This window comes from Caballeronia sp. AZ10_KS36 (assembly GCF_023631105.1).
Lineage (GTDB): Bacteria > Pseudomonadota > Gammaproteobacteria > Burkholderiales > Burkholderiaceae > Caballeronia.
Genome location: NZ_JALQDQ010000045.1, coordinates 1 through 55630 on the forward strand (window position 1 = coordinate 1; position 55630 = coordinate 55630).

General features: G+C 60.9%; 59 protein-coding genes and 1 pseudogene (1 of these 60 cut by a window edge). 23 read left to right on the forward strand and 37 right to left on the reverse strand.

Annotated elements, in window-relative coordinates; translation table 11 throughout:
- Window positions 1–283: 283 nt before the first annotated feature.
- The 4 genes from NCR35_RS27265 to NCR35_RS27280 all read left to right on the forward strand — a co-directional run bounded on the left by NCR35_RS27265 (window position 284) and on the right by NCR35_RS27280 (window position 4056).
- Window positions 284–1198, forward strand: a complete 915-nt coding sequence (locus NCR35_RS27265) for a tyrosine-type recombinase/integrase (protein WP_250537037.1) — start codon at window positions 284–286, stop codon at window positions 1196–1198.
- Between the two features lie 257 nt (window positions 1199–1455).
- Window positions 1456–2715: an HNH endonuclease gene (locus tag NCR35_RS27270; protein WP_250537038.1), complete on the forward strand. Its 1260-nt coding sequence runs from the start codon at window positions 1456–1458 to the stop codon at window positions 2713–2715.
- A 402-nt stretch (window positions 2716–3117) separates the two neighbouring features.
- Window positions 3118–3564: a hypothetical protein gene (locus NCR35_RS27275; RefSeq protein ID WP_250537039.1), complete on the forward strand. Its 447-nt coding sequence runs from the start codon at window positions 3118–3120 to the stop codon at window positions 3562–3564.
- Window positions 3565–3651: 87 nt separating this feature from the next.
- Window positions 3652–4056 carry a hypothetical protein gene (locus NCR35_RS27280; RefSeq protein WP_250537040.1) on the forward strand — a complete coding sequence of 135 codons (405 nt, stop codon included), beginning with the start codon at window positions 3652–3654 and terminating at the stop codon, window positions 4054–4056.
- Window positions 4057–4594: 538 nt separating this feature from the next.
- Here the strand turns inward: NCR35_RS27280 and NCR35_RS27285 are convergent.
- From NCR35_RS27285 to NCR35_RS27295, 3 genes are all read right to left on the reverse strand, one after another.
- Window positions 4595–5482: a hypothetical protein gene (locus NCR35_RS27285; RefSeq protein ID WP_250537041.1), complete on the reverse strand. Its 888-nt coding sequence runs from the start codon at window positions 5480–5482 to the stop codon at window positions 4595–4597.
- Window positions 5483–5714: 232 nt separating this feature from the next.
- Window positions 5715–6299, reverse strand: a complete 585-nt coding sequence (flhC, locus tag NCR35_RS27290) for a flagellar transcriptional regulator FlhC (protein ID WP_250537042.1) — start codon at window positions 6297–6299, stop codon at window positions 5715–5717.
- Window positions 6300–6301: 2 nt separating this feature from the next.
- Complete coding sequence (locus tag NCR35_RS27295) at window positions 6302–6601, reverse strand: flagellar transcriptional regulator FlhD (protein WP_250537043.1); 300 nt, start codon at window positions 6599–6601, stop codon at window positions 6302–6304.
- Window positions 6602–7036: 435 nt separating this feature from the next.
- Here NCR35_RS27295 and imuA point away from each other — a divergent pair, with 435 nt between their 5' ends.
- The 3 genes from imuA to NCR35_RS27310 are packed head-to-tail and all read left to right on the forward strand — an operon-like array spanning window position 7037 to window position 12294.
- On the forward strand, window positions 7037–7744 hold the full coding sequence (gene imuA, locus NCR35_RS27300; RefSeq protein ID WP_250537110.1) for a translesion DNA synthesis-associated protein ImuA: 708 nt from the start codon (window positions 7037–7039) through the stop codon (window positions 7742–7744).
- Window positions 7668–9146 carry a Y-family DNA polymerase gene (locus tag NCR35_RS27305; RefSeq protein ID WP_250537044.1) on the forward strand — a complete coding sequence of 493 codons (1479 nt, stop codon included), beginning with the start codon at window positions 7668–7670 and terminating at the stop codon, window positions 9144–9146. The genes imuA and NCR35_RS27305 overlap by 77 nt, the downstream gene beginning before the upstream one ends.
- A 4-nt stretch (window positions 9147–9150) precedes the next feature.
- Window positions 9151–12294: an error-prone DNA polymerase gene (locus NCR35_RS27310; protein WP_250537045.1), complete on the forward strand. Its 3144-nt coding sequence runs from the start codon at window positions 9151–9153 to the stop codon at window positions 12292–12294.
- A gap of 117 nt (window positions 12295–12411) precedes the next feature.
- On the opposite strand, the gene NCR35_RS27315 is transcribed toward NCR35_RS27310, so the two are convergent.
- The 7 genes from NCR35_RS27315 to NCR35_RS27345 form a co-directional block, all read right to left on the reverse strand.
- Window positions 12412–14148, reverse strand: a complete 1737-nt coding sequence (locus NCR35_RS27315; protein ID WP_250537046.1) for a hypothetical protein — start codon at window positions 14146–14148, stop codon at window positions 12412–12414.
- 244 nt (window positions 14149–14392) lie between these two features.
- Window positions 14393–14743: a hypothetical protein gene (locus NCR35_RS27320; RefSeq protein WP_250537047.1), complete on the reverse strand. Its 351-nt coding sequence runs from the start codon at window positions 14741–14743 to the stop codon at window positions 14393–14395.
- Between the two features lie 19 nt (window positions 14744–14762).
- A complete protein-coding gene (locus tag NCR35_RS27325) occupies window positions 14763–15011 on the reverse strand; it encodes a hypothetical protein (protein WP_250537048.1) in 249 nt (82 codons plus the stop codon).
- 54 nt (window positions 15012–15065) lie between these two features.
- Complete coding sequence (locus tag NCR35_RS27330; protein WP_250537049.1) at window positions 15066–15284, reverse strand: hypothetical protein; 219 nt, start codon at window positions 15282–15284, stop codon at window positions 15066–15068.
- Between the two features lie 33 nt (window positions 15285–15317).
- Window positions 15318–15494: a hypothetical protein gene (locus NCR35_RS27335; protein WP_250537050.1), complete on the reverse strand. Its 177-nt coding sequence runs from the start codon at window positions 15492–15494 to the stop codon at window positions 15318–15320.
- A 34-nt stretch (window positions 15495–15528) separates the two neighbouring features.
- The gene (locus tag NCR35_RS27340) at window positions 15529–15906 is read right to left on the reverse strand and encodes a type II toxin-antitoxin system VapC family toxin (RefSeq protein WP_250537051.1); all 378 of its coding nucleotides are present in this window, start codon (window positions 15904–15906) and stop codon (window positions 15529–15531) included.
- A complete protein-coding gene (locus tag NCR35_RS27345) occupies window positions 15906–16139 on the reverse strand; it encodes a type II toxin-antitoxin system Phd/YefM family antitoxin (RefSeq protein ID WP_250537052.1) in 234 nt (77 codons plus the stop codon). Before NCR35_RS27345 ends, NCR35_RS27340 begins: the two co-directional genes overlap by 1 nt.
- A gap of 327 nt (window positions 16140–16466) precedes the next feature.
- Between NCR35_RS27345 and NCR35_RS27350 the strand changes: the two genes are divergently transcribed.
- From NCR35_RS27350 to NCR35_RS27370, 5 genes and pseudogenes are all read left to right on the forward strand, one after another.
- On the forward strand, window positions 16467–17558 hold the full coding sequence (locus NCR35_RS27350; protein WP_250537053.1) for a CAP domain-containing protein: 1092 nt from the start codon (window positions 16467–16469) through the stop codon (window positions 17556–17558).
- 382 nt (window positions 17559–17940) lie between these two features.
- On the forward strand, window positions 17941–18867 hold the full coding sequence (locus tag NCR35_RS27355) for a hypothetical protein (RefSeq protein WP_250537054.1): 927 nt from the start codon (window positions 17941–17943) through the stop codon (window positions 18865–18867).
- Window positions 18868–19227: 360 nt separating this feature from the next.
- On the forward strand, window positions 19228–20049 hold the full coding sequence (locus tag NCR35_RS27360) for a CsgG/HfaB family protein (protein ID WP_250537055.1): 822 nt from the start codon (window positions 19228–19230) through the stop codon (window positions 20047–20049).
- A gap of 99 nt (window positions 20050–20148) precedes the next feature.
- Window positions 20149–20341, forward strand: a pseudogene (locus NCR35_RS27365) (YqaE/Pmp3 family membrane protein).
- A gap of 129 nt (window positions 20342–20470) precedes the next feature.
- Complete coding sequence (locus tag NCR35_RS27370) at window positions 20471–20893, forward strand: hypothetical protein (RefSeq protein ID WP_250537056.1); 423 nt, start codon at window positions 20471–20473, stop codon at window positions 20891–20893.
- Window positions 20894–20989: 96 nt separating this feature from the next.
- Here NCR35_RS27370 and NCR35_RS27375 read toward each other — a convergent pair whose 3' ends face one another.
- Window positions 20990–21169, reverse strand: a complete 180-nt coding sequence (locus NCR35_RS27375; RefSeq protein WP_250537057.1) for a hypothetical protein — start codon at window positions 21167–21169, stop codon at window positions 20990–20992.
- 42 nt (window positions 21170–21211) lie between these two features.
- Entirely contained in the window at window positions 21212–21922 is a 711-nt protein-coding gene (locus tag NCR35_RS27380; protein WP_250537058.1) for an SOS response-associated peptidase, read from the reverse strand.
- A gap of 183 nt (window positions 21923–22105) precedes the next feature.
- On the opposite strand from NCR35_RS27380, the gene ku reads away from it, so the two are divergent.
- From ku to NCR35_RS27405, 5 genes are all read left to right on the forward strand, one after another.
- Window positions 22106–23059 carry a non-homologous end joining protein Ku gene (gene ku / locus NCR35_RS27385; RefSeq protein ID WP_250537059.1) on the forward strand — a complete coding sequence of 318 codons (954 nt, stop codon included), beginning with the start codon at window positions 22106–22108 and terminating at the stop codon, window positions 23057–23059.
- Window position 23060: 1 nt separating this feature from the next.
- Window positions 23061–23888, forward strand: a complete 828-nt coding sequence (locus tag NCR35_RS27390; protein WP_250537060.1) for a tetratricopeptide repeat protein — start codon at window positions 23061–23063, stop codon at window positions 23886–23888.
- A 56-nt stretch (window positions 23889–23944) separates the two neighbouring features.
- Window positions 23945–24154: a hypothetical protein gene (locus tag NCR35_RS27395; protein WP_250537061.1), complete on the forward strand. Its 210-nt coding sequence runs from the start codon at window positions 23945–23947 to the stop codon at window positions 24152–24154.
- A 131-nt stretch (window positions 24155–24285) separates the two neighbouring features.
- Window positions 24286–24795 (forward strand): hypothetical protein, encoded by a 510-nt coding sequence (locus NCR35_RS27400; protein ID WP_250537062.1) that lies wholly within the window; start codon window positions 24286–24288, stop codon window positions 24793–24795.
- Between the two features lie 55 nt (window positions 24796–24850).
- The gene (locus NCR35_RS27405; RefSeq protein ID WP_250537063.1) at window positions 24851–25081 is read left to right on the forward strand and encodes a hypothetical protein; all 231 of its coding nucleotides are present in this window, start codon (window positions 24851–24853) and stop codon (window positions 25079–25081) included.
- A 479-nt stretch (window positions 25082–25560) separates the two neighbouring features.
- Here the strand turns inward: NCR35_RS27405 and ligD (NCR35_RS30055) are convergent, their stop codons facing one another.
- The 3 genes from ligD (NCR35_RS30055) to NCR35_RS27415 form a co-directional block, all read right to left on the reverse strand.
- Window positions 25561–25740 (reverse strand): non-homologous end-joining DNA ligase LigD, encoded by a 180-nt coding sequence (ligD, locus tag NCR35_RS30055; RefSeq protein WP_350029235.1) that lies wholly within the window; start codon window positions 25738–25740, stop codon window positions 25561–25563.
- A complete protein-coding gene (gene ligD / locus NCR35_RS27410; protein WP_350029236.1) occupies window positions 25704–27509 on the reverse strand; it encodes a DNA ligase D in 1806 nt (601 codons plus the stop codon). Before ligD (NCR35_RS27410) ends, ligD (NCR35_RS30055) begins: the two co-directional genes overlap by 37 nt.
- 274 nt (window positions 27510–27783) lie before the next feature.
- The gene (locus NCR35_RS27415; RefSeq protein ID WP_250537064.1) at window positions 27784–28173 is read right to left on the reverse strand and encodes a hypothetical protein; all 390 of its coding nucleotides are present in this window, start codon (window positions 28171–28173) and stop codon (window positions 27784–27786) included.
- A gap of 223 nt (window positions 28174–28396) precedes the next feature.
- Between NCR35_RS27415 and NCR35_RS27420 the strand changes: the two genes are divergently transcribed.
- Entirely contained in the window at window positions 28397–29812 is a 1416-nt protein-coding gene (locus NCR35_RS27420) for a sensor domain-containing diguanylate cyclase (protein WP_250537065.1), read from the forward strand.
- Window positions 29813–30182: 370 nt separating this feature from the next.
- Here NCR35_RS27420 and NCR35_RS27425 read toward each other — a convergent pair whose 3' ends face one another.
- The gene (locus tag NCR35_RS27425; protein WP_250537066.1) at window positions 30183–30461 is read right to left on the reverse strand and encodes a hypothetical protein; all 279 of its coding nucleotides are present in this window, start codon (window positions 30459–30461) and stop codon (window positions 30183–30185) included.
- Window positions 30462–30586: 125 nt separating this feature from the next.
- Here NCR35_RS27425 and NCR35_RS27430 point away from each other — a divergent pair, with 125 nt between their 5' ends.
- Entirely contained in the window at window positions 30587–30802 is a 216-nt protein-coding gene (locus tag NCR35_RS27430) for a hypothetical protein (protein ID WP_250537067.1), read from the forward strand.
- Window positions 30803–30821: 19 nt separating this feature from the next.
- On the opposite strand, the gene NCR35_RS27435 is transcribed toward NCR35_RS27430, so the two are convergent.
- The 11 genes from NCR35_RS27435 to NCR35_RS27485 form a co-directional block, all read right to left on the reverse strand.
- Window positions 30822–31874 (reverse strand): SDR family oxidoreductase, encoded by a 1053-nt coding sequence (locus NCR35_RS27435; protein ID WP_250537068.1) that lies wholly within the window; start codon window positions 31872–31874, stop codon window positions 30822–30824.
- Window positions 31875–32027: 153 nt separating this feature from the next.
- Window positions 32028–33833, reverse strand: a complete 1806-nt coding sequence (locus tag NCR35_RS27440; RefSeq protein ID WP_250537069.1) for a phosphoadenosine phosphosulfate reductase domain-containing protein — start codon at window positions 33831–33833, stop codon at window positions 32028–32030.
- 74 nt (window positions 33834–33907) lie between these two features.
- Entirely contained in the window at window positions 33908–34720 is an 813-nt protein-coding gene (locus tag NCR35_RS27445; RefSeq protein ID WP_250537070.1) for a hypothetical protein, read from the reverse strand.
- The gene (locus tag NCR35_RS27450; RefSeq protein ID WP_250537071.1) at window positions 34717–34902 is read right to left on the reverse strand and encodes a hypothetical protein; all 186 of its coding nucleotides are present in this window, start codon (window positions 34900–34902) and stop codon (window positions 34717–34719) included. The genes NCR35_RS27445 and NCR35_RS27450 overlap by 4 nt, the downstream gene beginning before the upstream one ends.
- A gap of 89 nt (window positions 34903–34991) precedes the next feature.
- Window positions 34992–35390 (reverse strand): hypothetical protein, encoded by a 399-nt coding sequence (locus tag NCR35_RS27455; RefSeq protein ID WP_250537072.1) that lies wholly within the window; start codon window positions 35388–35390, stop codon window positions 34992–34994.
- Between the two features lie 318 nt (window positions 35391–35708).
- The gene (locus NCR35_RS27460) at window positions 35709–38030 is read right to left on the reverse strand and encodes an AAA family ATPase (protein ID WP_250537073.1); all 2322 of its coding nucleotides are present in this window, start codon (window positions 38028–38030) and stop codon (window positions 35709–35711) included.
- Complete coding sequence (locus NCR35_RS27465) at window positions 38018–38566, reverse strand: hypothetical protein (protein WP_250537074.1); 549 nt, start codon at window positions 38564–38566, stop codon at window positions 38018–38020. The genes NCR35_RS27460 and NCR35_RS27465 overlap by 13 nt, the downstream gene beginning before the upstream one ends.
- 240 nt (window positions 38567–38806) lie before the next feature.
- Window positions 38807–40201, reverse strand: a complete 1395-nt coding sequence (locus tag NCR35_RS27470) for a metallophosphoesterase family protein (RefSeq protein ID WP_250537075.1) — start codon at window positions 40199–40201, stop codon at window positions 38807–38809.
- 81 nt (window positions 40202–40282) lie between these two features.
- Window positions 40283–40906: a riboflavin biosynthesis intermediates N-glycosidase gene (gene ybiA / locus NCR35_RS27475; RefSeq protein WP_250537076.1), complete on the reverse strand. Its 624-nt coding sequence runs from the start codon at window positions 40904–40906 to the stop codon at window positions 40283–40285.
- 39 nt (window positions 40907–40945) lie between these two features.
- On the reverse strand, window positions 40946–42274 hold the full coding sequence (locus NCR35_RS27480) for a recombination directionality factor (protein WP_250537077.1): 1329 nt from the start codon (window positions 42272–42274) through the stop codon (window positions 40946–40948).
- A complete protein-coding gene (locus NCR35_RS27485) occupies window positions 42271–42537 on the reverse strand; it encodes a DUF7696 family protein (RefSeq protein ID WP_250537111.1) in 267 nt (88 codons plus the stop codon). The genes NCR35_RS27480 and NCR35_RS27485 overlap by 4 nt, the downstream gene beginning before the upstream one ends.
- A 676-nt stretch (window positions 42538–43213) precedes the next feature.
- On the opposite strand from NCR35_RS27485, the gene NCR35_RS27490 reads away from it, so the two are divergent.
- The 4 genes from NCR35_RS27490 to NCR35_RS27505 all read left to right on the forward strand — a co-directional run bounded on the left by NCR35_RS27490 (window position 43214) and on the right by NCR35_RS27505 (window position 45440).
- Window positions 43214–43813: a DUF1845 domain-containing protein gene (locus tag NCR35_RS27490; RefSeq protein ID WP_250537078.1), complete on the forward strand. Its 600-nt coding sequence runs from the start codon at window positions 43214–43216 to the stop codon at window positions 43811–43813.
- A gap of 85 nt (window positions 43814–43898) precedes the next feature.
- The gene (locus NCR35_RS27495) at window positions 43899–44708 is read left to right on the forward strand and encodes a hypothetical protein (protein ID WP_250537079.1); all 810 of its coding nucleotides are present in this window, start codon (window positions 43899–43901) and stop codon (window positions 44706–44708) included.
- 12 nt (window positions 44709–44720) lie between these two features.
- On the forward strand, window positions 44721–45173 hold the full coding sequence (locus NCR35_RS27500) for a bactofilin family protein (protein WP_035967790.1): 453 nt from the start codon (window positions 44721–44723) through the stop codon (window positions 45171–45173).
- A 57-nt stretch (window positions 45174–45230) separates the two neighbouring features.
- Window positions 45231–45440 (forward strand): hypothetical protein, encoded by a 210-nt coding sequence (locus NCR35_RS27505; RefSeq protein WP_250537080.1) that lies wholly within the window; start codon window positions 45231–45233, stop codon window positions 45438–45440.
- Window positions 45441–46044: 604 nt separating this feature from the next.
- Here NCR35_RS27505 and NCR35_RS27510 read toward each other — a convergent pair.
- The 10 genes from NCR35_RS27510 to NCR35_RS27555 all read right to left on the reverse strand — a co-directional run.
- Window positions 46045–47769 carry an ATP-dependent helicase gene (locus NCR35_RS27510; protein WP_250537081.1) on the reverse strand — a complete coding sequence of 575 codons (1725 nt, stop codon included), beginning with the start codon at window positions 47767–47769 and terminating at the stop codon, window positions 46045–46047.
- Between the two features lie 10 nt (window positions 47770–47779).
- A complete protein-coding gene (locus tag NCR35_RS27515) occupies window positions 47780–48616 on the reverse strand; it encodes an ATPase (RefSeq protein WP_250441929.1) in 837 nt (278 codons plus the stop codon).
- 283 nt (window positions 48617–48899) lie between these two features.
- Entirely contained in the window at window positions 48900–49514 is a 615-nt protein-coding gene (locus NCR35_RS27520; protein ID WP_250537082.1) for an IncC plasmid conjugative DNA transfer DtrJ family protein, read from the reverse strand.
- A complete protein-coding gene (locus NCR35_RS27525) occupies window positions 49507–49761 on the reverse strand; it encodes a hypothetical protein (RefSeq protein ID WP_236572880.1) in 255 nt (84 codons plus the stop codon). Before NCR35_RS27525 ends, NCR35_RS27520 begins: the two co-directional genes overlap by 8 nt.
- Complete coding sequence (locus tag NCR35_RS27530; protein ID WP_053572914.1) at window positions 49718–50236, reverse strand: hypothetical protein; 519 nt, start codon at window positions 50234–50236, stop codon at window positions 49718–49720. Before NCR35_RS27530 ends, NCR35_RS27525 begins: the two co-directional genes overlap by 44 nt.
- A gap of 10 nt (window positions 50237–50246) precedes the next feature.
- A complete protein-coding gene (traD, locus tag NCR35_RS27535) occupies window positions 50247–52118 on the reverse strand; it encodes a conjugative transfer system coupling protein TraD (RefSeq protein WP_159838916.1) in 1872 nt (623 codons plus the stop codon).
- A complete protein-coding gene (locus NCR35_RS27540; protein WP_250537083.1) occupies window positions 52115–53497 on the reverse strand; it encodes a TraI domain-containing protein in 1383 nt (460 codons plus the stop codon). The genes traD and NCR35_RS27540 overlap by 4 nt, the downstream gene beginning before the upstream one ends.
- Window positions 53494–54513 (reverse strand): type IV secretion system protein, encoded by a 1020-nt coding sequence (locus NCR35_RS27545; RefSeq protein ID WP_250537084.1) that lies wholly within the window; start codon window positions 54511–54513, stop codon window positions 53494–53496. Before NCR35_RS27545 ends, NCR35_RS27540 begins: the two co-directional genes overlap by 4 nt.
- Window positions 54510–55277, reverse strand: a complete 768-nt coding sequence (locus NCR35_RS27550) for a TrbJ/VirB5 family protein (RefSeq protein WP_250537085.1) — start codon at window positions 55275–55277, stop codon at window positions 54510–54512. Before NCR35_RS27550 ends, NCR35_RS27545 begins: the two co-directional genes overlap by 4 nt.
- Window positions 55278–55300: 23 nt before the next feature.
- A protein-coding gene (locus tag NCR35_RS27555; RefSeq protein WP_250537086.1) for a VirB4 family type IV secretion system protein crosses the window boundary here: on the reverse strand, window positions 55301–55630 show its final stretch. Its footprint extends 2133 nt past the window's final position; the window shows 330 of its 2463 coding nt (coding positions 2134–2463); the start codon falls outside the window, past its right edge; its stop codon occupies window positions 55301–55303.

Sequence of the window (55630 nt, forward strand, 5' to 3'; positions counted from 1 at the left end):
AAAGCCGATCAAGTGGAAGTATGACGATCCTTCACGTCGAATCCGCCAGGTGCCAAATCAATGACGCAGTCGACTAGCGGCTACCTCATTGAGGACTTCGGTCTGAGCGTCAACCAGATGCTGGCGTGTTCCGCGCAGCTCGTTTTCGGCGGACCGGCTGCTTCCCTCGACGCCATGCGGAGTCTTGTCGACGAAGGCGGCCCGTCTTTGGGGGCTCGGGGTTGGCGAAGCGCTAGCTTCGCTGTAGGGTTCGGGTTGAGCGAATTTCAGTATATCGACTCTCATGACTGATAATAACTGGCTTGTTGCACCCGAAGACGCCTACGCCCAATGGCAGCGCGAAGAAGCGACGGGCGCGGATCGCCGCGCATTTGCCGACCAGTCGATCGTGCAGCACCGTTCAATGTTCTCGCGCTTCAACGACTATCTGATTGCGCACGGCGCGACAGTGGCGAGCTTCGGGGCGGACCACATCGATGGATTCTTCGCGGAACTCGCGCAGGACTGCGCGCCCGGCACGACGACTCGCCTGCGTTACCTGAAGCTGATCGAGCGGGTCACGCGTCACCTCGTGAACATCGAACTGCGCACCGATAATCCGCCCGCGCTGATGTTAGTCAACGAGAACTGGCCACAAGACGAGCCAACGCCGATCTATCTTTCAACGGAAGACGATGCACGGCTACAAGCGGTGTGCGTTGCAACCGAAGGCGCACCATTCAAGGACCTTCGGAACACGGCGATCGCGGCGCTCTTCCTTGCGTCAGGGGTCACGGCCGCCGAACTTAGGCAGTTGCGCGTCGACGATCTCGATACGCATGGCGAGCGCCCTACTGTCTTCGTCGACAAGCACGGACCGCGGATTGCACGACGGGTTCCGATTGATGCCTTCGGGGTCGACGTACTGCGCAGTTATCACGAGGCGCGCAGCCGGATTCAGCCTCCAACGCAATGGCTCTTCGTCGCCACTGCGGGCGGCAAGCCGATGCAGCCAGACACGATGCTGAAGTGCGTTAGCCGAGCTCTTCACCGCGCGGGATTGACGGCGGCCGACGAGAGCCCGCGCTTACTCAGAAACACCTTTGGTCGTCGGCAAATCATCGCCGGCAAAACCAACGAACAAGTGAGCAATCTCATGGGCTTGTCCAGCCACCGGACCGCTACGCGCCTTCGTCAAACGATAGAGGCGAAAGACTAACGGCCGAATGGCTAGCCCGCTTTCCAACCGGCTCTGCACGCTCACCAGCGCGCGCTAGGCTTCGGATGATCGCGTCGGTTAGCCAATGAGCCGCGAGGAGAATTGGCCACCAATCCGACTTTGTCTGCGGCTTCGCCGACGACTTCCAATGATCCGTGAATTCCGGATAATCCGCCGCACAATGAACTTTCGAACCGGCACTCGCCCACCGAAGATCAGCAGTTTTTAGGATTTCGCCAGTTCAATAAGGTATGAATATGTCCAAATATAGCGCGCTAAGCGAACATCTAGCTCGGTTAGAAGGCAGTTACGTTAGTCTTACTTTCGAGGAAATAGAACGCGTCATTGATGCTCCGCTTCCCGCGTCAGCAAGGAAGTTCGATGCGTGGTGGGAAAACGAGAAGAGCGGCACCCATAAATGGGCGCATCTCTGGCGGGCTGCTGGTTGGCGTCGGGACACCGTGAACCTCAAAGCCCAAGTGGTGACGTTTCGGCGCTCGGATGAAGCCGTAGATGACTTGCTCGGCGCGCTTCGTCCGCGCACCAAGGAGGCTATCTACGACCTCCTCCAACTTGTCGACATATCGACGGATGACTGGCACACGACGGATACCGGCCACGAGATCGACCGTGTGAAAGCAAATCCGAGCTACTGCTATGACTGGTCATTCGGGTCGCCACGAGAGGGCTATGCCTTATGCATATGGCACGAGACACTTGACGTTAGCGGTGGCCGGATAGTCTTCACAGAAAATCTCCGAATACACGCAGAGAAATTGCGAAGAGAGGCGAATGACTCGGCGGGGAACAGCGAGCGTCGAAACAGGACGCGTACTCAGGCGGCCAGAGCGCAGGCATTTGACGATGCCCTAAGCATCTCATATGAGCGCATGTTGCCGGTGTCTGTAATTCTCACTGAAGGCGACCGACTGGTGCGCGAGGCAATGGGCGACGGTTCTTCGCATGTCCAGTATCGAGCGCTTGACGCCGCTAAATGGTTTGTGCACGACTACAATTCCGCCACGGGCGCGGCGATTCTTGTTCGAGGACAAAAACCCTTGACATCTAGTGCCCCAGCGAACGGTCCTGACGAGGACCAGACTGGCGAGCCGGACAAGATTCAACTACGGGCGATAGCGATCCGACAGGGGCAGAGTGGGTTTCGGGAAAAGCTGTTATCCGCCTATGGCCGCACTTGCGCGGTGACAGGGTGCAGGGTGGTGGATCTGCTTGAGGCCGCACATATAAGGCCTCACGCAGAGGAGCCGAACTACAATGTCACCAACGGACTGTTGCTCCGTGCGGACATTCACACCCTGTTCGACTTGGGACTGCTCGCAATCGACACCAGGTTACGGGTCAGGATTGTCCCGGCGTTGCTTCGGTCGGAATACAAAGCCTACGAAGGAAGGGAAATCAGGCATCCTGCTTATCCTTCGGAGATGCCTAACTCCGATGCACTACAGCGGAGGTACAAGCAATTCGAGGTGAAGGGCCGCGAGTCGGGTTCGCTTTAAGGTGCTAACTCGACGATGCGTCCGTTGCTATGCTCGTGATCGCGATCCTTCACGGGGTAAGTATCGAAGAATACGGACCTGTGACGGCTCGTGGCCAACACGGCGCCCCCGACGCTCTCCAGGAACAAAGCGCAAAACGCTATCGCCGCGAAACACTACGTGGCATCTATCCCCCGCCCACGATGATTCAAGTGCCAGCCGCAATCCTGCTCGTGCCCTTGGACTGAGAGGGTTTCGACGACGTCGAGCTAAGATCCCTACCATGCGTTAGTTTGGAAGGTAGATGTCTGATATCCGCTTACACTTGAGGTGGTCACGAACGCGGGTCGCTTGACTTTGGCAGTTAATGAGTAGGCTCCATTTGAGCCATGACGCGGTGTCGTGGCTATAGACGGAGCCGGCATGACCTACAAGGGCAACTTCAAGGATGTTGTTTTTCCCAATGCAGATGGCGAGGGGCGCGTTACCCGTTATCGGCTTGTTCTCACTGATACGAACGAACGTGTGTCTGCCGTCATCCATCTTCGTCGGGCGGAGCAGCCGCGCATCTACGAACTTAGCAGCAAGCGTGAGTTAGACGTTGCGATCAATAGAATCGTCGACACGGAACTTCGCGGCGTACGCGTCGATTCAATGCGTCTTGTGGTCGAGTTCGGTCAGTCGTCTATCGAGTACCCGCTGGACTTCAACGCGGCAGACATCCCGGCCCGGCGAACACGTATCAAGCCGTGGCTGGATGCTGCAGATCTGCGGTCGCGGGACATTGTGGGCGGCCGCGTTGCGCTTTTCCTGGACGTCGATGCCGGTCGCCCTGCCGATGCGTGGCTCACGGAACTATTGCGCGACTGATTAGAGGCGTACGCGTGTTAGGCGAACTCTTAAGAATAGTCGTTCGCAGCCGCTAATAGGGTCTACCGTAAGACGACGCTCATCGCCATGTACCAAGAAGAACCAGTGCTTTCCGAATTCATCGCTGCCGGTGACGAGATCAACCTCGCGCTGCTGGAGATCGATTCCAGAGAATTCGCTACTGCTGAGGACCGCAGTCTCGCGCAACGGGCAGTGTTTACCGACGTGATGGCCAAACGCGGCCTGCCGGATCGTCGGCAAGCGGTGCTATGCCACGAGATTAGCGCCCTAGTTGCGAATCGGCCAATCATGACTAGCCTCTTCGACTTTGTTGAGTTGAAGGCGTTGTGCATGCTCCGAGTTGCGCCGTCGCTTGTCGACCGGTTCATCGCGGTAAAACGTGACAATCCAGCTTTCGGCCTAGGCGAGATCATGGCGGTAGCCATCGAGGCGCGCGAGCACCACCAATGGGGACACTATTGGCAGAAGTAAAGCAACGATATGCGGTCGGCGAGTGGGACTCGTGATGGGCCAGCGACCCGTACATGAAGCACCGGTTCGTGCTTGACCTTGAATCGCGCACCGTGATCGCCGGCGAAGACCGCGTTCGCCGTCACTGGTGGTCGATGCGTCTTGTGCACGTCGCCTATATGCAGCAAATCCTCAACGGAATGTTCGCTTCCATATAGGACGAGCCGGAGGAATTCGGCTTCGTTCGTCAGACGGACATTCCATCATGGGCGACTAAAGCGTGGCCGTGGCCGCGGTTGCCTGACGTCGAAGAGGCCGAGCAGATGCTCGACAATCCCGACGTCCCGCTTGAACGCGACGAGTCTGGCTGCATCATCTTTCCGCCCCACTTCGTTGCCGCCGGGCAAAAATAGTTACAGAGAGCGCGGCGGCCGCAGCGACGCGCGGCAGTCGAACTTGCGGGCACTGCTTGTTTTCCTTTGACAGGCGATCGGTGGCCGAGGCATATAAACCGACGGCTGAACAGAAAGCCGTCGTAAGTGCTGGCGGCGGCCCTTGTTCAGTCTTGAACTTCCAGCGGCGGGATGTTGGGGGCCCGCCAGCCATAGGTTTCACGCATGCCGACGATGAAACGACGCACCGTCTCCTGCGCCAGCCCCCAATCACACAGTAGCTGAGGGTGCAGATAAACCGGCGGCGTCGCGTCTTCCCCCGTCAACGAAAGACACATAAAGAGGCTGTTGCGCCCCAGCTCTGCCTTCTCGCGTTCAATCTGGTCGATCCGTTCGAACTGCGCCTTGAAGTCAATGCCCCGATCCGTGCCCCGATCAATCCTGTCCGGCGGCATCATGACGCGGATTGATTCATCTTGAAGTTCCTGCCAGCGCTTGCCTTCGTCGGGCGTATATGTGCGCGAAGGGAGAGAAGGCGCGATGCGGTGCGCCGTCGAGTCGCGATAGAGCGTCCCATATTCATGAAACCAACGGGTCGTTTCGGGTTCGTCGAGATATGCCACAAGGTTCGGCGGAATGAAGGGGCGGCACGCTTTCTTGAACAGTCCGATACTTTTGGGCGCAAGGGACTGCTTGGCTTCGAGCAGGCACACCCAGGTCACGTTATCGAACAGCGCATAGACGTTCATGGCGAATGCCTGAAACTGGATGCCCACATCGCAGCATTCGTCGTGGCTCAGGAAATTACGGCGACCCGGCGGATAGAGCGCGAAGATATTGGCGACGGATCGCTCGATCGATTGCAGGCGGCGGCCGAGCCCCTGGTTCGCGAACGTCTGGGCCCGCGACACGGTGAGCTGCCCGGCAAGATGACCGAGGTCGAATTTAACGCGCGCGTTTCCGTTGCGCAGCTCGCGGATTTGGTCTTCGAAATCGCGGACCTGCTCCGCCGAGTACCCGTGTTGTTCGTTGTTCTGCCCTACAACTTCCGTCACGCCCATCTCCTCTCGCCCACTGTTCGCCCTGACGACTCCCAAGCCGAGGCCGCGCCTATGTCGATTAACAAAAGAGGATGCTATCAGCTCCTCTCAGATGAAAGGCCGCGCAGCCTGGGTGGAAGGCGAAAAACGACTTCCGCTCCAAGATGTTGTACGGTCGGCTGACGTTGGACGAAGACGACATGCGGCTGCTGTATGTACGTGCCGAAGGCCGCTCCCGGATAAACGGTCAGGCCGCTTTTGCCTGCAACGCCGCGTCGCGCTCGAGCGCTGCTTTCGCGGCTGCCTTCGTCTTGCCGGCGCGCGACGGCGGCTGGCAAATGCCGCACACCATTGAGTGCGATGGGTCATGTGCATGCGCGACGAACTTGCCGCGACAGCGTGTGCATCCCGCGAGACGTAGGATTCCGGCGTCCCTGAAACGGATATACGTCCAGGCGCGCGTCAGGTCCATCTGCAATGCCTCCCCGTTCATCGTGAAGTGCTCGGCATACAGCGCATAGGCGCGCGTCAGCAGCTCGACAGGATCCAGCCCTTCGGCATTTGCTTCGAGGAAGGCATAGACGTTCGCGAACATCGACGTATGAATGTTCGGCGCCCACGTCAGATACCAGTCTTCTGAGAACGGCAGCATGCCCTTCGGCGGCGACGCGCCTTTCACTTCGCGATACAGGCGAATCAGCCGATCGCGTGAAAGCGTCGGGATCTCCGACTCCAGCACTTGCATGCGCGCACCGAGCTTGATCAGCGCGATCGCGCGCATGACCTGCGCGGCTTCGCTCGCGAGACTCTTGGAAGACGTGATCGTGCTCATGGTCAGGCCGCGAGCAGCGCTTCGTTGGACAGGGCCGTCGCCGGCGCATCAAGGCTGCGGCTTGCGAGGCCACCGAGCATTTCATCGGCGCTCATGCGAAAGAAGCAAAGCAGTTGCGATGACGACGCTAGCTTGTCCGCCTGTGCCGGCGTGAGCTTGAGGAGCGTGTCGGCGATTTCGGCCGACAGCCCGAGGTGCGCCTGTGCGGCCTCGCGGTCCGATGCCAACACCCGCCGCGCGAGCGTCAGATAAGACAGGTTCAACTCGCGGATGGAAGAAAGATCGTAGCTGGCGTGTGTCATGGCTGGCGTACCGGAAGTGGCTGTGACCGTATGCGTCGGGAGCGCCTTGAGCGACAGCGCAAGCGAATTGTCTGTTCAAAAACTTGGCTCTGCAACAGAAAGTTACATTCGCAAACCTTTGCATCACCAACTTACGCCGACGCAATCGTTGTCACTGGTTAGCGACTGCCTCCGCATAGGCGCGAAACGAGCCATCGGCGCGCACTGTTACCGCATTGCGCGCGGAGTTTTCGCTTGCTATCCGCAACTTTCACGTGTTTTATGCTCGTCATGCAAAGCCGGGACAGGCGAGTAACAATTGCCGCGTAACGGTTTTACCGCGGTTATTGCGCGACAGTGTTACCACCGCTTACGTTTGGCGGATAGATATGGTTGGACGAAAGCGTCGTCGCGATGGTGTAGACTACTGTACAAACATACAGTACGGGGTTGAACATGGGAGCGTTGGCCCTCGAAGACATTCACCCGAGCATTTGGCGCGGCTCGCAGCTCGCCTCCGCGCGCGCGAACGTGTTGCCGTGCGGGTCGCTGGAATTGGCCGCTGAGTTGCCGGGAGGCGGTTGGCCGAAAGGCGCATTGACCGACTTGCTAGTGCAGCAGCCGGACGTCGGCGAACTGCGATTGCTTTTGCCCGCGTTGAAGGCGGTCGCGCAGCGGCGCATCGCCCTTCTCCAACCGCCGCACCGTTTCCAGCCTGAAGCCGCAGCCTATTGGGGCCTGCCCGAGACGTCGGTCAACGTGGTGCGCGCGCAAAAGACAGCTGATGCACTGTGGGCGGCGGAGCAGATTCTCCGGTCCGGTACGTTCGGCGCTTTGCTCTTCTGGCAAACCCACGTTCGCCCCAAAGCGCTCCGGCGCCTGCACCTCGCCGCGCAGACCGGCGAGTCGCTGTTTTTCATGATCCGGCCACTTGCCGCCGCGAGCGACACGAGCCCTGCTCCGCTACGTGTGGCCGTGCGCCCGGCGCGCGACAGCGTGTCGTTGCAGTTCGTTAAGCGCCGCGGCCCCGCACGCGACGAGCCGCTCGTCGTTGGATTGCCCCATTCGCCTATCCTGTTGAATCGCCATGCAAGTGTGGATCGGCGTATATCTGCCGCACCTCAGCCGAGAAGTCTTCCAGCCGAACTGGTCGTCCACGAGTGAGGCTGGCTTCGGTCCGGGCTTGGTCGTGCTCGATCACGAGCGTGTCGTCGCGCTCGATCAGGCAGCGCACGAGGCCGGTGTCCGCATGGGCATGCGCAAGGGCGGCGTCCTGACGCTCGCGCCGGACGCGCGCATGCACGACAAGGACGAGCTCAAGGAGCAGCAGGCCGTCGCCGATGTGGCCACCGCCCTGATGCAATTCAGCCCGCAGGCATCGATCGCCGAGGAGCAGACCGTGCTCGTCGACGTGTCGGCGAGCTTGCGCCTCTTTGGTGGCGTGCGCGCGCTGCGCCGCGCGATCCGCGCCTCGCTCGCCGCGTTCGGCTTCACGGTTCGCCTGAGCGTCGCACCCACCGGCCAGAGCGCGTGGCTGATGGCGCGCTATCGCGGCGGCCACCGCCTTTCCATTCGCTCGCTCATGCGCCAGTTGCCGCGCTTGCCCGCCCTGCTGGTGCTGGAAGCACGGCGCTACGCCGACTGGTTCGACGGTCTCGGATGCGCGAGCGTCGCGGACCTGCGTCGCTTGCCGCGCGCGGGCCTCAAGAAACGCTGCGGTGTGGCGCTTATCGACACGCTCGACCGCGCTGTCGGCGAAGCCCCGGAACTCTACGAATGGGTACAGACGCCGCCGTCCTTCAATGCACGCATCGAACTGCCGGACCGTGTCGAGCACGCCGAAGCTGTCCTCTTTGTGGCGCGGCGGCTCATCGTCCAATTGACGGGTTGGCTCGCCAGTAAGCAACCGGCGCTCACGCGGTTTTCCATCGAGCTTGAGCACGAACGCGGGCGCGCGGCCTTGCCGCCAACGAAGATTGAGGTTGCGCTTGCGGAGCCGACGTGGCACGAGGAACACCTGACGCGATTGCTGAAAGAGCGGCTTGGCCGCGTCGAACTGGCGGCCGCGGTCATCGCCGTGCGCGTCGAAGTGAATGACGTTGAAGCGGCGGCACCGCCTTCCGATACCCTTTTTCCGGAGCCGGGCGGCAGCGCCGCCGACCACAACCGGCTGATGGAATTGCTCGTCGCACGCCTTGGCCACGAGAACGTCTTGCGCCCGGCCCCCGTCGCGGACCATCGGCCCGAGATCGTCGGGAACTGGGTGCCGGTCACGAGCGACGTCAAAGGCTGCCCGTTGCCCGGCGATCAGCCGCGCCCTTCGTGGTTGCTTGAGACGCCTGTCCAGTTGATGACGCGCCAGCACAGACCGTTCTACGGCAGTCCGCTGCGCACGGTCTCTCCGGGCGAGCGCGTGGAAGCCGGATGGTGGGGAGGCGAGCTCGTTACGCGCGACTATTTCGTCGCGGAAGCCGACGACCACACCTGCTACTGGATCTACCGCGAGCGCGTCGGCAGCCGCGACGAAGAGGACCCTCGATGGTTCCTGCACGGCCTCTTCGGGTGACACGATGGACGCTTTTTCGTCGATGCTGCCCGGCTATGCCGAGTTGCAGTGCTTCTCCAACTTCACTTTCCTGCGCGGCGCCTCGCACGCAGAAGAACTGATCCTGCGCGCGGAGCAGCTGGGCTACCTTGCGATTGCCATTACGGACGAATGCTCGCTCGCCGGTATCGTGCGCGCGCACGTTGCCGCGAAGGAAGCGAACATCCGCCTCATCGTCGGCGCGCACTTCCAGTTGACCAACGCCGGCGGCACGCCTGCCCTCGCCTTCACCGCGCTCGCGATGAACCGCAATGGCTATGGGAACCTGTCGGAACTCATCACGCTTGCCCGAACGCGCACATCAAAGGGCACGTACCTGCTGTCGCCCAACGACTTGGCGCGGCCGGAAGCGCCATACGACCACCTGAAGGGCTTGCCCGACTGTCTCGTCATTCTCTCGCCCGAATATCCAGCGAAGGAAGAACGGCTCGACGCGCAGGTCGAATGGCTCGCGCGCACGTTCGAGGGCCGCTGCTCTGTCGCGCTCACGCTGCACGCCGGCGCGATGGACGACATCCACCGCGGCATCGTCGAGTACGTCGCCGACCAGCACGGCGTGCCGGTAGTCGCGACGGGCGCAGTGACGATGCACGTGCGCTCTCGCAAGCCGCTGCAAGACACGCTCACCGCCGTGCGCCTGAACCGCTGCATCGCAGAGTGCGGCTTCGAACTCGCGCAGAACGCCGAGCAGCATCTACGCGCCCGGCTGCGGCTTTCCAACCTCTATCCGGCGCGGGCGCTTGCCGAGACGCTGACGATTGCGAGTCGCTGCACCTTCTCGTTGGATGAACTGCGCTATGAATATCCGGACGAACTCATCCCGGAAGGCACCACGCCCACCGCCTATCTGCGGCAGGAAACGTACATCGGTGCGCACCGGCGCTTTCCGGCAGGCATACCACATAAGGTGCAGACGCAGATCGAGCACGAGCTATCGCTCATCGCCGAGCTTCGGTACGAACCGTACTTCCTGACGGTGTACGACCTTGTGCGTTTCGCGCGCAACGAAGGCATCCTCTGTCAGGGGCGCGGGTCGGCCGCAAACTCCGCTGTTTGCTATTGCCTGGGGGTGACCGAAGTCGATCCAGCGCGCAGCTCGACGCTCTTCGAGCGGTTCATCTCCAAGGAACGCGGCGAGCCGCCCGATATCGACGTGGACTTCGAGCACCAGCGGCGCGAAGAAGTCATCCAGTACATCTATCGCAAATACACGCGCACCCGCGCGGCGCTCGCGGCCGCCGTCACGACGTACCGGCCAAAGAGCGCGCTGCGCGACTCCGGCAAGGCACTCGGCGTCGATCCGATCATCGTCGACAAGGTGGCCAAGTCGCATCACTGGTTCGACTCCAGCGCGGATCTGCTAAATCGCTTCGTCGAGTCGGGCCTCGACACCGCGACGCCAATCATCCAGCAGTGGGCAAGCCTCGCCTCGCAACTGCTGAACTTCCCGCGCCATCTATCGCAGCACACCGGTGGCTTCGTGATCGCGCGGGGCAAGCTCTCGCGGCTCGTGCCAATCGAGAATGCCGCGATGGTCGATCGCAGCGTGATCCAATGGGACAAGGACGACCTCGAAGCACTCGGGTTGCTGAAGATCGACGTGCTCGCGCTCGGGATGCTCTCGGCGATCCGGCGCACGCTGGACATCATCTCGAAACAGCGCGGCGAGCCGTTCGAGTTGCAGGACATTCCAGCGGAAGACGCGACGACATACGAGATGATTTGCCGCGCCGATACCGTCGGCGTCTTCCAAATCGAATCGCGGGCGCAGATGAGCATGTTGCCGCGCCTGCAACCGCGTAAGTTCTACGATCTCGTCATCGAAGTGGCGATCGTGCGGCCGGGGCCGGTGCAAGGCGGTATGGTCCATCCGTACCTGCGCCGGCGGCAAGGCAAGGAGCCCGTTTCGTTCCCTTCGCCTGAGATGGAGACCGCGCTCGCTCGCACGCTCGGCGTGCCGATCTTTCAGGAGCAGGTGATGCAGGTCGCGATGCTCGCGGCAGGATTCACCGCCGGCGAGGCGGACCAACTCCGTCGTGCAATGGCCGCGTGGAAACGCAAAGGCGGCTTGCAGCACTACTACGATCGCATCGTCAACGGCATGCTCGAGCGCGGCTACGACCGGGAGTTCGCCGAATCGATCTTTGCGCAGATCCAGGGCTTCGGCGAGTACGGCTTTCCGGAGAGCCATGCAGCGAGCTTCGCGCTCCTCGTCTATGCGAGCTGCTGGCTCAAGTGTCATGAGCCGGCGGCGTTCCTGTGCGCGATGCTCAACAGCCAGCCGATGGGCTTTTACTCGCCGTCGCAGCTCGTACAAGACGCGAAGCGCCATCAGGTCCGCGTTCTGCCGATCGACGTCACGGTCAGCAACTGGGATTCGTTCCTTGACGGCGACGACTCAATGGCACCGGTACGGCTCGGCATGTCGCTGATTCGCGGCATGCACGAAGAGTCGGCCGCACGCATCGAAGCAGCGCGCGCCGTGCGCCCCTTCGAGTCGGTCAATGACCTCGCCAACCGTGCGCGGCTCGATCGCCGCGACTTGCAACTGCTCGCAGATGCAAACGCGCTCGCCGCTCTATCTGGTAACCGGCGAGAGGCGCTCTGGCAGGCGGTCGCAGCCGTGCCCCATAAAGACCTGCTGCGCGCGACGGCGCGCGAAGAAGAATTGCCGATGCTCGCGGCGCCGAATGAAGCGCAAGAAATCGTCAGCGACTACCGCGCGACCGGCCTCACGCTGAATCGTCACCCGCTCTCGTTGCTGCGTGACCGGCTCAACGAAAAGAAGATATTCGCGGCGTCGAAGCTTGCTACCTACCCGAATGGTCGGCTCGCCAAGGCATGCGGGATCGTGACCGTGCGTCAGCGGCCCGGCACAGCAAATGGCGTCTTGTTCATCACGCTGGAAGACGAGACGGGCCAGATCAACGTGATCGTCTGGCCATCGCTCGTCGAGAAGTTCAGAAAGGAAGCGCTCGGTGCATCCCTGCTCGGGGTCTACGGAGTCTGGCAGAAGGAAGGCGAGGTAAAGCACCTCGTCGCGAATCGACTTGTCGACATGACGGAACTCCTTGGCAACTTGGCTACGTCGAGCCGCAATTTCCACTGAGCATTAGTACCGCGCCGGCGAATGAGCGCTTGTCGGAGTTGGCACTCCGGTCCCAGAGTGCGCTCCCTATGCACCCGGGAAGCGCCCCCGGCAATGCTCCGGCAGTGAAGCAAGTTACTACTCAGGGAGAGCCGCGTGGCCGACGGTCTGTTCTGTCGCTGTGATCTCGTCTTCTGGAAGGAAGCGCCTCACGCGCAGAGCAGAGATGGGATCGGTCTCGGCGAATTTTTTCAGCCACTCGATCGTCTGTTCGCGCACATTCTTCTCCTCCGCCGTCTGCCCTCTTTCACCAAACTTGAGGAGCGTGATCAACCGGCGCGCGAACAGCTTGTCGTCATTGGCACAGGTGAGCAGGGGCAGAATGTCCTCGAACTTCGCTTCCGCAATGGTTGTGAGGTCCTCTGGATTCCACCCACGGTTGAACTGAATTGCATCGAGCGTCTTAGCTAGGTCCACCGGGGCTTTGAGACGCGCGACCTCGGCCTCCAGCACGGCCTTGAAGGTAGCGTCGTACTTCTCGCCAAAATGCTCGCTAGGTGCCAAAGCTGCTTGGCGATTTTGATTCGCGGCGATGAACTGGTCCAGCAGTCGCGTCGCCGCGCCGTTTCCCTGCAAATTAAGCAGCACTTCATAAACAGAGTAAAGCTGGGAAGCGGCAATCTGGTCGAGAGCGGCCATGGTCGTTTCCAATAAGTGCTCTAAGGCTTTCTTACTGTCGCCGACGCCCCACCAAAACCGATGAAGCGCAGCATCGAATGACGCTTTCCGGCTGCCTGCGTCAATGCGCTGCGACAAATCCTCCGCCAGGGTTCGAACCGCCTCCTCGCGGAAAAACCCCGAGGCAATGCCGGCATAAATTTCTTTGTCGAGTGGGCTTGTTTCGCTGTAGCCATATCCTTCGATAAGCTCATCCCAGTCCGACTCCCGCTTTTCTTGTTCGGTCTGCTCTTCCCTCTTCTTCTCGTTGTGGAAATATTTCGGCCACTCGTCGCCGCCGTACGCAAGCAGGTATTCGACGGTGGGAACGTCTTTCCGAGGAATGAAGTGTGCAACCCCGAAGAGCGCCAACGTGCTGATCACGTCGGCAAGCACGTTGGGGTGAAGATCAGTCACGATCGCCGCTAAGTCATCGGCAAGCGCGCCGAGTCGGCTGATCACGCGAATGTTCGAAACTCCTAGACGAATGAATCTTTCCGCCAGCAGCTTCCCGGCCGGGTTAGGTTCCGCGCCGAGAGCGACGACACACGCCTCCTCCGGGGTCGGTGCGAAATCGACCGTCTCCTCGACTACCTTCTCGAGGTACATAGAAAACTCGTCCTTGGCGTCGTTACCCAACTTTTTTTGATTGGAAATAAGGAGAACACGGCAATTCCGCTCCTCCTTCAAAAACGAGGCAAGTCCGAAAACGTCAGCTAAGCGCAGGGAAGATGGTGCGCGTTCCAAATCATCGAAACAGATGACAGCGTTTCGCACAGTCGCAAACGAAAGCTCTTGCGCGAGGGACTCGAGCTTCCCGAGGTATGGAATCACAGGCAGTATTTTCAGGATCTGCATCGGCTTCAAGCCTATAGCTCCACCTTCAATTGCATCTCCCACTGTATCACTACGGCCCGGCAGTCTTATTGCTGACATCACCTCTTCCGTGAGGCGCTTTCGCACCTCCGCAAGCGACGTGAGGCCGAACAGAGATACGTAGGCATAGCGAGGGGGAGCGCCCTTCCTCGTCGACCTCTCGAGGGCTTGCTTCCACTGATATGTCTTACCGGAACCCCAGTCGCCAGTGAGCATTGCGACTTTTGGCGTTTTGCCAGCGAGAAGCCTGTCAAGACGCGATTGAACAATTTCTAAAGTCAAGAATCAATCTCCTAATGCGACATATCCAGGTCCTGCAACAACGAAGCGAGTAGCAGGTGCGCGTCACGAACGCAGCAACAATTCGGCGTGTTCCTTTGGGACCGGTGTTGCTGCGACGATAGTGCTCAATACGTCCGCTTGTAGCTCGTACTCTTTGCGCATGCTGGTGTCCTATAGCTTCGAGGGACGCTTACAGTCACAGCCTCATATCTTGTCGTGAGCGCTGTCTTGGGCGCATGTGAATTCATGGAAATTTGCTCGTCGGATACTTCTCGAAATCCGCAACGAACTGCCCGGTAAGCCCGGCTGCCAACATCGCTTTTCGGCCAGACGCTACCTCTCTCTGGAACGCGAATGCTCCAAGACAGAGGACGAAAAGCAGGATGATCGGCGCCACTGTCTGCGTCCATTGCAGAGCACTGGAAAGCTCCGCCCCGGCTTGCAGCAGCGAACGAGTTATGAGAACGCTGCCGCATCCAAAGATGGCTGCCGCGCAGGCCGTGACCAGGAATCGCCTTCGGCGCTTTCGCGCGTACACATAAAGCGCTATTGCCTCCCATTGCGACTTGGTGAAATTTGTACCATCGATCTGCATTAGCCAGTTACCTATGGATTCAAACGTCGCACTTCGCCTCAGCCCTGAGCGCACATACGAAGATCGCGATCGCTATGCCGAAGCCGATTGCTCCGCCTACGCCGCCGGCTTTTGAAACGTCAACCGTGGCGTAGTGCAACTCAGCAGCCCCCAGATTTATCGCCTGCCCCACTAGAATCCCACAAAGGCCCAGTCCGCCGGACAAAATTCCTACGAGGGCTGCGAGTCCGAAGATACGTAGCAGCTTATCGTTCCAAGCTATGTCCATTTCTATCTCAAATTCTCGTTGCCTGTGACCCCGCCGAGCAGCCGACGCTTCCCCCTAATTGGGCAGAGCGTGCTTGTATAGCAGTGCCCTGATGGCTTCGTCGACGGTCGACCGGAGCACATACTCAGGACCTTGCGGTAGCAGCGCGGCGAACGCTTCACTCAATGAGTAAGCGACCTCAGCCACATCGCGCTCACGAACGATAACCCTCAATCCAGGGGTGAGCTCAGCTTCAAGTTCACGATCGTTGACTCGGAGTTCGACAGTAGCCATCGTTTCATCTCCCAATGCGATGCGTCGTTTTCCTCACTTGTGGTCACGAAGGTCCGACAGAGATTCTTCGAGCACGTCCGCCGCGTCCAAATGAAGCTGCACCACGGTATCGGTTAGCGGCTCGCCGTTGGGCATCTTGCGTGACTCAGCAGAATCGCGCAAAACGTTGATCGCTGCCCGCAGAGCAAGCGCTGGAGTCAGATTGGACATGGTTCGTTTTCCGTGTTTCATGACTGGCTGACTGTCAGAGCTTTATGACGAGGTCCGTGTATTTTGCGACGTTGTCGTCTTCGCTGAGCAGGCGCAGTGGCTCCGTGATGGCTTGTGCCACGAGCATCCGATCGAAGGGATCTCGGTGAATGTCTGGCAGCTCGCGAACAGTCGCAGCGTGCGCCGCTGTTACTGGTAGTTCGCGAAACCCCGCGTCCTCCATCCGCGCGACTAGCTCCGCCACATCGGCGTCGAGCTTTCCGAGCGCCGCCTTGATAGATATCTCCCAAATGCTCGCGGCGCTGACGAACACAACGTCGGCGCTAAGCATCGTTGCTTCAGCACGCTTGGAAAGCCTTTTATCGCCGCCCATCGCCCACAAAAAAACGTGCGTGTCGATCAACAGGCGCATTACCGGCCCTCGAACGTCGCCAAGACCTCGTCCGCCAACGGCGCGTCGAAGTCGTCGGCGATCTTGATTTTTCCCTTCATCAAGCCGAGGCGAAGTTTCGGCTTCTGCTCCACGGAAACGAGCCGAACTACGGGCGTTCCGGCCTTGGCAATGACGACTTCTTCGCCGCTAACGGCTGCCTCGATGAGACGCGACAGCTGCGACTTTGCTTCATGAATATTCACGGTCTGCATGGGCTCTCCACCAATGATTAGCTTAGTTTAGCCAAGTCTTGCGCCGACGGCAATCCGTACGACGCAGCGCGTGGTTGGATGCTTGACCTGATTTGGACAGGGACGGGCAAAAGACGGATGAAAAATCGTAGCTTTCGCCTGCGCAAGATTCGGTTTTTTGTTCACGATGCAGTGCTGCTGGTCTGCCAAGGCGCGCCACTGCGCCTTGACAAGGCACCTTTTCCCCAACACTGGCTTTACATCGCCCCCTCGCAAGCAGGGGAGTCGGTGGCTTAGAAAACGATCGGAACGCCCACTACGGCGTCCACGAACTTAACGAGGTCTGGTTTGAAACAGTCGTTTGCTGCATTGCCGTCCATTCGCCTTTCCGCTTTGACGGCACTGACCGTCGCCGTGCTCGCTGCCTGCGGTGGTGGTGGTTCTTCCGATTCCACCAGCACAGGTGCCTCGAACAACACAGGGAGCAGTCAGAGTGGCTCGCCGGCCGCATCGCAGAAAGTGAGCTTCCTGCCACCGGCAGCCACAGTGCAGAGCGTTGCGGCAACCGGCGACCCCGTGGCCGACAGCATCGCTTACCTCAACGCCATGCGGCATAACGTCGGTTACACGACGGCGCTCTCAATCGATAAGGGGTTGACGACGTCGTCGCAAAACCATGCTGTTTATCTTGCCAACAACTCGATCTTGAGCCACAACGAGACGGCTGGTCAGCCCGGATTCACCGGTGCAACCCCGGGTGTGCGCATCAACGCACAAGGCAACTACACGGCTTACGGCGAGGTCACCAGCGCCGGTGATGTGCGAGCATTCACCGACTCGCTGGTGGGCGTCAGGCTCCTTTTCGACGCGCCGTATCACCGTGTCATCATGCTCGACAACCTCGCCAGTATGGGCGTGGGCAGCGCCTCCAGCTCGACGTGGGGGGCGTTTAACATCGACTTCGGCAACATGACGTCCGCCCTGAGCGGCACGCAAGTCATCGCTTATCCGTACCCGAACGAGACGGGCGTTCCGACAAATTGGTACGTCAACGAGATCCCGAGCCCGTTCGCGTCCGCGCCGCAGTACAACCAGACGTATACCGGCTATCCCATCACCATTCAGGGCAACATGTTGTCGAAGTTGAGTTCCGTGAGTTTCACGGTCACCGACAGCGGCGGGAATGCGGTGCCGTGTCAGCTTCAGTCTTCTGCCAACGACACTGAACTCACGAACGCTGCGATGTGCGTTCCCTTCAAGCCGCTCAACTCTAGCGCCACGTACACGGTGCATGTGGTTGGCGTACTGACCCCGCTTGCGGTGAATGGAACGCAAAACAATGCGCTCGATCTCACGTGGTCGTTCACTACGAAGGCTGCGAGTACGACGAAGGCCCAAGGCTTGAACAGTGGTGATATTCGTCCGCCCGCCGTTTTATAACCGCCGCCTCGGAGCAAGCACGACTTTCAGCGGCGCCTAAGAGGCATCCCCTGCTCGGCTTGCTCCACCTCGAGCCGCATTGAGAAAACCAATGCCGTATCGCGCCGTTACAGTCATCGTCTTATCGATCGATGGAAGCGGTCATTGCCACTAAGGCGAAGAAATGCCGCGATAGACGGCTGCCCTTTCTGACCGTCAACGAGAGCAATTGCTCGTTGCGACGTTTCGTCGTGCGCGCATCTGACGGCATCGTTCGAGGAGCCACTGGGGTGTCCGCTTCGCCAGATGTGACGGCAGACCTCCCTTGACTTTGAAAGTGCCTAGATAAGCTAGCTAAGGCTACTTTCGAAGTACGCCAGTCCAACTCTTCACAAGGTACCTTATGCTCAAAGACAAAGAACAAACCGATCTCACGAAATCGCGTGTCGACGTAGTCGCTGCGGTTTTCTCCCTCGGATGGAAGGCTATCGCCTTCGTCGGTGGCATGATTTTCGTCGCATATTGCTGGCTGGAAAATATCCTGCCGTTGGGCTTGTCGGCCGGAGACGTAGTCTTCCTGGCCTCCGCAGCGTTCGCTCTTGCGGTCATCACGCTTGTAGGCACTGGTTACGGAACCTTCGCGACGCTCTGGTTCCTTAAAGCTCTTGTCGCAAGCGTAAACGCTTTCAACCGGCACAAAAAGAATCCTCCTGCGCCGTCCAAGCTCCACGCATCTGTTGACTCGTGGGGAATGCTCGTTTGCTCCGTATTTCTCGCCATCGTCATTTCCGTCATCGCATACTTCGCGCCCCGGCCCGACCCGGACATGCACTTCGGAGGGACGCTACTGTTCTTCGGTGTACTGGGCTTGTTTCTTGGCTTAGTGTTTCTTATCGAATCCCCGACTACCCAACAGCGAAATGTTCGCTTTACGCTGATTGCGTGCGCCCTCGCCGTATTTGGATCACTAGTCGCCACTCGACCGTCGCTTCTCAACGTCGCCATGGAGTCTTTGGGCGTCCGTTCGGTCCCAGGCCAAACGGTGCTGGTGTCCGCCGCCGCGCACACCCAGCTAGCTGGTAACGCAGAAATCAGCGGCGTGCGAACAAGCTTTTGCAAGCTGGATGGCACCGACAGGTGGGCAACTCGGAACGCTCGCGTCGTTTGGCTCGGGATCGGCGACGTTGCGTACATCCGGCTCTTCGATGCGCGCGAGCCCGCATCGCGAAACATCTTGGTTCGCGTCAACCGAGCAGACGTCGACGTTGCCAGGGGCGAGAACTTGGAGTTTCGTTGCCCCGCTGAGTCGACCAACCAACGCAAGTCCTGATGACGCGCATCTACGCCACCCTCAAGAAACGCTACACCACTGAGGCCCTAAAGAGCATGGGCTTCGTCCGAGACGGAAGCATGATGGTCCGCAGGGGCGCCATGCGCCGCGTCCGAGCGCAAGCGTCAAGCCTCGACGGGTTGTGGTGGCGAGTGACCCCGTTTGAGCGCCACTGGCGGTAGCCACCCATGAGATTGAAAAGACGCACGAAAAGCATTGTCTTTTCAAATCCAACACGCGTCTACGGTCGGTAGCCTTGGTCTTCGCTCATAAAAGCGTCTGCGCGATCGCCGCGCAACCGCTGCTGGCCCAATCGGCCGTTGCGCCATAAACAAAAACTTACGAATACAACGAGGAAACATGAAGCTCAAAATGATCGGCTTGGCCGCCCTGTCCGTCTTCGCACTCTCCGCCTGCTCAGAAATGCAGATGGGCGCACCGTCCGCCAAGACGGCGGCGACCGGTTCCGCTGCCGGCGAAGCTTCGCAGAACGCCAACGCAGGCCTCCAGCACTGCACCGCGCCGCTCGGTACGGTCGCAATCGTCGAAGATACGGAAGCGCCGTGGTACGGCCTTCTGACTGGCCAATACCAACTCGGCTCGACGGTGCCCGTGCTGAAGCTGCTCGTCCAGCAAAGCAACTGCTTCGTGATCGTCGATCGCGGCCGCGCGCTCGGCACGGCTATGGGTGAGCGCGCCCTGAACAACTCGGGCGAACTGCGCAAGACCTCCAAGATGCACAAAGGCCAGATGGTCGCGGCGGACTACACGATCAGCCCCAGCGTAACCTTCAGCAACCGCGACGCAGGCGGCGGCGCCGCGGGGTTGCTCGCTTTCGTGCCGGTGGTGGGCGGTGTGCTCGCCGGTGCGGCCGGCACGATGAAGGCGCAGGAAGCCTCGACGATGCTGACGCTCGTCGACAACCGCTCCAGCGTCCAGTTGGCGGCCGCCGAGGGATCAGCGCGTAACGTCGACTTCGGCATGCTGTCCGGCGTGTTCGCCGGCGGCTTCGGTGGCGGGGCCGGTGTGGGCGGCGGAGCCTACGCAAGGACCGCACAGGGCAAGGTTGTCGTCGCGGCATTCACCGACTCGCTCAACAACCTCGTTGGCTCAGTTCGTCAGTACCGGGCGCAGAACGTCAAGGGCGGTCTCGGCAACGGCGGCGCACTGGTCGTCAACTGACCGCACGAAGGGCGGCAGAGCCGACGGCTCCCCGCCCTATTAAGCATTCACGGAAGTGGCCGTTATAGCGGTCTCAACGAACCCTCAAAGGAAGCACACATGCGCCTCTTTCTCGCCCATCATTCCGTGGCTCCAGTTCTTCACGATCGGCCGTCCGATCGCCGGGATCATCTGCTTTCTGTTGCAGATCACGCTGATCGGCTGGATCCCGGCCGCTATCTGGTCCGTTTTCGCACTCGGCCAGTACAAGACGGATCGCAAGATCGAGCGCGCGCTCGGCAGCCGCGCCTGAGTCAACCTCTTATGGCCGCCGCCGGGGCAGCAGCTTCGCGTCGGCCACAATGTCAGATAGGCTCGTCGGCGAATCGGGAGTTCGATTTTGCGGAAAGGCATTCTTTCGCGCGCTGTGCTGCTAGCGACAATGACCGTATTCCTGACCGCTTGCGGTGGAAGCGGAGGCGGGTCTGGCTCGACCGTCGAAGGCGTGGATTCCGAGCGCCGCGGCTATCGGGATGACGTTAAACAATTCATTCTCGATCAGTATTCGAGCAATCCGGCGGTAAGAAACGCGGCGGAGGTTGCTGCGAAAAGCTTTCAGACCAGCATCACGTCGGCTGTACTTGATCAGGCCGACACGAGCGGCGTCGTCCTCGCGGCTGTGCAGAGCTCGGCATGCGCCGCTGACGCTGCAGGTCCAGCCAACATCGATGCGGTGGTTGAAGCGGTGAACGGAGTCTACGCTCGCACGTTCAACACCCGCGAACGGCTGGCTGCGCGGAGGAAATTTACGCACGCTGCAAATAACGCCGCGGTGCTGAAGTACGACTTGTCGGCGTGCCGTTGACTCGGATTTCCACTAAGAAACGAAGCTGTCACCGTTCAGTGGAAAGTTCTTGGCACCCGCGTTTGATGCCATCGACGATGCGAAGCCTCTGTCGGATCACTCTATCCAGTCGCCGATGACGATCTCTCCCTCCACGTCATTGGCAGCCGCCAGTTGCCGGGCGACCATCATCAATTCATCGTCAGTCAAAGTGGACTGCTCTTGCGTCGTCAGCAGCACGCCGACGCCGTTCGAACCGGCTTCCGGCGGAATATATGCCGCTCGATAAGTAGGCATCGCCATTCTCCTGTTGTCCAGACCAGTGTCCTCTGCCCTCGATCAACCACCGTCATCCGCAAGAAGGGATGCTTGCGCCAGATCGACGTTAGGCGTTGCCTTCGGTTTGGCGGTTCGGGGCGGCAGAGGAAACGGCTCCGCGTGCATGGCGTCGGCCGGATAAAGCTGCAGGAACGACCGGGCTTCGTCCGTGCTTTTGCAAGACAGCCAGTCTTCGTATTCGGTCTGCGGGATGATGACCACCGACCGCTTTTCCGATCCCGGCCTGTGGAAACGCTTCATCAACGGGTGATCTTCGGCGTTGACCGTCAGCATCGTCATCGACAGGCTAGTTGAACCGTCGGCGGGGTCCTTCCATGCACGCCACAACCCAGCTATAGCAAGCGGAGCGCCATCGGCCATGCCGATGCGCCAGCGCACTGCCTTGCCCGTCTCGTAGTCTGGCTCGTAGAACCGCCGGCACGGAATCAGAGCGAGTTGAAGCTTGTTCCACGCAGTGCGAAAACTTGTCTTCTGCCCCACTGACTCGGAACGCGCGTTCATCGTGTCGAAGGCTTTCACGCCCGGCGGGATGAACTTGCGCGGGACCATTCCGAACGTCGCTGCGTCAGTCAAATACTCACCATCGACGCGGCGGAAGATCGGCGCGGCATAGTCCTTGTAGATTTCCGGCTTGTATTCGAAGTTCGGCACCGGAAACAGACTGAAGACGTCAAACGCATCTTTCGGATTAGACTCATAGCTCGTGCACACTGTTTTCGCCCTCCGTTGTCGAAAATATACACGGAGGCGGAGAGGTCCCCGGTGGCGGCTTCGGTTGGGAGGTGTGGCACCCGTTTTGCGCAAAACGCCCGTTGGCCTTGCCGCGTGACTGGGATGCGCCGCCAAGAGCGGCATCGACTGTGGCCGGCCAGATAACCTACGCGAGAGGTTCCTATGGCTGCGCGTTCTATCGCTTCAATGACGCTGAGTTTCGGTCTCGTATCCGTGCCGGTGAAGGTCTACACCGCGACGGAAAGCAAATCTGGCGTCGGCTTCAACCTGATGCACAAAGAGTGCGGCACTCGGCTCAAGCAGCAGTACGTCTGCCCGCACGACGGCAAAGTGGTCGAGCGCGCCGATATGGTCAAGGGTTACGAGTTCGAGAAAGAAAAGTACGTGATCTTCGAGAAGTCGGAATTGGAGGCGCTGGAAGCAAGCGCGAGCCACACAATCGACATTGTGTCGTTTGTTCCGACCGATGCGATCGACCCTATCTACCTCGACAAGCCCTACTACCTCGCTCCCGACAAGCGCGGCGGCAAACCGTACCGGCTGCTCCAGGAAGCCATGAAAGACAGCGGCACCTGCGCCGTCGCCCGCTGGACGTGGAAGGGCAAGCAGCACATGGTGCAGGTGCGCGCCGGCAACGACGGCCTGATCCTCCAGACGCTGCTCTACGCCGATGAGGTTCGCTCGCAGGCCGATATTGGCATTGAAGAAACCGAAATCCAGCCCACAGAATTGCAGCTCGCCGAGCAACTGATCGATCAGTACCGCGTCGACAGCTACGACGCCGCCGCGTACAAGGACGAGGAGAAAGAGCGCATCCTCGCCGAGATCGACAAGAAGATCGCCGGCAACAAGATCACCGCCGCGCCCGCCGTCGAGCAGCCCGGCGCGCAGGTTATCGACCTTGTAGAAGCACTGCGGGCGAGCTTGAAAAAGAAACCGGCGGCGGAACAGCCAGCCGCACCCCGCGCGGCACGCAAGAGTGCGCGCACCGCAGTGCCAGCGGAGGAAGCTGCCGAAACTGCGGAAGCTGCTCCAGCGCCCAAGCGGCGTGCCGTGCGCCGTGCGACTACCGCGGATCAACCGGCACCGGCCCGGAAGACCGGCACGAAACGGTGATATGCAAGACGACGGCTACAGCCTTCGCGACGTGCAGCGCATGCTCGGTGTCTCCCGCACCGTCGTTGAGCGGTTGATCGCGGCGGGGTTTGTCTCACCGGCAAGCGGCGAGAAGCGGGAGCGGCGCTTCACCTTTCAGGACATCGTCATGCTCAGGACCGCACACGCGCTCCGCGTGGCGGGTGTCTCGCCGATGAAGATCGTCCGGGCGCTCGATCACCTCCGGAAAAGCTGGGGACGCGAAGGATCGCTGACTGGGGTTCGCATCGCGGCCGTCGGCGATCGCGTCGCTGTGCGCGACGAGGCAAGCCGCCAATGGGATGCTGAAACCGGCCAACTGCTACTTGACTTCGAGGAGGCGCAGGCGTCCGGAAATGTCGCGTCCATGCGGGGGCCACGCGAGGAGCGCGCGCGAGAAGAAGCCGCCGAACTATTTCGGCAGGCGCGCAGCATGGAGGACGATGACCTCGACGCGGCCGAAGCGGCATATCGGAGAGCGCTCGAACGCGCGCCGGACTATACCGACGCCTCGCTGAATCTCGGCGGTATCCTCGTGGACAGTGAGCGATTCGACGAGGCAATCGCGGTCTATCAAGATGCGCGGCGATACCGTCCGAACGACCCGGTGCTGCTGTTCAATATCGGCGTGGCGCTTGAAGATTCGGGCCGCTTCCGCGAAGCACTGCTTTCCTACGAGCGTTGCATTGAACACGCGCCTGACTTCGCGGACGCCCACTTCAACGCCGCGCGCATCCATGAAGAACTGGGCGAGGCGACCAAAGCCATTCGCCACTTCAACGCTTACCGCCTGCTACAGCGTAATTCATAGCCGCTGCGGAATATGCTTTGCTATACGCCGACTGGAACAACAACAAGGAGGCGACAATGGCAGACCAGCACAAGCCCGGCGAGAAGGTCCAGACGTCGGGCATCTACAAGGTGGTCAAAGAAGGCGACGGCGGCACTGGCTTCGAAGTGACCTGTGTCGAAGGCGAGCACTTTCCGCCTACCCGCAGCGGCAAGGGCGCGCACTACGAGCTGGTCCACGCGGCCACGCATTCGCACAAGCATAACGAACTGGGCTCAGGCGACTAGCCGGACGTATCGGCATCGCGGCCCTTCCACCCCACCACAGCTAGTGCCTGCGGGAACTCCGAGCGCCATCGGCATTGCCGGCACTGCACGGCGCGGAGCAAGTACGGCGTAGCAGGACCCACCCTAACCCTATGGGCAACGCTGACCGTGCGCTCGCTTCAAGAATCTCGCAGGCCCCGCTTTCCATTAAAGCCGCCCGGATAAGGCCGGGCGCGCCCGCGCACGTCACTTTCGTTGTTGAGAACGCCGGCGCGGACGACGTGGAGGTCGTGAGCAGCGCCTTCGAAATCAAAAGAACGCTGGTTGGCTCGCGGCACTCGTTGCCCAAGGCCGGATGGGGTTATGCCGTCACGAACGCCATCGTTTTCGGAACCCTACTCCCGGCGCGTAGCGAGCTCTGGACGAGCTTCGAGGCGGACAGCCGCACAACCTTTCGCGGTGCGGTACCCATCGATCCACCGCCCGACACCGAGCCGCAGTACTACTTTTCGGGGCGCTTGCTCTATCGGCGCACTCGCGGGGAGCTATTTGAGACGACTGTCTATCGCCGCCTGACCTATCCCGACTTGGTCTGTTCGATTATCGAGCCGGGCGACACTCACCTGAATAAATCCGGGAGTGTGGTGTTCGCCGCAGCTTGACGCTCGAGCAACGGTCAGCGCGCCCGCGAGTCACTGCCAACCGCCGCCTAGCTCGTTGCTTCAACCGGATCAGGCGGCATGGACGCATCGGCTGTGCTGCCTGGGCTGGCGGCCAGATTGCGGACCGCTCCGGCTCGACTTCGGCGTCGCTGACCGGCCCCAGCCCTTCCCCGAACCACGGCACTTCAGCCCGCATCATCTCGACGTAGTCGTCCACACGCCCGAATTCGAATACAACAAGGTGAAGGCGCCCGCCAAGCCTAAGAAGCTGAAGCAGACGCAATAACCAACACCGGTCACGGCGACAGAAGCGATGCTCCGATGCCGTGAGACGACAGGCGAAAAAAAGCCTCGACCCGGTATCCCGGGCGAGGCTCACTTACACCTATGAACGTGACAACGAAGTTTGCTGCACTTCTCGATTGCCGCTTCAACGACTACTTCCGAACTGCGGCTACTGCTTCTCGCTAGACTACCACTGCTCCCCGGAACGACTTAATGCGAATGAGGAAGCGATGAACATGAGACGCGCTTTCGGCAACCGCTTGTCCGGATAGGTGTCGAGGTTAGGCCGGGATCTCGGTGACTGCCTTTCTGCGTCCGTGGTGTTCATCGCCACGAAAAGCAGTGTACGTGTGCAACGCCGCTAACCAAGCGCCGAAGAAGCAAGGAAACCGGGCTCTGTCCTCGCGATAGGACGCGCGTCGCATGCCGATAAAGCGGCGACCGAGGCGATGACTAAATGCCGTGGCCGTGCCCATAACTTCACCGCATACCGACAGCTCGGCGCATCGCTGCCGTGATGCCCTGCCGCGTGCGATGGAATCCCTGCCACGGATCGGCCTTAAGCGAATGCATACGCTGCGCGCCGGTTTTGACGGTCCACTGGTCTGCCCGGCCGATGTCGTTTAGCTCGTCCCACGAGATGGGCATGGACACGCCCATGCCTGATCGCGCACGCGCGGAGAAAACCGCGACGTACTCGCCCCTTTGCTGTTGCGCAGATAGTCGATGAAGATCTTCTTAACCCGGTTCTTCGGTCCCAGCACGGCCGAAAACCGCTCAGGCATGAGCCGCGCCATGTGCCGCGCGACCGCCTGCGAGAAGTTCTTGACCTCGTCCCACTGCTGCCGGCGCGTGAGCGGCACAACGATGTGAAAGCCCTTGCCGCCGCTCGTCTTGATGAAGCTCTTGAGGCCGATCTCGTCGAGCAACACCTTGGAGAGCGTCGCGGCGTCCACCATCATCTGCCATGACAGTTCGGGATCCGGGTCCAGGTCGAGAATGAACCGGTCGGGATGATCGAGATCCGGTTGTGCCGCATTCCAGCTATGCAGCTCAACCACGTTCATTTGAGCCAAGCCAATTAGCGCCTCATGGCGGTCCACGACCAGCAACGGCGGATGCCCCGGATGCAGTTCAACCGGTAGCCGCGTGATGCCAGGGATTTTCGAGCGCTCTTCATGTTTTTGGAAGAAAAGCTCGCCGTGGATTCCTTCCGGCGCTCGCACTAGCGAGACCGGCCGATCTTTCAGGTATGGCAAGGCGAACTCGGCAATCTCGTCGTAGTAGCGCACGAGGTCGACTTTGCGCAGGCCAGTGACGTCGTCAATGATCCGCTCGGCATTGGAGACTTTGACGCCCGCAATGACCAGCGTGCGCGCGCGGGCGGGTGTCGCGCGCGTTGTGCCCTTGCTCTGGGGCAGACTCTCCGGCTCCTCGATGTCAACGACGGTCTCTTCGGTCACGGCGGCCGCGGGCTTGTCCTCGCGCATGCCTTGGAAGACCGGATGACGCACTTCGCCGGCGGGGGTCCACTCCAGAAACGACGCCTCAACGATGAGTTCGGGCTCCAGCCAGACGAAGTCGCGATCCTTCTCGCGCGGCGGCGGATTATAGAAGGGCGCCTCCGCGCGAATGAGTGCCCTCGCCCTTTTCTTCAGATCGGCCAATGGCCGAGGCTTGAGTTCGGCTTTGACGGTGCCGGCAAAGCGCAGGCTGCCGTCACGCTCGTGCACGCCCAGCATCAACGACCGCATCCCCGACTTGGCGCCCGCGAGCCGCGTGTAGCCGCCTACGACGAACTCTTGGCGCATCAGACATTTCAGCTTGATCCAGTCGGTTGAGCGTCCGGAGCGATAGGGCGCGTCCGCCCGTTTGCCGATGATGCCTTCCAGCCGCATCCGGCAGGCGGAAGCGAGCAACGACTGCGGATCGTCGGTGAACGACTCGCTGAACCGGATGCGCTCGCTCGGCGTTTGGGCGATCAACTCGCCGAGCAGCTCCCGTCGGTGTGAAAGAGGCACCTCGCGCAAGTCGCGCCCATTTAGGAACAGGATGTCGAACGCGTAGAACGTGAGTTGTGCGGTGCTGCGCCGATCGAATGCGTTCTGTAGCGCGTTGAAGTCCGGGAAGCCGCTTTCGGTCAGCACCACGACTTCACCGTCGAGCCAGGCACTGTCGACAGGCAAGCTCTCGATGGCGCTCGCAAGCGCCGTCATTCTGTCCGTCCAGTCGTGTCCGCCGCGCGTGATGAGCGTGGCTCGGCCCCCGTCGATGCGGCACATCAAGCGATAGCCGTCGAACTTGATTTCATAAAGCCAGTCGCCGGTCGCCGGCGGCCGGCTCGCCAGCGTGGCCAATTGCGGCGCGATCGACTCCGGCAATGGTTCGCCACCGGATCGGCCGCGTGCGCTGGAGGCCCGATTTCTCATGTGCTAACTCGAAGGGTCATCGATCACTCGAAGCCGCGCTCGCGGATAGAGCTGCCCGGCAAGTTCCAGCGCCTCTTGCTTCTCAGCCACAATCGCCACGAAGACTCCTCCCGGGCGTTCAGCAGCGGGAGCCTCGATGCGCCATCCCGCATGTTCGTCGCGCCGGATGACAACCTCGGTCAACCGGTCGATCACTGGTCGTCATAGCGCAGCACTCCAGAAGGGCTCTGCCCAGACCCAGCGCAAAGTCCTTGCCCGTGCCGTGTGGACGTCCCTAGAAGTTCTCTTCTATCCACGCCTTCGCCCAAGCGATGGCGCGGTCATGCGCCGCTCGCTCGGTGTCAAAGTAGCCGATATCGGAAAAGTGAAAGATCTGGCCGTCAGCCTCGTCCTCAGTGGGTTTGCGCTCGACCTCGCACCATGAGTGCCAATGGTGGCCGATTCGTTGCGGTCGCGAGTCAATGGTCCATTCGCGGTGCTCGATCTTTCTTGAGAATTCGTCGTTCGGCGGTGGCATGTGGCGCGTTGTGGGCATGGTCGTCGTTTCGTACGTGGAATCGATCAAAGTATCGTAGTCGGCGCGTTTTGTGCTGACGATTGAGCGAAGCAGTTGGCAACGGCATTGTGCCGGTCCCAGGTCGGTCTCCAAAGCCCAAGCCGTCATTCGCTTCCGAAGCAACGACGAAGTTCCTCCGCCGATCCGAGCGGTGGAGGTTGGTGCGAAACAAGGTCATGCCGATCGAACGAAGCTACCGTCGCCGGATACCGATAGCAAGTGTTGAACCTTCGGTTCGTCAAGAACCGTGGGCCGAGGCCGTTATAGGGAGCTTAGTTTCCCTGGCCGAGGGGCTACAGCGGCAGCGGTCGCACTTACGCCTCCCCCTACGATGCAAACCACACTCCTTCACCTGCCATCCACGCCGCGCCATCGCGCCATGGCCGCCTCTGCGGCGGCTTTGTTAGTCCTTGCCGCTGTCCTCGTCTGGCCGCATGCCAGAAATGCCGGGCCGGTCATTCCCGCCTTCTTGCCGGTCTTCGCGACGTGGGTCACCGTCACCGAAGGACTGACTGCGCTGCTGCTCTGGACACAGTACGCAGTCTCGGGACGGCTGCTGTTCGCGGCGCTCAGCGGCGCCTATGCGTTCACCAGCGTGATCGCCGCCATCCAGTTACTCGTGTTTCCTGGAATATTCTCGCCAACCGGTCTGCTTGGTGCAGGGCCGCAAACCGCGATCTGGATTTGGGTGTTCTGGCACGGCGGCTTCCCAGCCCTCGTGACGGCCTCATTGATATCGCGCAGGGTTCCATCGGACGTCGCGCGCCGGGCACGGGGCAGAGCGATTGCCGTGAGTGCCGTTGCCGTGGCGGTCGGCCTATGCGCGCTCGCCACTGTCGGGCAAGCGCACCTTCCGCCGTTTGTCGCGCAGTCCGGCTCCTATTCGCAGCTATCGAGCAGCCCCGCCGGACTCATTGTCGAGGCGATATGTCTGGCCGCGCTCGGACTGCACGTGTCCACTACCCGCGTGCGGTCGCTGATGGACCTATGGTTAGGGGTCGCGCTTCTCGCCGCGCTGATAGACGCGACGCTGACCCTGTCGGCGACGGCCCGTTACAGCGTAGGCTGGTACGCCGCGCGCGGGGCATCGATGGTTTCATCGACCGCCGTCCTGGGAATGCTCATCTATGAGACGACGGGACTCTACCGGAGTCTGTCCGACACCCACCGACGACTGGTCGAGACGTCCGCGCGCGACGGACTCACGGGCGTCTTCAACCGCGCCTACTTCGATGAACGCTTTGCGCGCGAGTTCTCCTCAGCTTGCGCGAGCGGCGAGCGCTTGTGCGTCCTGCTGATTGATGTGGACCACTTCAAGCCATACAACGACACGTTCGGGCATCTCGCGGGCGATGAGTGCCTGAAACGAGTTGCGAGCGCCCTTACGAGCGCTTTGCGTCGGCAGAGCGATTTCGTCGCGCGTTACGGCGGTGAAGAATTCGTCGTGGTGCTGCCTGCCTGTGGACCGGCGGCGGGACTGCGCGTCGCGCAATCGCTGAGAAATGCGGTGGAGAAGCTCGCTAATCGCTCGGCCTCGCCGAGCGGCGCCCCGGTCACCGTCTCGATCGGATTAGCTTGCACGCTCCCCGACCAGCCCGAGTCGGCGACCGCCTTGCTGGGGCTCGCCGACGCCGCCTTGTACCGCGCCAAAGCGCGCGGCCGCAATCGGGTGGTCGATGCACCTGAAGTCGCTGCGCGCGCGACCGCTTTGAAGAATACCGTCGGCCGCGAACGATTCAGCCACTAATTCGGGCCCCGGCGCGGAACGGTTGGCCGTTTGATGTGGCTCGGCCAGTCCGGCACGGGCGGTTCCCTGCGATCCACGACCGCCATTCCATGGGCAATGGCAAATTGCCTGGCCGATAAGGCGGACGGGAACTGGCCGAGCGCACCGCTCGCGTACTTTTCGCCGTTGGGCTTTGTCACGACGGCCATCGCGGTATAAGACTCGCCATCGTCGACCGCGCTGGGCGACAGCGTGCACCCCTTATATTGAACCTCGTACCCAGCTTCCATTACCGCCCTGCTCTCAGTTATCTGTTCTTTTCCAGATACTAGAGCAAGTGCGGCAATTAGTACACGTCCGTCATTCGAGTGCAGCAAAAATTGCGGATTAGCTAGCGAACCGTTGTGGCATTGCGACGGACATAGTCACGCTCGTCTGCCGGCGTTTCATCCGACGCCTCCGGCATCGCGGTCGCAGGCGGAAGCTGAGCGCTTACGTAAGCCAGCTTCGCCCACGCGAACGCTTCGTCGCCAATGGTTCGCGAATCGCAGCCCGAGTAGGAACAGAAATGCTCGAAGTTGTCGAGCGCGTTATGGCCGTGCTGATCAGGCTCCAGTCGACGCACCTTCAGAATCTCCGACAGCATTTGATGCGGGTTTCCATAGCACATAGCACCCTCCTTTTCCTCATCCCATGCAGAGCAATCAGTGGTCCCCTGTCGCGCGGGTGCTGCGGTCCTTTCTCCCTCATGTGGTCCTGCGATTGCTCGACGACAGGGGTGGACGAAAGAGCGACATGATGATTCCCGACGAAATAGCGACCAGGGAGCTTGCCAAAGCCGAGGCGGAAATAGCGAAGTGGGAACACAGGGTTCTCAGGCAGCGCAACCATATCCTCACCTATCCGCTCTTTGGCGGCATCGACTTGGAACTATCCAAGCAAATCCTGGCGACTTACGAAGCGGCGTTGGCGGACGCGTACCGGCGCCGTAATCGCCTGCTCCCTGGATAGAGCCGTTTGGCGACGACGCTCAAGGGAAGCCTTTGCCGCCCGATGCGCCATAGACCTGCCCGGTCACGTAACTTGCTTGCGCCGACGCAAGGAGCACGTACAGCGGCGCGATCTCGGCGGGCTGGCCGGGGCGGCCCATCGGCGTTTCTTTGCCGAAGTTCTTCAAGTTCTCCTCTGTCTGCCCGCCGCTCACCTGTAGCGGCGTCCAGAACGGCCCCGGCGCAACGGCGTTCACGCGTATGCCGCGCTTGATCATCTGCTTGGCGAGTCCCTTGGTGAAGTTCGCGATGGCCCCCTTGGTCATGGCATAGTCGAGCAGATTCGGCGAGGGATCGTAGGAATTCACGGACGCTGTATTCACGATGGCCGAGCCCGGCGGCATATGCGGGATCGAGGCTTTGGTGATCCAGAACATGCCGTACAGGTTGGTACGAACGGTCCAGTCGAAATCCTCGGTGCTGATGTCGAGAATGGAATCGTGCGAATGCTGGCGGCCCGCGTTGTTGACGAGGATATCCAGTCCGCCGAGCTGGCTGACCGCCTGTTCGACGAGCTGCTTGCAGAAATTCTCGTCACGGATATCGCCGGGAATGGACACGCCCTTGCGGCCCGCCGCGCGAATAAGGTCGATGACTTCTCGCGCATCGTTTTCCTCGGCGGGCAGATGGACGATGGCCACATCCGCGCCTTCGCGCGCATAGGCGATGGCCGCCGCGCGCCCGATTCCTGAGTCGCCGCCCGTGATGATGGCCTTGCGGCCATTCAACAGCCCGCTTCCGCGGTACGTCGTCTCACCGTGATCGGGACGCGGGGTCATCTTGCTCGCGAGTCCCGGCCACGGTTGATGCTGGACCGGGAAGGGCGGATGCGCGTTCAACGCGCGCGGGTCCCGCGGCGCCGCTGACGGCGATGCGCCCGACGGGCCAACCATTCCGCTAGTACCGCTTCCCCCAGCGTTTCCCTCGTTGGCGCCTTGTGCAAGCGCAGCGCCGCCCGCGAGCATGGCGGCAGCGCCTGCCGTGGCGCTTTGCATCAGCTTGCGGCGAGACAGCGACATTTCTTCGTCCGACATCGACAGCTCCTCAGGACACGTCAAGTGAATGCGACCTTCGCGCAAGCCCCATTCCCAATGCACGTGACGCCGGCGTGTCGGTCGTCAATTTCCCAAGGACGAAAAAAACCCCCGAGACTAGCTCGGGGTTGTTCGAAAGTGCTGGCAGCCAACCTAAGCTGCCTCCGCAAAAAGGCTCAGTTGCGGCCGGTCTTGGCCCAACAGCGCACCGTGCTCGGCATCGCTGAGCGCATTCGACACGAGATGCAAGTCCAATTCGGCCGCCGTCAGATTAAGACGTAGAGCGAGTCGCGCGAAGTACTGCCCGCGCTTGGCCATGTCCTGATACCGCTGCGCCATGCCGGTCGGCAACTTCACGATGCCCTCATTCAGCCAGAAGTGCGCTGAGTCGATCGCGTCGCGGTGCTGCGTGTCCAGCGTGAAGACGGTGTCATAGGTACACGTCACGAACGCACAGGCGGCTTCCGCGTCCACGTCAAACTGCGTGGCTTCTTCGAAATACACCGTCTGCTCGCCACCGGTCGTCCGCGCATAACGCCCGGGCCGACCCGGATGCCGATACGGATTCCACTGCTCGGCATCGAACGAGCGCAGCCCGACCGAAGGCGCATCGCGGTCGTACTGGCCGACCGGATACCAGCCGTGCAGCACGATGTCAGTCTTCGGCAGGCCGTCGAGCTTCGGAACCGGATACCGGCGCCCAAGCACGTTCACGTCGTGCCAGACCGCCAGCGCCGGAAACGCGTGCGGCGCGTAGTGATGCATCGACAGAAAGAAGTCGATGGCCACCAACTGCTGCGGCGTCACGAACTCGAACTGCGCCTCGCACAGCATCCGGTTGTGCTCCGTATCAGGGATAGAACCGTTAGCGAGGTCGGCCGAGTGCTCTTCAGCCCGGTCCCGCTCGGCCGCGTCGATGCTGATCAGCATCTTCAGCAGATCGACCCGCGTCGTGTAGCTGTAGGTGTCCGCCTGAATGCGCGTGTAACCGGCCTCACTCAACGAACGACCCACCAACTCGCGCCGGGACATGTCCCACTGGATCGCGAGCAGATAGTTGCGGAAGTCGTTGAGCGGTCGAAGATGGCCGTATTGCTCATCCTCGATCATGGCCTCAAGCGACTTGTCGCGATCGCCGGCGACGCAACAGAAGGAGCACCCGAAACGCGAGCCGCACGCGGCGCGAGCGCCCGATTCGCCCACCACGACACCGCACGTTCCGCCGTTCCCTGCCCGGTAGATCTCGGACAGGCGGTGAATAGTGCTTGGCGCCAACGGCGAGCGAAACGTCATGCCTTCGTCCGCGGACAGCAGCGCGAGCATCGTCCACACATCATCGGACGTCCATTCGCTTAGCGGGCTGAGGGTCAACGCCCCGGTTCTGCTTCGGACCGCAACCTCGGCGCTGTCGCGTCGTTCTGCCATTGCAACGGCACGCGAAGTACTCTCGTCCTTCCGCAGTCCGAGCACGGTTATGACTTCGCGAGCACCGTCATCTGCGGCTCTGCGTTCAAGCAGCGTTCTGAGTCGGCCTCCCGGCCGTACCTTCCACTCGTCGGCGCAGGCTCTCGTCCTTCTACCGTCACGCACGCCATTCTCAGGCGTGCGCACCAACGTGCCGCGCCCTATCGTCGAGACCACGAACTGGCTGGCCAACGAAGGCGTCGTCACGTGGACTTGCACCGGCAATGCCGACGCTTCGATATACAACTGCAGCTCGTCCAGCACCGAGTGCAGGAAATTTGCGATCGTTGGGTTCTCGATGGTCGTGTCGGCCGACTGAACGTGGTGGGTGATCGTCGTGCCGCCGGCACGGCGAATCGCCTCCACCATCAACACCAAAGCACACGTGCTGTCCTTGCCGCCCGAATAGGCGCAGCTGAGGCTATGGCCCTGTTCGATGTATCGCTGCATGACGCTGATCGCAGCTTCCATCTTGATCAAAATTTCGCTTTCCATATCCGCTCCAGATGAAGACAGGAGCGACCCTTTCGGGGATGCGCTCCCGAAAAGGGTTGAAGGATGATGTTTCGTTAGATAAACAGGTCGGCTGTCGCTCGTTGCGCCTCTTCGAGGCCATCGTGCGCAGCCGCAAACATGTCGCCCTGCCGCGTCGCGCGGTCGAGGCGCGGCAGCGTCTTCGCATACCGGCTCACGCTGGTGCCGTCGAAGCTGTCCGCACCGGCCGCCGCACAGATCCGAATGCGCCGCGCGGAATTGACGCGGCCCACGTGCAGATAGCAATGACGGCGTCGCGCGAGCGAGACCCAGACGTGCGCGGTCTGCTCTTTCCATTCCGTGGAGCCGCCGACGAAGATGCCGACGGCGGGCGACAGGAATGAGGCGACGTCTTCGACCTGCATGCCGTTTTGGACGGCTATCAGCATCCGGCACGGCATGCCGCGCAGGCGTTCGAGCCACTTCAACGAGTAGTCGAGCGAGGCCATGCCACCCATGACGATGTCTGGAACGACGAGCCACTCAGCGCGCTCGCCCAACCGCTCGACGGCGACGGAGAACGCATGCTCATCGAAAGGCTCGCCTTGCTGGTAAGCCGTCCACGCGCCGTTGTCCAGCGCGTATCGGAACCCTTCAGTACGCAGTTCGCCCTTGGCCGAGACCAGCAGGCGCCAGTCCGCTCCCTGCAATGCAGCCAGGTTGCGACGCGTGCCCGTGCGACTTGCGTAGCCGACGATCGGCTGCCGGTGCATGGCAATCCGCTCTTCGACTTCCGGATCGTCATCGGCAGAACCGTCGACGCCGTAGTATTCCGCGTACGCCATGAAAGCCTGCGCGTGCCCGAGCTTCTCACCATTGGCGTACTGTTCCAGCCACGACGGAGTCATTGCGGCACTCCGTTGCGTGGCTGAACTCTGCCGCCGATGATGAGGAACGTCTTCGTGTCGACGTTCCTGACCCACGGTCTCACCTCGCCGGTCGGCGAGGGCGTACCGGCGATGTAGTCAATCGCCGCTTCGAGATTGACGAACTGCTGCGGCGATGCGCCGAGCTTGGCTGCTTCGAACATGAAAACACTCCACAGAAGATGCGGAGCGACCCCTGCGGGCCGCTTGCCCGCGAGGGATAGAAAGATTGGTGGCGCTGGTGCGCCGGCGATCAGCGTGCGTTTGGATCAGCTACCTTGACGCGTGTCCACCAGCGACCGCCCGAAGGCAAGTTTCTGACGAAAGCGAACGCCTCGGCTTCTTCGCGCGTGAGCTCGATGATGCTGCCCTTGAGAATCGCCGCCTGTAGATAGACGACGTTCGCGAGCGCGACTGTCCCGTGCTGCTCGGCAATGCCGGTCAGCGTTTCGACTGCATCCAGCAGTTCCGTATGGAATTGCTTCGCGTCGGCTGCAAGGTTCAGCGAGACGTCTGCGTTGCCGATAGCGGCTACGACCGCGTCACACTGACCCTGCGGATCGTCAGGCTCGTATTGCTCGGGCTTGATCCAGCTTCGGATCACCATGTCGTTGAGCACGTCGTCGACAAAATCGGTGCATGAATAGGCCATGAGGGGCTCCCTACAAAATGAAGTTGGGCTGGCCGTTGTCAGATGCGACGCAGGCGACCGGTATCGAAAGCAGACGAGCCGCGCAGGTACGGCGGGCGGGACTGCGACTGTGATTGCGACTGCGCATTTGCGGGTGCAACATGCTGCGCGGGCGGCTGGTGAGCGGCCGCGTGAGATGGAGACGGACTACCGGCTGCCGCGAGCAGCAGCATCAAAAGATTTGCCATAGGGAGAAGCGCCGCGAGGCGCGAGAAAGAGATCAGAAAGACGGGAAGCGCCCCTTGCGGGGGCGACTCCCCCACAAGGGTTGAAGAGATTTCAGGCGGCAAGCGCCTGAACGTCGATTACGGCATCGGCTTCTGCAACAAGCTCAGGCGTCTGGGAGATGAAGAACTCCCGCTGATACCCACCTTGGCGCAGCACCTCGCGCTTCATCCGCATGAACTGCACTTTGCGCTCGGGGTCGAGCGGCCCGTCTGACTCGTCGCTGAACAAGGTCTGATACGGCTGACCGGTGTTCTGCGCAAGATAGAGGGCGATGCCACGCGTGAGACACTCGTTGATCCAGACCTTCTGGCCACCAGACATCACCGATACCGACTTGCTGCTGTCGGAGTCAGAGTCGTGGACGACGATCTCGAATCCCTCGCGCAGTTCACCGCTTGCGAGCGCACGCTGCGTGCGGATCTCAACGGTAAAACGCATGCCGTAGCAAGCGAGCAGAAGCTCGTTGACGGTGTGCGTAAGCGCAGGTCCCGCATCGTCGATCGTCAGAGCGATAACGCCGTCGTTCCCGAGGCCCTTTGCCAGCAGCTTCCAGCGGGCGATCTCGTCGGACAGGCGATCAGCACGCGACTGCGTGGCCGAGTACTTGTCCAATTCGACCGCGAGCGCCTGAGCTTCCGCCTGAAGAACGCTCTGGGAGCGGATCAACGCTTCGATTCGACCATCGAGCGACGCAACAGCTTCACGATTCGCTGCAATGTCGCGATCGAGCCTCGCGATTACCGCCGTCACATCGACAGCGGCCAGTCGCCCGACCTCTTCGGCGATGCGTGCAAGCTCGGTTGCCATACGCGCCTTCTCAGACTCGTATTTCGCCGAGCGCGCGGCGCTCTCCTCGGCAATCGAACGTAACTCCGCCTGGCTGGTTTCTAGTCCGGCGATCGCTGCATCGAGAAGCGGCTTGCTTGCGGCAAGCTCTGTCGCCGTCTGCAACTCACGGCGTAGCTTTGCGGCCTCGTCGTTGATCGCCAGCATGTCGACCCGTGCCGCCGCCAACGAGGCCGGCACCAGCGCGAGCGCGTCTGCTTGCAGTTTCTTCTCGCGGTACGTCGCACGAAGAGTCGCAATGGAGACACGCTGCACTTCCGCTTGCGCTTTCGCCTGCAACGCCTGCGTGAGCAGCGGGCACTGACCATGCATCGAATGGCCGACGCAGGGAACCTGGTCAACCACCGCGGCCTGCTTGTTCAGCGTCTCGAAGTGCGCGGCCTTCGTCGTGCCTTCGCTCATCAAGCCGGACAGCGACGCCTCGAGCGTGCTCAGCGTCGCGCGCTTGGTCTCAAGATCGGCGATGTCACGCTGCAAGGGACCGACTTTGTCGACCGCTTGCGCGATCGCCAACTCGATCTCTTCTCGCTTGGCCGCTGCGCCCAGGATGGCGTCGCGTCGCGCAAGGGTGGCCTGATGCGTGGTCACCGTTCGAGAAAGCACCGCGACCCGCTGCTGACTCCGAGCCGCTGCTGCCTGCTCGTCATCGGCCGAGCTTTTCATGGCCCGGTTCAGCTCGTCGCGACGTACGCCAAGCTCACGAAGGCGGGCTTCGGTGGTCGCCGATTCCGCCTGCTTCGCCGCGAGCGTTGCGCGCTCTTGAGAGAGCTTGCTCGCTTGCCCAAGCGTGGTTTCACGCTGCGCGCGAGCCGCCTGCAGTGCACTGCCCTGCGCAATGATCGACTGCTCGACCTCCGCCTTGCGCTGCCGCTTGCCCGCGAGGGCACCGAGTTCCGACTGGATTGCCTCCAGCGACTTTCCAAGCACCTTCGCCACGTCGCCAGCTTTCGCTGACAACGCCTTCAGGTGATCGATGCCGAGCAACTCCGCAAGGAGCGTCTTGATCTCGCCGGCACCGTAGGACGCGAGCGGCCTCCGGTTCTGCGCGGAAAAGACGCTGGTGAAAAACGTCTCCAGGGAGCCGTTGATCGCCTCGACGCACCGGTTATACGACTCAGCCTTGCCGTCCGACACTGTTCCATCGGGCAGCGAGACAGGACGCCATGTGCCGTCGACACCGCGATAGGCGAGGTAGTACTCCGCCTTGCCTGTCTTGCCGGGCTTGCGGAACGTGAAGGAAGACCGGTAGCGGATGCCATCGTGCTCCCATTCGAGTTGCTTAAGCGCGCTCGTGCCGCAGATATGGTCCCAGTAAAAAAAGGCGTCGACCGACAGCTTCGACGCGCGCGACGGCATGATCGGATACGGGTGCAGGTTGTCCATAAGCGTGGTCTTGCCCGCCCCGTTAGGGCCGGTCAAGGCGATTAGGCCATCCGGCAACGACTCCAGATCAAGCGTGACGCTTTCGCGCTTCATGCCATCGCGCACGCCAACGAAGCCTTCCAGTGTCAGTTTCAGAGGCCGCATGACAGGTCCTCCGACACAGTCATCGAAGACGACATCGCTGCCATCTGCGAATAGAACGCGTCGTCATCCTCGTTGGGAAACGGCTCGTTCATTACGACGGTCGGCACAGACTGCGCCGCCGCTTTGGGCGCTTGAAGCGTTCCGTCTAGTGCGGCCGCCACGTTGTCGCAGACTCTGCCGAACTCGCGACGCGCGTTCGTCAAAAGTTCGGACCAACCGCTATGCCCGGTGAGGCTGCGGATCTCGGCAGGCGACCACTGGCTTGCATACCCTTCCTGATACGACCACAGAAGGTGCTGCATTTCAACGGTCGGCGTGACGGCGATCTCGCAAGCGCTGCGGATCGTGGCGACCAGCAACAGCGTCTGACCGAACTGCGCCAGCACTGCGCCGCGGTGTTGACCGAACGGTTGATGTTGAATCGCAGCGGTAAAGCCGGCCAGATCGACCAAAGACTTTTGAAGATCACGCGATGAGCAGTCGCCCAACGCAAAGGTGCGAACCCAGTTCGGGCCAGCGGGATAAAGACCAAACATGATGCACTCCGTTATGGTGGGCGGAATGCGGCCCCGGTAGGGATCGCTCCCCGCCAGGGTGAAAGAGGAAATGAGACTGCTAGAGACAGGGCCTGCCACTACTAATCGATGCGTCAAAGACGCGGTGAAACCTCTGTTTCGATAGCGACGATGACGGTCGGCTATCGGAACACGGCTTGCGTGTTCAGGCGAAGGAGCCTTGCTGGCCTCCCTTGCATGCGCGGCTACCTCACTTGCTAATTAAGCCGCGAACAAATCATCGTTGAGCCACGAAAGCTGATCTGCCGAAGCCGACTCGACGATTTCCACCGTCGCATCCGGCATGGGCAGTGCATCGTCGCCAACATCGCCATCCGGAGCTACGTGGGCCGTCACCGGCGCAGGCTCGAATATGCTCGACGATGCCTCAGCGTCGCTCAGTCGCGCCAGCACGCCAGCGGCGATTGACTCCGCGTCCCCCGTTTCCAACAACTGCAGCCGGTCAAGCAAGGGCGCCGGATCAACATCGGTGTGCTCACACCAGCGCTCGAGCTTTCGGTCAATCGACGTCTCGAGGCTGATGCCCTGCGCGCGTGACCGGACGACGGGAAGAATGCGAGCTTCGACTTTCAGCTCCGCCGCGTTGCCGAACAGCGCCGCGATCGCGTCGCGGTCCACTGACTGTTTGTGCTCTTCGTCGACCTGCCAACGAATACGAACGAACTTGTCGGTCGCATCCGCCGCCAGTTCCGCAAGGCGCTGCATGTCGGGCGGTCCGTCAAAGTCGATGCAGACCGTCTGCCGCGATGGCGTAACGATCAGATCGGCTCGCGCGTTTCCCACCTGCACGTCCCACATCAGGAAGCCTTTGTCGCCTTCTTCCCCGTAGTGGAATCGCCCGATGGATCCCGGATAGGCCACGACGCGGCCGGCGCGCTCCCACTGCTGCGCTTTATGGATGTGCCCAAGCATGAAGGCGTCGCATTCGGCTTCGAACAGGCTGCCCAGCGAGAACTCGTGATCGAAGCCCGCCATCGTGACGCCGTGCTCGGTCGTGCAACCGTTGACCGTGCCGTGCGACACGCCGACGGTACGTATCCCCGCCGCTCTGAGCTGCTGGTTGATGCGGCCAGCGGCGACCAGATAATTGCCGAGCACAGCTTCGAGGCCGGTACCGGCTTCCTTGGCACCCACCGCGGCCGCCAGTTGCCCCTTGTTGACCGTGGGCAAGCAGGTGAACACGACGTCAGCGCCAATCGCGAGAACCTCGCGAAGCTCCTCGTCCGAGAACACCGGACCGTCCGAGGGGTAAAACCGCCCCTCGTGAAGGCTCACCTGCTGCACGCGTTCCGCAACGTAGATCTGGTGCGTCGTCGCCATCAACTCGAAATTGCGCAGCGTGCCCGGAGGCTCATGCGAGAACGTGCCCTGCAGCATCAGGACCGGCATGCTGCCGCTCAGACCGTTAATGCGGCGAGCGAGGCGGTTCAACGACGGCGCGTGTGCGTCCAGACGATGGTCCGTCGCATCGCCTGAGATGACTGCGACGTCGGCGTGCGCCAGCACCGCGTGGTCGATGCCGAAACCGAAGCATCGGTCCGACTCTTCGATGTTGCCCGGCGCGTAGTGCAGGTCAGAAAAATGTGCGATCTTCAAATCGCCTCCTATAAATGAAAAAGGCCACCCGAAGGTAGCCAGTATTTGCGGATGCGCCGTTCGGGCGCACTAAGAAAGGGATTAAGTTGACAGCGTGTCGCGGACTTTCATCAATGCCTTGCCCAGGAGGTTCTGGCCACGCCACTTCGTCTTGTCCGTGATGTCCGGGTGATGTTCGCCCAGACCCACACCCCATATCGTGTCGTAGGGACTCGCCTCGACAAGCTCGGTCGGCGCCGTCGCGAGCAACAGCGTTCGCAAGCCGGGATGCTGCGCGAACTTCTCGCGGCATCCGACATAGACGATCGACTCGCGCTTCACCTTCCACATTTCGAGGTCGAAGCCTTTGACCTTGCGGCCGAGGGCTTTTTGTTCCTTCGGGAGATGTGTGGCGAGCACAGCCTGGGCGATGTCCTCGTCGCCGAACAGCTTGGCTTTTGAAAACATCATGAACTGCTCCACCGACCGAAAGTCAACGTCATGGAAGGTAAAGCGGCACGGATGCCAGTTGCTAAAAGCGTCCTCCGCGCCGAAAAACAGCGTGAAGTTACCGACTCTACGCATCGGAGACTCCTTCGCGTGAACAAGTAGATGGGCCGCCGAAGCGGACGGATTCGATGCGCAGGTTTGAGCGCGGTCGAAAACATTTGAGCAAGCGGTTCTTGCTGAAATGCTCTCATGCGCGAGCGAGAAAGGCTGTGCCACGGACAAAGGATGCCAGCCCCCGGAGGGGACTGGCCAAGGTTAGACGTAAGCAGCTTGTGCAATCGCGTCCTGAATTTCGACGTCAAGCGAGGCGGGATCGTCGAGCGCCGCTTTGAGGCGTGCGTTCATCGCATCCACATCAGCGATGCGCTCGATCCAGCCGCGACCGAAGGTCTGGTGCGCGTATTTGCGAAAGCCGTTCTGACGCTCCGGCTGACTAAGGCCCAGACGATGCAGCAGGTCGGACATACGGTGACGCTTGTCTTCCAGCGTCTCATCGGGGTCGGGGGAGTCGTCGTCATGACCAGCTGCGCCGTCGATGCCCGATGGCTCGCCATCGCCTGCCCGGTCGGCCTCAGATTGCTCCTGCTCGGGCTGAACGACCGGATCGCCAATCGACTGTAACGTCCCGTCTGACTCCAACAGGGCCACCGCACGACTGGCAGCATCGAGCGCCGGTTGAGCCTCGTCCGCGCCGTCCAACAGCGCGCCCAGGTCGATATCGGCATCGAGCACCGTCAGCATCTGCTTCTGACGTACGGCCTGGCCGTTGTCGTCAATCCGCGTGATGTCAAACTCTTTCTTCGAGAGCCAAAAGCGCGTGCCGGTGAGCCTGCCACGCGCCAATGCCACGGTCTGCATCGCCGAATACGCTTTCTGCAGCACGTAGATGGAGTTGGTCGGCAACTCGATCAGCCCAAGTCCCTTCACGTCCGGAACTGCAAACAAGAAGTTTGCGGTCAGGTTGCACTTGCGGTCCTGATACTGCGGACAGACGTGAGGATCACAGACGCCGTCGGGAATGTCGTCGTCTTGTCGGTGAACGACCAGTCGCCCACCGAAGGATCGCCGCGCCCGCTGTGCGCGTGCGTTACGCTCGACCGGTGCATACGTCTTGCAATAGCGTTTGCCGTCGCGGTCGTACTCCGAGAAGTACTGTCGCCCGGTTGTGGTGTACGCGGCCATCTGATTCGGCACAGTGCGCAGCCAGTCGTCGAAGGCGAACATGATCGGGAAGCGGTATAGCCGCAACCCGTGACCGCGATCTTCGCCATAAAGCCGAAGGATATCGTCGGCCGTGTCCGGATTCGAGAAATCCGAGCGTCTGCAGACGAAGTAGTCGACGTTGCGCGGAATGAGCGCGTTGCGCAGCTTCAGCGACGTTTCGAGCACCTTGCCGATGGCTTCGAACGACTCGCCCGCGGCCACCATGTCGTTATAGAGCTTGACTGCTTTGTCGTTGGCTTGGTGCGCCCGCGTAAGTACCTTGATACCGGGTCGAATCTTGCCGATCGTGGGCGGGCGAATAGCTCGTTCTTCAACGAGGCTGCGCGGCGCGTGATCGAACATCTGAACTACTGCATTCATGACGGTTTCCTCGCGAGAAAGAAGATGGCGTTGGTCCGCAGTGATTCGGCCTGAGATTGCATCTCTCGGGCTGCCGCACTGCCGCGACGTTCGCTGATATGGGAAATGAAGACAGAGCGCTCTGCGTCGCTGAACATCGCGACTCGAGCGACTTCGCACCGCTCACGCCAAACGGGGGACGTGGTGTCCGCCTGCTCGCGCTCGGTATTGATTTGATGCGTGATGGCCTCGGCGATACGCTGATTGAGGCGGTCGGGCAACAGCATGGAACAGCACCTCCGTTGAGAAATGTCCGGCCGCAGGAAGCGACAGACGAAAAAAAAGCCCGCTCCGGTGAGGGAGCGAGCTTCGTGAAATAGAAATAGAGACCTACGCGCCACGTCCCTTCCGGGGACGTGGCGAGCAGGGAGCGGCCGGCATAGCCGGTGGCGCTCGGTCAGAGAACGTAAAGTCGTTCTCGCGCAGCATGGTCACGCCGCGCAACAGCCCTTTTCGGAATTACTTCCGCCGCAGGAATCACGGATCAGCCAACTTCGATCGTTCTACCCAGATCAGGCTCTGGAGAGAGAACACCCGAAAACCCGGGTTCGAACGATGTACCGGCGCAAATGAATGCAGCACAGGGTACGAGTATCACGGCTGAAATTGGGGAGTGTGTAGCGAGCACACTCAGCACAAGGAAGATTTCCACACCGGTAGCTATCCGGTCGGCGCATGCCAACGCACGAGGCGGGCACGACTTGCAGAGAAAAGATGGACTCCGGGCTTGGAGTCGAGGTCGATGCGTCGGTGACGCGGGGAATGGAGTTGAGTATCCGGGTTAATGACGTACGCGTGTGCTCGAAAGCTCACGAAATTCATATAGCTTTCGCCCGTTCGACTCTTGCCTAATCAATGAAAATTATATGTGAGAGAGAACACAGACATACCGAAAATCCCATGGCCGTTATTGACCTAGAAGCGCCTGACGAAGACCCTAAGCAAACCGCTGCGCTCGGCAACGAGCGCGCTGCGCAGAGCGGGCTGCGTCCGTTGAACCGCCTGACGAACGACAGTCGTCTCGCTCGTATCAACGGCGACACGCTGGCAAAAACGGAACTGCCGTACTACTCATTGTTCGCGCGTGAATTTCTCCGCGCCGACTTCAACTTCGCCGCCGCAAAGATGACCGTTGCGCGCGGCGGCAAGCTGATCGCGATCGAGTCGGAGTTTCGAACTGCCGAGGCGTTCATGAAGAAGGCGCTCGCATGGGCAGGTAAGTTTCCAGGTCGACGTGCACCGACTCCGCCCGAGATGGTCACGCTTGAAATTAAGCACGCCATGTCCGGTCGTCTTGTGCGACTCCTCTCGATGTATGACCAGCTTTTCCTGAAGACGGTGGAAGCGCTGATGGCGAGAACCATGACGGCTCAAGTGCGCCAATCCGCACTGGAGGCTGCCGAGGCACGCATCAATCAAATCCCTTTCTTGTGCATGCCCGACAACGACCGCTTTGCGCCAGAAGGTGTGCTGCTTCCGGACTCGGATCGTACTCACTGACATCGGGTATGGCTGCCCTGCGCTTCGCGTTTGGCGCGCCGTGGGGCTGGACATGCTCGACCTAACAACGACGGGAGGACCCCGCATGGACTTACGCGAAATTCAACGACTGCATGCGCAGTTCGCACCTGACTCGATGACCATCGATCTGCCGCGGCAAATCGCTGCGCTCCCGGCGCCGACCGACCTGACGGCAGACGCCAAGACACCCACGCTCAGGCTGCGGCTTCCGAAGGCGGCGCCTGTCGCTCGACGAAGCGTTGTCGCAATTGCTATCGCCGCTGTCGTGGCTATGGCGGGAATGGGAGCCGCGTCGTTGTACAAGTCGGTGGGCGCGCCCTCCGCGCACGAAGTAAAGAAGACCGCCGCGCAGCCCCAATCCAACGGAAGCGAAAGGCCGGCAACGGAAAAACCGGCGACGCGCCCAATCGACGCCGAGCCGCCTCATCCGGTAGCGCTCGCTCCGATGCTGACGGGAAAAGACGTTGCTGCCGCTCCCCCAATCGGCCTGACGGCTGACCAGTTCAAGAATTCGCTGGGCACAACGGGCGGCCCAGCAGCGAGCGCGACCGCCAACAAATCCGCTCCTCCTCTCTCGAACGATGTGCAACGCGCGGCTGCCTCGCCTATTCATCAAGCGCGTCGCGAGGCAGAGCTGGCTAGTCAGGCTCCCACTCAACCAGTGGCGTCAGTGCCGGCCGCGCAAGCTGCGGCGCAGCCTGCCGCCGACGAACAAGCGTCGCAACAACACGCGGCACCGGCCCGTACGCACAACTACCGTCATCGCTCGCATTCGCGGGATGAGCAGGTAAGCGATGGCGACACGGGTTCGGCTGCAAGCAAGAAGTCAGCGCCTGCGAACCGCGGCGGGGCGAACGAAGTGCAAATGTTTTAAGGAATCGACACCATGAAAACCGAACTCAATATCACGCTTATTGCGCGCGGCTGCGCGATCTCCGGCGACATGGTCGTGGATCACGGCATTTCGTTCTTCGGCCTGCTCGACGGCGGCATCATCTCGACGCAGGGTCTGCTGCACATAGGCGAAGGCGGACTCGTAAAGGGCTCCGCGCAGGGCGAGCACGTTCGCATTGACGGGCGCGTCGACGGCGATGTGCACGCGCGGGGCTCGCTGGAAATCAACGGCCAAGTGTCGGGCGACATCTTCTACTCCGGCACGATCCGTCTTGGGCCGCGTGCGTCCTTGAACGGCACGCTCAAGCGCGTTGCCAGAATGCTGACGATCGAGGCAGATTCGACGCCGGACGAAGGGCCTATCGCCGGTCCGCGCCTGGATGACGTGAAAGGCCACGAACGCGCGGAATCAAATGTGACAGAGCTCTCCCGCGCAATGGCCTGAGTCTCTATGAGCCCCATGATGTGCCGATAACGGGTCAAAGTCTTAAGAACCCCGACCATGAAACCGATTGACCCGATCTTCGATTTCCTCACCGTGACGTGGGACGCGGCAGCGCAAGAAGCCGCGTTCGAAGGCCATTGCTTTTGCATGCTCGACACCGGGCGGCTTGTGAACAGTCAGGCAATGACGCTGGGCACTCCGCACTGGAACCGCCCGGCGTACAAGTCAGTCGTGACGTACAAACTGGCTATGCGTCAGAAAACTTAGGGTTTGACTGAATCCTCGTCTCCCGCACGCTCGACCGAGATGGATTGCCGCCCGCTTTTGAGCGGGCTTTTTTTTGCTGCGTATGGACGTCACGGGTCCACGTGAGGGTGAGTGACGACGGGTTAGCACCGCCCAACGAGTTGGTATATTTGCGCCCTGAAGCCCGGACGCATATAACGGCGCGATGCCTTCCACAGATGTGACAGCTCTGGTTGCCAGCGTCTGCACATCCCGACGCGCTTGCGCTCTTCGCGCAACGCATTCAGAAACTCGCTTTCGGGCGTCGGGGCGGCGTCGGGCATTGGTGGGACTCAGCAGGAAGTCTCCGACGTTCCCCTTGACCGCGTGGCCGACCTCGCCGCAATAGTGCTGGAGGGACGCTCTCCGGAGAGCGTCCCACTGCGGCTGGGCATCTCGTTAGTGTTTTGAATTTTAAGCGCAAAAAGGCTGTTACAAAATGAGCCGGATATTCACCCCCCCCTTAGTCGGCTCACTTTTCGTATTGTGAAAGCCTGTCGGGGCTGCCTTTGCGCGTGGTAGTTCCTAAATCAGCCGGTCGATTTGCTTAAATTTCGCCGGCTAGCGATACCCGGCAGATTCGGAGTTAAGCCGCGATAGCGCCCTGGTTAAGCTGCGCTTCGATCACAAATCGGGACTCGAAGTTTTTTGACGTTCCCGAGACCATTAACGATTCGCGAGCACGCGTCATGGCGACATAGAACAGCCGCCGCTCTTCTGGCTCGGTCGATTTCGGGTCTGGGACGATCGTCTCCTCGCTGCGGGCAATCCAGACGTGATCCCATTCCAGCCCTTTGGAGCTGTGCATTGTCGTGAGAATCAGAGAGCCCGGTGTCGGCTCATTGTTGTCTTGGCGCAAAAACAGCAGCCGCTCTGCGAAACTGCCGGACAGGCGCGACAAGACGTCGTTCGTCGCCTGAATTGCGCGGATTGCGGAATCCTTCTTCGCGTACTTCAACATCCACTCGGCGACGCCCGAGAGCGTCAGCGAATAGAACTTGCGATCGCACAGGCTTTGCCATTCAGCGAGCCGCTTCATAAACTCGCGATAGTTCGTCGCGACGTCCTCGGGCAGCCCGAGATCAACCAACTCCGCCCGCCCCTTCTGCGTCAGTTCCGCACCCATGTCCGCGTGGAGGGCGCGTAGCTGTTGGGCGGTAAGTCCAAGGTGCGCCAAGACCGCATCGAGGCCGGTGTCTTTGATTCGCTCCACGATTTCAAGCAGATTGCACATCAGCGCACCCTCCGGGCGGCTCAGGACGGACGCGCCCGATGCCCGGTAGTACTTGATGCCATGCGAGCGGCAGACTGCCTCAAGGGGGTCTAGTATGCGGTTGGTACGCGCCAGGATCGCGCACGACTGCCCTTTCGCGAGCAAGGGACCGAGCACCTCGACCGCCGCCGTTGCCTCCTCGTACTCGTCTGGATGGCGGGACGTTTGCACAGTACCGCCCGAGCCCTTTTCCGCACGCAGCACTTTTGCGATGCGGTCGGCGTTATTCCGAATCACCCGGTCCGCTGCGCCCAGAATCTCTGCACGGCACCGGTAGTTGCTGCCCAAGACAACGGGCTTTGCGGCGAACGACTGGATGAACGACTCCATGCCCCGATAGCCCAGCGCCTCGCGGAACGCGTAGATGCTCTGGTCGTCGTCGCCCACGACCGTCACAATCGAACCGGCCTTCGCATGAAGCTCGATCCACCGGTACTGCAGCGGGTCGGTATCCTGAAACTCGTCAACGAGGAGATAGGTGAACGCGTATGGGGCAATGGTGCCTTGCTCCATCCCCTCCACAGCGAGGCGCAGCATGTCCTGAAAATCAATCTTGCCGTTACGCGCAAGCGCGTCCTGATAGGCGTGATAAAGCTCGCCGTCGGCAGTGTCCGGATCGCACCGCCCAAAATTGGTCTTGATCTTCTCGATCGTTGGAATGACGTCTTCTGCCTTCCCGTCGCGCCCGAGTTCCTGCATCACGCGGATGAGGAGGCCAAGCCGGTCGCCATCGGAGGCGATATCAAGCGCCCGCGCGCCGGGGCGTTTCAGTTGCTTGAAAGCGAGGGAATGGAAGGTACCGGCGATCAAGCGCTTCTTCGCCGACTCGCCGGCGGCAACCAGGATGCGCTCGCGCAATTCCAGCGCGGCGTCCTTCGAGAAAGTGACCGCGCCGACCGTCGCGGCGCTGTCTTGTAGCAGCAGGGCCGCTTTCGTGGCGATGGTTTTCGTCTTGCCTGCGCCCGGGCAGGCGATCGCCACGCAATGCTGGCGCAACTGGGCGACTTCCCGTTGCTGGGGATTGAGTTCGTCCAGCATCGCGCCCTCCTTAGTTGCCGCGGACCGTCGTCATCAGCTTCAGGTGCGTCATGTACCCGCGAATGCCAAGCGGGTTGAAGCGTTTAAGGAAGTTGACGGCTTCGTCGTCCACGTCGGACTGATCGCGAATGCCGTTCCACACCATGAAGTCGAAGTGATCCATCGCCCGGTCGAACTTCATGATGACGCCCAGCACGCGCATCGAAAAGCGCGAATACGCTTCGACTTCGATGTCCATCGCGGGCATCGGGATCGTCGGCTCGAACACGAATTCCTTGTTGGCCCGAAGCTCCGCTTCCTTTTGCTGGCGGAAGCCTTCGGCCACGCGCAGTTGCTCGTCAACGTAGCTCTCGATACCCCCGAGCAGCTTTTCGAGCGCGCTGTTGACCACGTCCTTGTCGTTCTCGCCGAAGGTCGAGCGGCCGAAACGCTGCATGTTGATGCTCATGCGGTTGATGTACGGCCACCACTGCTCGAACAGCGGCTTCAGGCGCGTATGGTTCAGACGCACGCGGGCGGTCACGACTGCCGCGCCCGAAAGCTGGCGGTCGAGCAACTGACGACCGATTTCACGGCGGCGCTTGATGATTGAGATACGCTCAGCGGCAGGCAGATCGCGGAACAGCTTGCGCGTCTTGGCGACTTCCGCCCGCTTCATGTCGGCGTCGTCGGTGGAAATCACGCCTTCCTTCTGGAGGCGGTCCGCATCGGCCTCCATCTGCGTCAACTCGCGCTCAAGCTCGCCGTCGTCCGCGCCGTCGGTCGTGAGCGGCGCCTCGGCCGTACCTTGTTCAAGTGCGCTCAGCGCGACCTTCTCTTCACTGCCGGGTTCGACAACCGTGCTCATTCGCCGTTTCTCCTGTCTGGACCGCATCGGTCCCGTTTCATCGTTGGGGATCAGGCAAGCAAAGCGCGTTGCCCATACTCAACATTGTTGCGGCGGTGGCAGCGTGAGAAAGCTCGAAACGGTGGCTATTTAGAGCGCCTTTCACCGAATTATCGGCGCGCTCTAGGCTGGAAGCGGAGACGAAGGCGGAAAAGACAAAGGCAACGCTATCCGGGTAGCGTTGCCTGAGGGGAACAGAGCAATTTTTTTGTCGAACAGCTAACGAGTCGCGCGACGTTTTTCCCTATCTCGACGACTGGAAGGACTCGGCAGCTTTCCACAGGAGACCTCCGAGGAGCGCAGCGACGGCGACCCAGTAGCCAACCAGGACCGGCAACGGGACCACCAGCACCGCGAACAGCGTTCCAGTGACAAGCAGCAGTCCATGGCCTGCCAGATGGAAAGATAAGGGACTCACAAAGCCCGCAGCCGACGCTTTGATCTTCCTGCGCGCCGCACCGTCAATGAACATGCCGACGGCGAAAAGAAGTGTTCCAACGATCCACATCTTCATCACCATCGCACGGAAGAGCATGCGGTACACCAGCAGCCAGAAGTTCTCGGTCCAGGTATGGGCGAACGATGAGAACCCGCCGTCGTCCAAGCCGCCTACCTTTCCAGAGGCATTCAGCGTACGGTGCAGCAGCCCGCTATCGACAAACGCACGGCGGAACTCGTTGTTGGCACTGCGCATCGCGCGGTCGACCCGGTCCTGCCCGACTGACTCAACGAGAGAATGTGTTTCCGCTTCCGGCACCTCGAATAGCTTACGCTCCGGGATCGCCGGCATCACCGCGATGGCTAGCACCGGCACGAGCAGAAACCACACCTTGATGTGCGAACCGAACCGGCTAGCCATGTAACACCTTGACTAGCATGAGGGCGGGCACCGCGACGATTGCCATCAGTCCGCCCCAAAACAGCGCCGGGCGGAATTCGGCGATTGTTGCCAACGCGTAGCACCGCGCCCCCGCGCCGTAAGTAAATTCCTCGGGCACGGCTGCGTTCACATCGCCGTCGAAGGCGGCGGCAGTGTCACGCGCCCGCTGAGCCGTGCGCGGCTCAACTCCCGACAGCTTCGCTATGATCGTAACGGTGAGCGACATCGTATTCCTCGAAGTAACGGCGGAAGGCTTCTCCTTGAAGCACGCGTGCGGCGAGCTGAAACGCGGCGGTGCGCTCAGTGATCTCGTCCGGGCAACGCTCATCGACCATCTCGAACTGGTACTCGAAGTGGCGCGCTTCGAACGCGGGAATTGCCTCGACCATCGGACACCACACCGACACCTTGTCGCCAAACCGCGCGACAAGCCGGCGAGCGTATAAGGCTTTCGATGGCTCGAATAGACCTTGCATGAAGGCGATATGCTGGTCGCCCGTGCGCTTCGCGCGCCGGAAGCCATCAAGCGCCGACTCAATCATCTCCGCGGCCAGCGGCCCTTTGTCTCCCATAAACCGCTCCCCGATGAAGTCGGCCACACGCGAGCACGCAAGCTCCAGCTCCGGTGCGACGTTGAAGACCGCAACCAGCCTGTGCGAGAGCTTGTGATCGCGAATGATGTTTTTATATGCAGCGGACATAACTTGTGTTTTAGCCTTCGATGATAGGAATTCGACCCTGATACACGGCACCGCCAGAGATGCGCATGAAGTACTGCAGATTCGGCAGACTGTGGAGCAGCTTCACGGGAATGAGCGGCACCTTCTCCAACTGAATGGAACGGGACTGCGAGCCACTGAATTCGAGCGCATGCGCCTCGGTCGTGGTATTGGTGCTGTTGGACACGTTCACCACGCGGATCGCAGTCTCTCCAACCTTGTCCGAGAACCACTTTGCTGTATCCGAGTCCTCTAGTCTAAGCACCACCTGATTGTTGAGGTTACCCAAAACCTGCAGCATTTTCGCTGCGTTTCCGAGTTTCGCCTCGAGGTCGGCGCGCGCCTGGAATGCGACGAACGCCTTGAACCCTGCTCCGCGTCCCTTGTTCAGGATTTGGATTACTTGCTCATTGATGGCCTCAGCGATCTCGTCGATGATGAGCACGACATCAGGCTTCTCTGCGTAGAAGTTGTAGATCGCGCCGCAGACGGCGGCGACGTCCGACAACGCCATGGACGCGATTGCCTTCTGGACGATGTTGTTCGACAGCGAGTCGAGTCCCATGTACAAGACCGCCTTCTGCTTGATGATCTTGTCGATGTCCCATATCTCGCGCTCATCCTCGAAGTCGTCCGCTTTCGGCGCGAGCATGAGGCCGGTTTCCCCGGTCGCCAGCATTTGTAGCAGCGGCAACGCGGACGCGATGATCTTCATGTAATGCTCGCGGTCGTGGGTGTGCGTGGCGATCAATCCATCGATCGTCTCGTGCCCCCGGTCGTGAGCGGCGAATCGGTCGAGATATAGCTTGACCATCCCGTCAATCAACGAAACGTCGTTGCGGCGCTGCGCGTCTTTTACCGTCGCGGTGACGGTCAGTTCTTCCCAATCGGTCAGGCCGTTCTCGATGAAGAATCGTCGCAGCCCACGGTCGAGCAGATTTCCAATGCCTGACTGTGCGTATTTCAGGATCGAGCGCAAGTTGGGCTTGTCGCCGACATACAGTTCGCCTTTCACCGCGCGGTCGATGAAGAGGAACGCGAAGTCACGGAACTGGCCTTCTTCCATCAACTGCGCGATGCGCGACGGGATTTCCGACGGCTGCGACCAGTTCTCGAGCGGGTTCAGGCGGATCGACTCATGCGGCTTCGCCTGATTGAAGTACAGGAACTTGCGCCCGGTGCGCGCACACTCCTTCTCTACGCGCTTCTTCCACTCGTCGTCGTTCTTGGGGTCGACGATGATCAGGACGTCTTTTGGGTTGTGGATCACCTGCGTGGAGATGACTTCGTAGGTGCGGGTCTTTCCCGCGCCAGTCGTGCCCGCCACCAGCGTGTGCCCGCCCATCGCCTTATAGTGAAACGGCACCTCGACCTTCTTCTGCTCCATACCGTGGATCCAGGACGATCCCTGCGGCATGCGATCGCGAATGCTGTCGCGCGGACCAAATAGCCGCTCGATGCGTTCCTCAACGGTCCGGCCAATCTCGGTTTTCGGCAACCACTTCGGCAACGACGGAATGTCGGTTACGGGCATCCGCAGGATTTCGTGGGCAATCTGCGTATGCTTCTGCGTCCACTCGTACCCGATGCCCAGATACATCGAGTCCGCTCTTTTCCGCATCGCGTTCTGCGTAGCAAGAAGCTTTTCGATGCGAATCTTGCTCAGCCATTTCGTTGAGATGGCCATGCGAAAGCTCAGTGCCTTCCATATCTGGAGCGCACGGATCGCGAGGAGCGCCGCACCGACTAACGCGAATGCCCATCCGTACGGCATTCCAGAGATCAGAATGCCAACGATGACGATGGGCCAAACGAGAAACGGACGAAACTCGTAGATCGGACGGAAGTGATTGACGTAGTTCATTTCGCGGGTCGCTCCACGATGAGACGGCCGGCGCGCTCGACAATGCAGATGTCATTGCCGTGTGCGCGCATGAGCAGGCTGCGCTTCTTGAGTTGTTCGACGAGCGTATCGCTCGTGATGCCGTAGCCACCGACGAGCCGCTTCTGAACGGCCAGCCCCTTCTCTTCCCACGTCACATTCGCCTTTCCCGTCGCCACGTCTCCAGCAAGGGCTTTGAAAAATTCTTTCAGCATTGCAGCGCCCGGCCCCAGGAGTTCAGTCAACTCTTCGTCGGAAGGCCCAACCCTGTTCGCATTGGACCGTGCGGGGCGGGCTGCCGCAGGGTCGACCGGTGCCGGGCGCGGCGCAGGCGCGCTCGCGCCGGTCGAGGGCTCAGCCGCGACCGCGCTAGCGGCCTGTGCTTCGCTGCGCTCCAACGCATCGAGCAACGACTGAGAGAATTTCGGCGCGGAGGCGGCCTCCTGCTGCTGCGCCGCCGCCGTTGCTCCAACAACGGCAGGTTGCGGGTCGGGAGTATTCGTCGACGACCCCGGCGCCGCGCCCCCGTACGGCGCACCGGGACTCGCCGGCGGCTGCCCCGCGTGCACGGCCGAATCGGCGGTCGCGGGGGCGGGCGCCGCGACGAACTGCGGCTCAAGCGCGAGCGCGACGTGCACGGCTGAGGGAACGTCGTACATCACGGGCGCAAAGACGGCGCGTTGCGCCTTGCGCTCGAAGTCCACCGCAACATCCATGGCCTGCCGCACCACCTTGTGGACGAGGGGTTCAAACCCCTGCGGGCTGCGCTCCGGATTGATTGCGTTGAAGAGGTCGTCGAGCACCGTGGTATCGAACCCGGAAAGCAGCTCGGGCATGATGACGGTCTGGGCAAACATGGCAGTGCGCATGCGCTCATTCTTCAGTGGCGTCACACGCCGCTCAACGGCGAACTGACCGGTTCCGATCCACGTGCCGAAGGCTCCGTGCGCCGCCGGATTCCACTTCGTGCGGTCCGAGAGCCGCACCATCTCAAAGTGACGAAACGGCTCATCAAGCAGCGAACAGGCAGCAGCCAAGAAGACGGCGTAGTTGTATTGCGGCTCCAGTCGCCGACGCTTATCTGACGTGAGGTCAGCCGCGAACTTCTGCCCGCCCGCGAGCCGCATCGCATAAAAGGTCGATTCGATCGTTGCGCGGAATGCACCGCCCGGCTCGCAATGCAGCTCGGGCGTGAGCGGCATCGACGAAAACCAGCTAGCACAGCGACGCAGCACAGACACCCACTTGCGTGCGAACTCCGTTTCCGTGCTTTCATTGGCGCACTGTCGAACCAATTCGATTCGCTTTTGGTGCGTGGCGAAAAGGTTTTCGATCGCAACGGCTTCGTGAGCGATTGTCATGGGATGAACTTGCTCGCCAGCTTAAGGGCACCGGTACCGGTTGCCGTCGCACCGCCACCGAAGATCGTTGCGAGCTTCGGAATCTCGAAGGACAGCAGCAGCACGAACACCGCCAGGTCGAAGACATACGCCCCGTTGACGGTGGTAGAGCCGCCCACGTGCGTCGCCTTGCTTACCGCGTCTGAGATGGACGTCCCGACAAGCTTTATCAGGACGGCCACCACAACGGTGTACATCCCCGCGCTGATCATCCAATCGAGCCACTTCTTGAAATAGCTGCGCGTGTACGACGAGAAGCCGAGCGCAATCGCAATCGGGCCAAGGACGATACCGACGGCGGCCTGAATTTGGCCAATCGCGGTGTAATAAACGAAGATGATCGAGGCGAGAACCATGACCAACCCCGCCAAGGCAAGAACGATGACATCGGTCAACAGCGCAGGAATGTCCCACAGCTTGACCGTCTTTAGCTTCGCCGTTAGCGCGTCGATGATGGTCCCCGCTAGAGAGGCCATCTGGGAGCCGACCGACCCGTTGTCGGAATTGCTGATATGTGCCGCCAACTGCTCAAACCACGTCCAAAAGCCAGCCGCCGACGACGTGTAGCCAAGGTACAAAGCGACGAAGATGCCGAGGATCGCCACTTCCTCGAACAGGTCGACCCACGCGGAAATCGGATGGTGCGTCCCGGCGAACCTCACTCCGACGAGAACTAGCGAGATCACCCCCAGGCCCCACGCGAACTTGTTGGCCTCGCTCATCACGCCCGAACTCGCATCCACTGCCGTCGTGACGACGTTGCCGAGCAGAACATGGATCTGCTGTGCGGCGCTGCTTGCCCCCTTGCTAAAGTCGCCCGCCTGGCTTGCCAGAAGTGCAGCCGAGCTAGTCGACGACGCCGGCACCGCGGGAGCCGCTTGTGCCATTGCGCGACTAGCAGTGAAGCCGATGCAGCAGATCACCGCCAGAAAGACGAGGAGTGACCTTAAAAGCGACATTGCTGAGCGCACCATCATTGCCCCAGCACCTTCGAAGAGCCGATCTGCGCGTCGAAAGCAGCACGCTCCCGGTCCTGTTGCGCCTTGAGCGCCGCCTGACTTGCATTGTTCGCCTGCTGGTCGGCGACCGTCGCCGAATCCTTGACCGCGTCGCTGCGCTGCTTTGCCGCCATCATCGTCAGAAGGTCGCTGTTCTGGCTGGAGATGATGTCGAGCATGTGCGTGGTCAGTTGAGCAGTTGCCTGCATCGTCGGCGACATATTCAGTTGGTCTTGAATTTCCTGACGGCGTTTCGCCAGCGTGCTGACGTGCGAGATCACGTCGTTGCCCTGCTGGAAGAGTTGCTTGGCCGTCCTGTCGTTGTTTTGAAGCAGCGTGTTTTGGTCGGTGAACCACTGTTCCGGCGTCTTGCCGGACTGAGTGATAAGCGCCTGGACTTTGCTTGCGTATTCCGCGTTGTTTTGCAGCCCACCGTACAGGTCCTTCAGCGCATCCGTGTATTTGGACAAGCTCGTAATGTCGCTGGTGATGCTATTGAACTGCGCCAGCATCGCTGCAGGATTCAGGTTGGTCGCCTGCTTCAACTGGTTGAGCATCATCTGGTACTGATAGACGAGGTTCGAATCCTGATAGACCTCACCCTTCACGGCGGCCGCCGCGGTCATCGTGTTCTGAATGAAGTTGGACGCGTCGAACACGGGCATGTTCGCGTTGGCGTGTTGCACGAATCCCAGCGTCAGAACGCCGGTGGCTGCGACGCAGCGGAGGAGTTTTTTCATCATGGCGATACCTTTATCTAATGCGTTCAAGCGTTGACGAGCACGTCGCGCACGTAGTCCTCCCGCCATTGCGGGCTGCCTGACTTCACGTGCTTGTCGAGGAGCGCCTGCGCGCGACCGTCCGAGCGCAGGTAGGCAAGTGCCTCCTTCGGGAACTGCGCCTGCAGCATGCGGCTCTGCTTGGCCGTCACCCACAGGTAGTCGCGGTTGGGCACCGCGTCGGAAATCATCTTGATCTGGTGCTGCGTCAGACCGAACACGTCGCTGTACAACCCTTGGTTGTTGATCGCGTCGCTGTTCGGCAGGTAGATGATGTTCGGGATGTTCTCTTTCAGGATCTCGAAGTTGGGCACGCG

Bases quoted from the DNA above. Each gene is read 5' to 3' on its own strand.
- NCR35_RS27265 (WP_250537037.1), top strand. From the start codon at position 284: ATGACTGATAATAACTGGCTTGTTGCACCCGAAGACGCCTACGCCCAA.
- NCR35_RS27270 (WP_250537038.1), top strand. From the start codon at position 1,456: ATGTCCAAATATAGCGCGCTAAGCGAACATCTAGCTCGGTTAGAAGGC.
- NCR35_RS27275 (WP_250537039.1), top strand. From the start codon at position 3,118: ATGACCTACAAGGGCAACTTCAAGGATGTTGTTTTTCCCAATGCAGAT.
- NCR35_RS27280 (WP_250537040.1), top strand. From the start codon at position 3,652: ATGTACCAAGAAGAACCAGTGCTTTCCGAATTCATCGCTGCCGGTGAC.
- flhC (WP_250537042.1), bottom strand. From the start codon at position 6,299: ATGAGCACGATCACGTCTTCCAAGAGTCTCGCGAGCGAAGCCGCGCAG.
- NCR35_RS27295 (WP_250537043.1), bottom strand. From the start codon at position 6,601: ATGACACACGCCAGCTACGATCTTTCTTCCATCCGCGAGTTGAACCTG.
- imuA (WP_250537110.1), top strand. From the start codon at position 7,037: ATGGGAGCGTTGGCCCTCGAAGACATTCACCCGAGCATTTGGCGCGGC.
- NCR35_RS27305 (WP_250537044.1), top strand. From the start codon at position 7,668: ATGCAAGTGTGGATCGGCGTATATCTGCCGCACCTCAGCCGAGAAGTC.
- NCR35_RS27310 (WP_250537045.1), top strand. From the start codon at position 9,151: ATGGACGCTTTTTCGTCGATGCTGCCCGGCTATGCCGAGTTGCAGTGC.
- NCR35_RS27320 (WP_250537047.1), bottom strand. From the start codon at position 14,743: ATGCAGATCGATGGTACAAATTTCACCAAGTCGCAATGGGAGGCAATA.
- NCR35_RS27325 (WP_250537048.1), bottom strand. From the start codon at position 15,011: ATGGACATAGCTTGGAACGATAAGCTGCTACGTATCTTCGGACTCGCA.
- NCR35_RS27330 (WP_250537049.1), bottom strand. From the start codon at position 15,284: ATGGCTACTGTCGAACTCCGAGTCAACGATCGTGAACTTGAAGCTGAG.
- NCR35_RS27335 (WP_250537050.1), bottom strand. From the start codon at position 15,494: ATGTCCAATCTGACTCCAGCGCTTGCTCTGCGGGCAGCGATCAACGTT.
- NCR35_RS27340 (WP_250537051.1), bottom strand. From the start codon at position 15,906: ATGCGCCTGTTGATCGACACGCACGTTTTTTTGTGGGCGATGGGCGGC.
- NCR35_RS27345 (WP_250537052.1), bottom strand. From the start codon at position 16,139: ATGCAGACCGTGAATATTCATGAAGCAAAGTCGCAGCTGTCGCGTCTC.
- NCR35_RS27355 (WP_250537054.1), top strand. From the start codon at position 17,941: ATGCTCAAAGACAAAGAACAAACCGATCTCACGAAATCGCGTGTCGAC.
- NCR35_RS27360 (WP_250537055.1), top strand. From the start codon at position 19,228: ATGAAGCTCAAAATGATCGGCTTGGCCGCCCTGTCCGTCTTCGCACTC.
- NCR35_RS27370 (WP_250537056.1), top strand. From the start codon at position 20,471: ATGACCGTATTCCTGACCGCTTGCGGTGGAAGCGGAGGCGGGTCTGGC.
- NCR35_RS27375 (WP_250537057.1), bottom strand. From the start codon at position 21,169: ATGCCTACTTATCGAGCGGCATATATTCCGCCGGAAGCCGGTTCGAAC.
- ku (WP_250537059.1), top strand. From the start codon at position 22,106: ATGGCTGCGCGTTCTATCGCTTCAATGACGCTGAGTTTCGGTCTCGTA.
- NCR35_RS27390 (WP_250537060.1), top strand. From the start codon at position 23,061: ATGCAAGACGACGGCTACAGCCTTCGCGACGTGCAGCGCATGCTCGGT.
- NCR35_RS27395 (WP_250537061.1), top strand. From the start codon at position 23,945: ATGGCAGACCAGCACAAGCCCGGCGAGAAGGTCCAGACGTCGGGCATC.
- NCR35_RS27400 (WP_250537062.1), top strand. From the start codon at position 24,286: ATGGGCAACGCTGACCGTGCGCTCGCTTCAAGAATCTCGCAGGCCCCG.
- ligD (WP_350029235.1), bottom strand. From the start codon at position 25,740: ATGGGCGTGTCCATGCCCATCTCGTGGGACGAGCTAAACGACATCGGC.
- ligD (WP_350029236.1), bottom strand. From the start codon at position 27,509: ATGAGAAATCGGGCCTCCAGCGCACGCGGCCGATCCGGTGGCGAACCA.
- NCR35_RS27415 (WP_250537064.1), bottom strand. From the start codon at position 28,173: ATGACGGCTTGGGCTTTGGAGACCGACCTGGGACCGGCACAATGCCGT.
- NCR35_RS27420 (WP_250537065.1), top strand. From the start codon at position 28,397: ATGCAAACCACACTCCTTCACCTGCCATCCACGCCGCGCCATCGCGCC.
- NCR35_RS27425 (WP_250537066.1), bottom strand. From the start codon at position 30,461: ATGTGCTATGGAAACCCGCATCAAATGCTGTCGGAGATTCTGAAGGTG.
- NCR35_RS27430 (WP_250537067.1), top strand. From the start codon at position 30,587: ATGATGATTCCCGACGAAATAGCGACCAGGGAGCTTGCCAAAGCCGAG.
- NCR35_RS27435 (WP_250537068.1), bottom strand. From the start codon at position 31,874: ATGTCGGACGAAGAAATGTCGCTGTCTCGCCGCAAGCTGATGCAAAGC.
- NCR35_RS27440 (WP_250537069.1), bottom strand. From the start codon at position 33,833: ATGGAAAGCGAAATTTTGATCAAGATGGAAGCTGCGATCAGCGTCATG.
- NCR35_RS27445 (WP_250537070.1), bottom strand. From the start codon at position 34,720: ATGACTCCGTCGTGGCTGGAACAGTACGCCAATGGTGAGAAGCTCGGG.
- NCR35_RS27450 (WP_250537071.1), bottom strand. From the start codon at position 34,902: ATGTTCGAAGCAGCCAAGCTCGGCGCATCGCCGCAGCAGTTCGTCAAT.
- NCR35_RS27455 (WP_250537072.1), bottom strand. From the start codon at position 35,390: ATGGCCTATTCATGCACCGATTTTGTCGACGACGTGCTCAACGACATG.
- NCR35_RS27460 (WP_250537073.1), bottom strand. From the start codon at position 38,030: ATGCGGCCTCTGAAACTGACACTGGAAGGCTTCGTTGGCGTGCGCGAT.
- NCR35_RS27465 (WP_250537074.1), bottom strand. From the start codon at position 38,566: ATGTTTGGTCTTTATCCCGCTGGCCCGAACTGGGTTCGCACCTTTGCG.
- NCR35_RS27480 (WP_250537077.1), bottom strand. From the start codon at position 42,274: ATGAATGCAGTAGTTCAGATGTTCGATCACGCGCCGCGCAGCCTCGTT.
- NCR35_RS27490 (WP_250537078.1), top strand. From the start codon at position 43,214: ATGGCCGTTATTGACCTAGAAGCGCCTGACGAAGACCCTAAGCAAACC.
- NCR35_RS27495 (WP_250537079.1), top strand. From the start codon at position 43,899: ATGGACTTACGCGAAATTCAACGACTGCATGCGCAGTTCGCACCTGAC.
- NCR35_RS27500 (WP_035967790.1), top strand. From the start codon at position 44,721: ATGAAAACCGAACTCAATATCACGCTTATTGCGCGCGGCTGCGCGATC.
- NCR35_RS27505 (WP_250537080.1), top strand. From the start codon at position 45,231: ATGAAACCGATTGACCCGATCTTCGATTTCCTCACCGTGACGTGGGAC.
- NCR35_RS27510 (WP_250537081.1), bottom strand. From the start codon at position 47,769: ATGCTGGACGAACTCAATCCCCAGCAACGGGAAGTCGCCCAGTTGCGC.
- NCR35_RS27515 (WP_250441929.1), bottom strand. From the start codon at position 48,616: ATGAGCACGGTTGTCGAACCCGGCAGTGAAGAGAAGGTCGCGCTGAGC.
- NCR35_RS27520 (WP_250537082.1), bottom strand. From the start codon at position 49,514: ATGGCTAGCCGGTTCGGTTCGCACATCAAGGTGTGGTTTCTGCTCGTG.
- NCR35_RS27525 (WP_236572880.1), bottom strand. From the start codon at position 49,761: ATGTCGCTCACCGTTACGATCATAGCGAAGCTGTCGGGAGTTGAGCCG.
- NCR35_RS27530 (WP_053572914.1), bottom strand. From the start codon at position 50,236: ATGTCCGCTGCATATAAAAACATCATTCGCGATCACAAGCTCTCGCAC.
- traD (WP_159838916.1), bottom strand. From the start codon at position 52,118: ATGAACTACGTCAATCACTTCCGTCCGATCTACGAGTTTCGTCCGTTT.
- NCR35_RS27540 (WP_250537083.1), bottom strand. From the start codon at position 53,497: ATGACAATCGCTCACGAAGCCGTTGCGATCGAAAACCTTTTCGCCACG.
- NCR35_RS27545 (WP_250537084.1), bottom strand. From the start codon at position 54,513: ATGATGGTGCGCTCAGCAATGTCGCTTTTAAGGTCACTCCTCGTCTTT.
- NCR35_RS27550 (WP_250537085.1), bottom strand. From the start codon at position 55,277: ATGATGAAAAAACTCCTCCGCTGCGTCGCAGCCACCGGCGTTCTGACG.